The sequence below is a fragment of the Chryseobacterium sp. 14P4.3.2 genome, assembly GCF_057799275.1.
In genome coordinates this window covers 1-57,109 of record NZ_JBYOKO010000022.1, presented here as the reverse complement: position 1 = coordinate 57,109, position 57,109 = coordinate 1, and the positions used below count along the sequence as shown (strand labels likewise).

At 33.5% G+C, this 57,109-nt stretch carries 52 protein-coding genes and 1 pseudogene; 39 read left to right on the top strand and 14 right to left on the bottom strand.

Annotated features, from left to right (window positions below; translation table 11 throughout):
* Nucleotides 1-223 precede the first annotated feature (223 nt).
* The 13 genes from AC27VX_RS22125 to AC27VX_RS22065 form a co-directional block, all read right to left on the bottom strand.
* Nucleotides 224-406, bottom strand: coding sequence for a hypothetical protein (locus AC27VX_RS22125; protein ID WP_488698027.1), 183 nt, complete (start codon nucleotides 404-406; stop codon nucleotides 224-226).
* 107 nt (nucleotides 407-513) lie between these two features.
* Nucleotides 514-957, bottom strand: a complete 444-nt coding sequence (locus tag AC27VX_RS22120; RefSeq protein ID WP_488698025.1) for a hypothetical protein — start codon at nucleotides 955-957, stop codon at nucleotides 514-516.
* 320 nt (nucleotides 958-1,277) lie between these two features.
* Complete coding sequence (locus AC27VX_RS22115; RefSeq protein WP_488698024.1) at nucleotides 1,278-1,559, bottom strand: hypothetical protein; 282 nt, start codon at nucleotides 1,557-1,559, stop codon at nucleotides 1,278-1,280.
* Entirely contained in the window at nucleotides 1,559-1,699 is a 141-nt protein-coding gene (locus AC27VX_RS22110; RefSeq protein ID WP_410681165.1) for a deaminase domain-containing protein, read from the bottom strand. The genes AC27VX_RS22115 and AC27VX_RS22110 overlap by 1 nt, the downstream gene beginning before the upstream one ends.
* Before the next feature lie 412 nt (nucleotides 1,700-2,111).
* Nucleotides 2,112-2,402, bottom strand: a complete 291-nt coding sequence (locus AC27VX_RS22105) for a hypothetical protein (RefSeq protein ID WP_236855174.1) — start codon at nucleotides 2,400-2,402, stop codon at nucleotides 2,112-2,114.
* Between the two features lie 323 nt (nucleotides 2,403-2,725).
* Entirely contained in the window at nucleotides 2,726-3,277 is a 552-nt protein-coding gene (locus tag AC27VX_RS22100; protein WP_236855173.1) for a hypothetical protein, read from the bottom strand.
* Nucleotides 3,274-3,759 (bottom strand): hypothetical protein, encoded by a 486-nt coding sequence (locus AC27VX_RS22095; RefSeq protein ID WP_236855172.1) that lies wholly within the window; start codon nucleotides 3,757-3,759, stop codon nucleotides 3,274-3,276. Before AC27VX_RS22095 ends, AC27VX_RS22100 begins: the two co-directional genes overlap by 4 nt.
* A gap of 72 nt (nucleotides 3,760-3,831) precedes the next feature.
* Entirely contained in the window at nucleotides 3,832-4,410 is a 579-nt protein-coding gene (locus AC27VX_RS22090) for a hypothetical protein (RefSeq protein ID WP_488698021.1), read from the bottom strand.
* Between the two features lie 229 nt (nucleotides 4,411-4,639).
* On the bottom strand, nucleotides 4,640-5,071 hold the full coding sequence (locus AC27VX_RS22085) for a hypothetical protein (RefSeq protein WP_300685943.1): 432 nt from the start codon (nucleotides 5,069-5,071) through the stop codon (nucleotides 4,640-4,642).
* Between the two features lie 10 nt (nucleotides 5,072-5,081).
* Nucleotides 5,082-8,045 (bottom strand): peptidoglycan-binding domain-containing protein, encoded by a 2,964-nt coding sequence (locus tag AC27VX_RS22080; protein WP_488698019.1) that lies wholly within the window; start codon nucleotides 8,043-8,045, stop codon nucleotides 5,082-5,084.
* A gap of 42 nt (nucleotides 8,046-8,087) precedes the next feature.
* A complete protein-coding gene (locus AC27VX_RS22075; protein ID WP_488698017.1) occupies nucleotides 8,088-9,533 on the bottom strand; it encodes an ATP-binding protein in 1,446 nt (481 codons plus the stop codon).
* Between the two features lie 132 nt (nucleotides 9,534-9,665).
* The gene (locus AC27VX_RS22070) at nucleotides 9,666-11,135 is read right to left on the bottom strand and encodes a contractile injection system tape measure protein (protein WP_488698015.1); all 1,470 of its coding nucleotides are present in this window, start codon (nucleotides 11,133-11,135) and stop codon (nucleotides 9,666-9,668) included.
* A 46-nt stretch (nucleotides 11,136-11,181) separates the two neighbouring features.
* Complete coding sequence (locus AC27VX_RS22065) at nucleotides 11,182-11,502, bottom strand: hypothetical protein (protein ID WP_488698013.1); 321 nt, start codon at nucleotides 11,500-11,502, stop codon at nucleotides 11,182-11,184.
* Between the two features lie 466 nt (nucleotides 11,503-11,968).
* On the opposite strand from AC27VX_RS22065, the gene AC27VX_RS22060 reads away from it, so the two are divergent.
* From AC27VX_RS22060 to AC27VX_RS21980, 17 genes are all read left to right on the top strand, one after another.
* Nucleotides 11,969-12,553, top strand: a complete 585-nt coding sequence (locus AC27VX_RS22060) for a Pvc16 family protein (protein WP_236855165.1) — start codon at nucleotides 11,969-11,971, stop codon at nucleotides 12,551-12,553.
* A gap of 40 nt (nucleotides 12,554-12,593) precedes the next feature.
* On the top strand, nucleotides 12,594-14,318 hold the full coding sequence (locus AC27VX_RS22055; protein ID WP_488698011.1) for a phage tail sheath family protein: 1,725 nt from the start codon (nucleotides 12,594-12,596) through the stop codon (nucleotides 14,316-14,318).
* Between the two features lie 78 nt (nucleotides 14,319-14,396).
* Nucleotides 14,397-16,115, top strand: a complete 1,719-nt coding sequence (locus tag AC27VX_RS22050; protein WP_488698009.1) for a phage tail sheath family protein — start codon at nucleotides 14,397-14,399, stop codon at nucleotides 16,113-16,115.
* Nucleotides 16,116-16,150: 35 nt separating this feature from the next.
* Nucleotides 16,151-16,582, top strand: a complete 432-nt coding sequence (locus AC27VX_RS22045; RefSeq protein ID WP_236855161.1) for a phage tail protein — start codon at nucleotides 16,151-16,153, stop codon at nucleotides 16,580-16,582.
* A gap of 23 nt (nucleotides 16,583-16,605) precedes the next feature.
* The gene (locus tag AC27VX_RS22040) at nucleotides 16,606-17,979 is read left to right on the top strand and encodes a phage tail sheath family protein (protein ID WP_488698006.1); all 1,374 of its coding nucleotides are present in this window, start codon (nucleotides 16,606-16,608) and stop codon (nucleotides 17,977-17,979) included.
* Between the two features lie 35 nt (nucleotides 17,980-18,014).
* On the top strand, nucleotides 18,015-18,446 hold the full coding sequence (locus AC27VX_RS22035) for a phage tail protein (RefSeq protein WP_488698004.1): 432 nt from the start codon (nucleotides 18,015-18,017) through the stop codon (nucleotides 18,444-18,446).
* A gap of 2 nt (nucleotides 18,447-18,448) precedes the next feature.
* On the top strand, nucleotides 18,449-18,916 hold the full coding sequence (locus AC27VX_RS22030; protein ID WP_236855160.1) for a phage tail protein: 468 nt from the start codon (nucleotides 18,449-18,451) through the stop codon (nucleotides 18,914-18,916).
* A gap of 199 nt (nucleotides 18,917-19,115) precedes the next feature.
* Nucleotides 19,116-19,277 (top strand): DUF5908 family protein, encoded by a 162-nt coding sequence (locus tag AC27VX_RS22025; protein ID WP_488698001.1) that lies wholly within the window; start codon nucleotides 19,116-19,118, stop codon nucleotides 19,275-19,277.
* Nucleotides 19,277-19,996, top strand: coding sequence for a CIS tube protein (locus AC27VX_RS22020; protein ID WP_236855158.1), 720 nt, complete (start codon nucleotides 19,277-19,279; stop codon nucleotides 19,994-19,996). The genes AC27VX_RS22025 and AC27VX_RS22020 overlap by 1 nt, the downstream gene beginning before the upstream one ends.
* A 1-nt stretch (nucleotide 19,997) precedes the next feature.
* Nucleotides 19,998-21,743 (top strand): type VI secretion system tip protein VgrG, encoded by a 1,746-nt coding sequence (gene vgrG, locus AC27VX_RS22015; protein WP_488697999.1) that lies wholly within the window; start codon nucleotides 19,998-20,000, stop codon nucleotides 21,741-21,743.
* 2 nt (nucleotides 21,744-21,745) lie between these two features.
* The gene (locus AC27VX_RS22010; RefSeq protein WP_236855156.1) at nucleotides 21,746-22,036 is read left to right on the top strand and encodes a PAAR domain-containing protein; all 291 of its coding nucleotides are present in this window, start codon (nucleotides 21,746-21,748) and stop codon (nucleotides 22,034-22,036) included.
* Nucleotides 22,037-22,179: 143 nt separating this feature from the next.
* Nucleotides 22,180-22,590 carry a GPW/gp25 family protein gene (locus AC27VX_RS22005; RefSeq protein ID WP_236855155.1) on the top strand — a complete coding sequence of 137 codons (411 nt, stop codon included), beginning with the start codon at nucleotides 22,180-22,182 and terminating at the stop codon, nucleotides 22,588-22,590.
* Nucleotides 22,591-22,678: 88 nt separating this feature from the next.
* The gene (locus AC27VX_RS22000; protein WP_488697996.1) at nucleotides 22,679-25,729 is read left to right on the top strand and encodes a baseplate J/gp47 family protein; all 3,051 of its coding nucleotides are present in this window, start codon (nucleotides 22,679-22,681) and stop codon (nucleotides 25,727-25,729) included.
* Between the two features lie 25 nt (nucleotides 25,730-25,754).
* Entirely contained in the window at nucleotides 25,755-28,586 is a 2,832-nt protein-coding gene (locus tag AC27VX_RS21995; RefSeq protein WP_488697994.1) for a hypothetical protein, read from the top strand.
* A 13-nt stretch (nucleotides 28,587-28,599) separates the two neighbouring features.
* The gene (locus AC27VX_RS21990; RefSeq protein WP_488697992.1) at nucleotides 28,600-31,578 is read left to right on the top strand and encodes a hypothetical protein; all 2,979 of its coding nucleotides are present in this window, start codon (nucleotides 28,600-28,602) and stop codon (nucleotides 31,576-31,578) included.
* A 101-nt stretch (nucleotides 31,579-31,679) separates the two neighbouring features.
* Entirely contained in the window at nucleotides 31,680-34,832 is a 3,153-nt protein-coding gene (locus tag AC27VX_RS21985; protein WP_488697990.1) for a hypothetical protein, read from the top strand.
* A gap of 145 nt (nucleotides 34,833-34,977) precedes the next feature.
* Nucleotides 34,978-35,874, top strand: coding sequence for a hypothetical protein (locus tag AC27VX_RS21980; RefSeq protein ID WP_488697988.1), 897 nt, complete (start codon nucleotides 34,978-34,980; stop codon nucleotides 35,872-35,874).
* A gap of 77 nt (nucleotides 35,875-35,951) precedes the next feature.
* On the opposite strand, the gene AC27VX_RS21975 is transcribed toward AC27VX_RS21980, so the two are convergent.
* The gene (locus AC27VX_RS21975; RefSeq protein ID WP_488697986.1) at nucleotides 35,952-36,617 is read right to left on the bottom strand and encodes a S24 family peptidase; all 666 of its coding nucleotides are present in this window, start codon (nucleotides 36,615-36,617) and stop codon (nucleotides 35,952-35,954) included.
* Nucleotides 36,618-37,493: 876 nt separating this feature from the next.
* On the opposite strand from AC27VX_RS21975, the gene AC27VX_RS21970 reads away from it, so the two are divergent.
* The 22 genes and pseudogenes from AC27VX_RS21970 (at nucleotide 37,494) to AC27VX_RS21865 (ending at nucleotide 57,019) form a co-directional block, all read left to right on the top strand.
* Complete coding sequence (locus AC27VX_RS21970; RefSeq protein WP_236855148.1) at nucleotides 37,494-37,652, top strand: hypothetical protein; 159 nt, start codon at nucleotides 37,494-37,496, stop codon at nucleotides 37,650-37,652.
* Between the two features lie 362 nt (nucleotides 37,653-38,014).
* Nucleotides 38,015-38,182 carry a hypothetical protein gene (locus tag AC27VX_RS21965; RefSeq protein WP_300686860.1) on the top strand — a complete coding sequence of 56 codons (168 nt, stop codon included), beginning with the start codon at nucleotides 38,015-38,017 and terminating at the stop codon, nucleotides 38,180-38,182.
* Between the two features lie 59 nt (nucleotides 38,183-38,241).
* The gene (locus AC27VX_RS21960) at nucleotides 38,242-38,622 is read left to right on the top strand and encodes a hypothetical protein (RefSeq protein ID WP_236855147.1); all 381 of its coding nucleotides are present in this window, start codon (nucleotides 38,242-38,244) and stop codon (nucleotides 38,620-38,622) included.
* A gap of 308 nt (nucleotides 38,623-38,930) precedes the next feature.
* Nucleotides 38,931-43,235 (top strand): phage tail protein, encoded by a 4,305-nt coding sequence (locus tag AC27VX_RS21955; RefSeq protein WP_488697983.1) that lies wholly within the window; start codon nucleotides 38,931-38,933, stop codon nucleotides 43,233-43,235.
* A 45-nt stretch (nucleotides 43,236-43,280) separates the two neighbouring features.
* Nucleotides 43,281-43,748, top strand: coding sequence for a hypothetical protein (locus tag AC27VX_RS21950; protein WP_488697981.1), 468 nt, complete (start codon nucleotides 43,281-43,283; stop codon nucleotides 43,746-43,748).
* A gap of 388 nt (nucleotides 43,749-44,136) precedes the next feature.
* Nucleotides 44,137-44,667, top strand: coding sequence for a hypothetical protein (locus AC27VX_RS21945; protein ID WP_488697979.1), 531 nt, complete (start codon nucleotides 44,137-44,139; stop codon nucleotides 44,665-44,667).
* Nucleotides 44,668-44,754: 87 nt separating this feature from the next.
* A complete protein-coding gene (locus AC27VX_RS21940) occupies nucleotides 44,755-44,892 on the top strand; it encodes a hypothetical protein (protein ID WP_488697977.1) in 138 nt (45 codons plus the stop codon).
* A 67-nt stretch (nucleotides 44,893-44,959) separates the two neighbouring features.
* Nucleotides 44,960-45,841: pseudogene (locus AC27VX_RS21935) on the top strand (class I SAM-dependent methyltransferase).
* A gap of 6 nt (nucleotides 45,842-45,847) precedes the next feature.
* Nucleotides 45,848-46,315 carry a hypothetical protein gene (locus AC27VX_RS21930; RefSeq protein WP_236855133.1) on the top strand — a complete coding sequence of 156 codons (468 nt, stop codon included), beginning with the start codon at nucleotides 45,848-45,850 and terminating at the stop codon, nucleotides 46,313-46,315.
* Nucleotides 46,305-46,859, top strand: coding sequence for an alpha-ketoglutarate-dependent dioxygenase AlkB (locus AC27VX_RS21925; RefSeq protein ID WP_488697975.1), 555 nt, complete (start codon nucleotides 46,305-46,307; stop codon nucleotides 46,857-46,859). Before AC27VX_RS21930 ends, AC27VX_RS21925 begins: the two co-directional genes overlap by 11 nt.
* 154 nt (nucleotides 46,860-47,013) lie before the next feature.
* A complete protein-coding gene (locus tag AC27VX_RS21920) occupies nucleotides 47,014-47,715 on the top strand; it encodes a leucine-rich repeat domain-containing protein (protein ID WP_488697973.1) in 702 nt (233 codons plus the stop codon).
* The gene (locus AC27VX_RS21915; protein WP_488697971.1) at nucleotides 47,675-48,520 is read left to right on the top strand and encodes a hypothetical protein; all 846 of its coding nucleotides are present in this window, start codon (nucleotides 47,675-47,677) and stop codon (nucleotides 48,518-48,520) included. Before AC27VX_RS21920 ends, AC27VX_RS21915 begins: the two co-directional genes overlap by 41 nt.
* A 495-nt stretch (nucleotides 48,521-49,015) precedes the next feature.
* The gene (locus tag AC27VX_RS21910) at nucleotides 49,016-49,534 is read left to right on the top strand and encodes a hypothetical protein (protein WP_488697969.1); all 519 of its coding nucleotides are present in this window, start codon (nucleotides 49,016-49,018) and stop codon (nucleotides 49,532-49,534) included.
* A gap of 221 nt (nucleotides 49,535-49,755) precedes the next feature.
* Nucleotides 49,756-50,031 carry a hypothetical protein gene (locus AC27VX_RS21905; RefSeq protein WP_488697967.1) on the top strand — a complete coding sequence of 92 codons (276 nt, stop codon included), beginning with the start codon at nucleotides 49,756-49,758 and terminating at the stop codon, nucleotides 50,029-50,031.
* A gap of 6 nt (nucleotides 50,032-50,037) precedes the next feature.
* Nucleotides 50,038-50,592, top strand: coding sequence for a hypothetical protein (locus AC27VX_RS21900; protein ID WP_488697965.1), 555 nt, complete (start codon nucleotides 50,038-50,040; stop codon nucleotides 50,590-50,592).
* A gap of 816 nt (nucleotides 50,593-51,408) precedes the next feature.
* Nucleotides 51,409-52,029 carry an ankyrin repeat domain-containing protein gene (locus AC27VX_RS21895; RefSeq protein ID WP_236855144.1) on the top strand — a complete coding sequence of 207 codons (621 nt, stop codon included), beginning with the start codon at nucleotides 51,409-51,411 and terminating at the stop codon, nucleotides 52,027-52,029.
* 191 nt (nucleotides 52,030-52,220) lie between these two features.
* Nucleotides 52,221-53,279, top strand: coding sequence for a leucine-rich repeat domain-containing protein (locus AC27VX_RS21890; RefSeq protein ID WP_236855132.1), 1,059 nt, complete (start codon nucleotides 52,221-52,223; stop codon nucleotides 53,277-53,279).
* A gap of 191 nt (nucleotides 53,280-53,470) precedes the next feature.
* The gene (locus AC27VX_RS21885) at nucleotides 53,471-53,761 is read left to right on the top strand and encodes a hypothetical protein (protein ID WP_488697963.1); all 291 of its coding nucleotides are present in this window, start codon (nucleotides 53,471-53,473) and stop codon (nucleotides 53,759-53,761) included.
* Between the two features lie 167 nt (nucleotides 53,762-53,928).
* Nucleotides 53,929-54,120 (top strand): hypothetical protein, encoded by a 192-nt coding sequence (locus AC27VX_RS21880; RefSeq protein ID WP_488697961.1) that lies wholly within the window; start codon nucleotides 53,929-53,931, stop codon nucleotides 54,118-54,120.
* A 357-nt stretch (nucleotides 54,121-54,477) separates the two neighbouring features.
* The gene (locus AC27VX_RS21875; RefSeq protein ID WP_488697959.1) at nucleotides 54,478-55,011 is read left to right on the top strand and encodes a hypothetical protein; all 534 of its coding nucleotides are present in this window, start codon (nucleotides 54,478-54,480) and stop codon (nucleotides 55,009-55,011) included.
* Between the two features lie 169 nt (nucleotides 55,012-55,180).
* Nucleotides 55,181-56,239 carry a leucine-rich repeat domain-containing protein gene (locus AC27VX_RS21870; RefSeq protein ID WP_488697957.1) on the top strand — a complete coding sequence of 353 codons (1,059 nt, stop codon included), beginning with the start codon at nucleotides 55,181-55,183 and terminating at the stop codon, nucleotides 56,237-56,239.
* 273 nt (nucleotides 56,240-56,512) lie between these two features.
* The gene (locus tag AC27VX_RS21865) at nucleotides 56,513-57,019 is read left to right on the top strand and encodes a hypothetical protein (RefSeq protein ID WP_488697955.1); all 507 of its coding nucleotides are present in this window, start codon (nucleotides 56,513-56,515) and stop codon (nucleotides 57,017-57,019) included.
* Nucleotides 57,020-57,109 lie beyond the last annotated feature (90 nt).

The window sequence follows — 57,109 nt, the reverse complement described above, 5'->3', positions numbered from 1 at the left end:
CAATAAATTATTAACCAAAAACTCTACTTTTGAATGTGCATAGACATGGTGAGATTACAAAACTACTTGTCTGTTTTTGATATTAATATATTTAATATTTTTTTGGTTCAAATACTTATCAAATTGATTTAAAAACTTATAAGATCCATCGGGCGTTTTTGTTGTTAATGTATTATGACTAATACTTTCCTTACATTCAATAATATATTTAAAACAGGGAAGTTTACCCAGCCTCATATAATTGAATATATATTGGGAGGAGTTCAGGGGTAAGTGCGCCATCTAGGAATCTTATTACTTTATCAATATTGCCTTGTGTATCAAGATGAGAATATAATGTGCCAAATTCGCTACTCAACATTCTATTAAGTACTTCTTTTTTATTTAATTCTTCAAAGTTTTTCATTGTAATTTTATTTATTGCTTCTGCTTAAAAAAAAATCTCCGAAGTCAAGAAGCTTCGGAGAGAAATTTATAACTACCAGGTTAAGTGTTGACTAGTTCAGTAAATTACTAATCTACAATATATAAAGATTTACCTTCAAATATAATGTGATCACTATTAATGGTGATCTTTTCTAAATTTTTAAGTAAATATATTTCTTTATTATTTCCACTATAATCATCTATAAATTCATCTAATATTATAAATATAAAATAGCCACTAATAATCTGTATCTTTTGATCACTTTTCAGATTCATAAACATATTAAAATCAGGATAATTTTCTGCTCCGTCATACATAGGTGTAAAATCATTATCTATTTCATCATCTTTGATATATTCTTCTAGAAAAGAATCATATTTTGGTTTTATCTTACTTATAAAATCATTTACACGGATTAATATTCTATATTCATTATAGTCTACATGCGGATTCAGTCTGCCAAAATCTATTTGTAAATAGTTAACTCTTTTTATACTTATTTCATTATTGTTTATATATACTTTATTCATAGCATTATTGTTTAGTGTAATCTTCCCTAAAAACTATATTTTTAAGTGCTATAGTTTTTAGGGAAGATTACACTTTTTCGAGTTGAGGAGCTACCTTATCATCTTTGGTTAACTTTCATGCCTTCTCAAAAGCACTTTTTACTACAAGTATTTCTTTTTAGGATTCATTCAGTTTATCAATGACATCAAATCCTGGGATTGGCTTGGGAATAGATAGTTCAATATTCTTGTGTTTGAATAAAACTCTCCGAATTCTCCCGACTTTGAAGAGTTGAGGGTAATCGTTCGATCTTAACAAGATTATATACACCCCTCAGTATTTAATCGAATCGATATTTTTCATCTTCCTTTGGAGGTAATGGATATTTTAAATAGTCTAATGAATATTTTTCTTTTTGAGATAATTCATTTTGTATTTCTCCAAGCCGAAATGAATATTTAAAAATTAACTCTCTACTCGTATCCTTAAAATCGATTTCCACAAAAGGTATACCTTCTTTAACTTCTGCATATGTACAAATTTCTGTATTGTTTTGATTATTAAACCAATGAGTGAATTGTATAACTGCAATATCTGCATAAAAAGCGCTGTTTATTTTCATTATTTCATATTTTTAATTCCGTCAACAAAATTAAATCTAATATGTGGGAACATTTTGCTAAAGTCTTGTATCACACCTTGACAAGAAATGCAATAAGATAATTCTGATGCAATTGTAATTTTCCCTTTACTATTTAATATATACTTCTCCTTTTTTCACATCTAAGTTATTGGCAATTTTACTTAACTCAAAATATTCAGTATCAAATTCTCTACTCCAGCATCAGCAGTATTTATATTTCCATTCTTATCGACTTTATATGATTCAAATAATTCTTCTCCTTCATATTTCTTTCTGCTTACAACAAAATCAGAAGAATTAAATTTCAGCCCAACTATTTCTCCTTCAATATAAGCTAAATTTATTTTTTCAAATCTTTGTGTTTCTAAGACTAGTTTTTCTTCTGAAAATTGTTTTTTAAGAATGTACTTTTTATTTTCTCGGCATTCTTTGAAAGTTCTTTTTGCTTTTATATACTCTGAGCTAATTTTTCTGTTTCTTCCAGCAAAATTTTTACCTTTGTAAGATCATTATGTTATTGCTTTTTAAAGTTCAAATTAAGGTTCTTGCATAAAAAAGGATAGCTTTTAAGGCTATCCGTAAGAATCTAATATCATTTTTTAATTGATTCAATAAATCTTTTTGATAATCATCTAAATCTTTGTAATTCGTTTCTGATAAAATCAATATTTCCTTAGCTTCAATCAAAGTGAGTTCAGGAAATAACTCACGTAATTTAACCACAGAATTCATTGGGCTATTGTTTTCTATTAGCTCATTAAAGATTGTTAAAACATTTTTCCCATCTTTCTTTAATTTTATATATTTTTCTTTTGTATCCATTATGTTCTATTTATCTTTAAATTTTTTTACAAATAATTCCATTTTTTCTCCAGGGTTGCCACCTATAATTACAGGGACATCCACAATTTTCTTTTCAAACCCCATTCTTTTAACCATAGCTAAGACATCTGGGTTTATTATTGTAGAACCTCCTAATTCTACATTAGATATATTTAATGATTTAGCAATATTATAAGATTTCTTACTGAATTCAAGGAATGATTTAAGAGCTAGTCGGGAGACTTTGGAGAATAGGATAGATGAAATTTTTCTCTATTCATTTTTTTCATATACTAAATTCTATAGGGAAAATATATATGATTTTATTTTTTATTTTTTAAATAATTATTAGTCGTGTTAAAAAAAGTTAAGAAAGAATTAATGCTACTTATTAGCTCACTTTTGTTTACGCCTATTTCATAAATTTTGGAACCACATAATTTATTCCAATATTTAAATTTAATCAAATCATTTTCGATAACGTAAAAAATCATTATATCATCAAAGAAAAAGCTACTGAATATATTGCCTGTCCTAAAATAGTTTCTATCAAAAAAAATTGCATTTTCTGTCTTCTTTTCTTCTGTTTCTTCAATGTTGATACTATCCATAAAAATCTCCCACTCTTTCCAATATAGTAAAATTGATTCATCTGCTATATAAAACAAATCATTTTTAATTATTTCATTTGCTTCTAACCTTATTTTAAGATATTCAAAATCAACAAAAAGATATGCTAAATTAGCCTCTTCATTATTTGACAAGTTCTGATTATGTATTGTGAAATTTAGCCTTCCAAAAATATTATCAAAAGAAATATTCTGTGACAGTTCAACTTCTAATTTTATGCTTTTAGAATTATATATATTTATCATTTTAATTTATCTTTAAAGTATTTTATTAGTCTTCTTTTTGTTGCCTCATCTATTCCTTGTACTCCTCTAGCTCCATTTTGACTTCCAGCCCAATGAGCTATTCCATTATTATCCACTTGAAACTGATGTATTTTTCCTGCATTGTCAATGCTATACCAGGTTTTGGGCATTCCTATTCCTTGTTTAGTTTCCAAATTAGAAAAACCAGGTATAGCTCTTTTCCATAGTTCTTCATGATTTTCAGGAATAGCTTCAGTTTTGCTTCCTCCACCTCTAAAATTAGGACTTTTTGGGTCATGATGTCCAGGGTTTTCATACTTAGGTTTTTTCCCATTATAGAAACGTCCAGTATAGTTCTTTTCTTCTAGCAAACTCTTTACCTTCGCAAGATCATTATCAGCTACTGCTTTTTCGAGTTCAAGAGCTAACTTATCATCTTTAGCTAAAGTTTTTGCCTTTTCAAAAGCATTTTTAGCTAACACTAAATCTTCAGGATTCAGCCAGCTTTGCTTATTATTTTGGCTAATTTTAAATAATTATTTATTCATTACCCGTTAAGAAAAATATTCTTCATCTCTAATTTTCCATTTTTCTATATCTTCTATGGATATAGCAGGCTCTACAATAATATGTTTTTTTAGATAGCGTCCTTCAAAAAAAGTTTTGCCTCTTGGCTCAATCAGACTTTTTCTTAGAATTCTTTTTATAATGCTTTGTTTGTCAGGATCCGTAATATCCTCTTCCGAAAACTCATTGATCATTTCTTCTGAGAAAGCCCTGATCATTTCATAGTATTCTTTTAATGGTTCTAATGGCTCATCAGGGTCAAAATATCTACGAGTAGGTACAAGATAAACATAAAAAGAGCGAATAATATAATCTTCTCCTACTTCTAATAATTGAGGCATGAAGACATGGTCTTTTATTTTATGATGTTCATCAATATACTTTAATACAGCCTCATATAATTGAATGTACACTGGGAGGAGTTCAGGGGTAAGTTCACCATCCAAATGACGTATAATAATATCATTTCCATCAGAAACATTATCATTAAAATACATCGTTCCAAATTTGCTTCCTAAAAATCTTAATAGGGGTTCCGTTTTTTTTATTTCTTCAAAAGTTTTCATTTTTAGATTCTTGATTTTGACTAGTCCTTAAATAATAATACACGGTAAAGGATAAAAATAAATAATTAAACCAGAGCAAATTCATTTTTTGTAGATTAAACGAAATCATCCATGTTAAAAGAGAAATAGTTATATTCTTGCTTTTTAGTTTGGCTGGGCTAAGCAAGTTGATAAACAATCAATGTAAAGATTTTTTTTTCTTTTAAAAAAGCTAGGGTACTAAAATGGTTTATTGATTTAATATATTTTTAGGAATATAATCTATTGGATTTGCATACTTTCCGATCCAAGTTGTATCTGGTAAATAGGTTTCTACTTCAATATAGTCGAATATACTTATATACTCTTTTTTATCAAAATCAATGAAAAATGTAATTCCAGCATATTCTTCTGTGAAATTTTCAATAATACTTTTTGCTTCTGATACAGAAACTTGATCTTCAGAAATAGACCCGAAAAAAGAAAATAATTTATCATCAGTTACATTTAATGCACCATTTCTAAAATTTTGACGAGAAATGTCCTGTAATATTGATGGACTGTATTTTTCATAATTTAGAATCCACCATGCGATTGGCATCAAGTAAAATTGATATTTATCATTATGTTTTATGCAGCCTAATATATAATTTTCATCTAATCTTTGTTCTATACTTTTCATACAATTCAATTTATGGTTGTTCAACTTTCCAGCTTCCTTTAATGGCTTGTTCTTCTATTTTTTTTATATATTCTTTCGGTAGACCAAATGCTCCTGTAGATTTTGTTGGATCTGAAATCTGCGGTTTTGTAGGATATACTTTACCTAAGTCCTGCGCTACTGCACTTTCTCTAATTTCTTTTGCTAATGATTCGGGAATTTCAAAAGACACTATTTTTACATCCATATCTTTTCCACCTCGTTTTTCATAAAAATAAATTTGATGTGACTTGTCGTCTAATGTTACATACAGCATATTATCTCCATTTATTTTTACATCTCCATTTTTATCTAGTCTTATTCTATGTTGACTGGCATTAGGTTTAACACCTCCTTGTGTTCTATAGATTGTTGCATTTTTTTCTTCAAGATCTATCGAAAGCTTTTCTTCACTTTTTGTACTTGCTGTTACGCCTTTATTGTCTTTAAGCAAATTTTTTACCTTAACAAGGTCATTTTCTGCTATTGCTTTTTCGAGTTCGATAACCAACTTATCATCTTTAGCTAAAGTTTTTGCCTTTTCAAAAGCGTTTTTAGCTAACACTAAATCTTCAGGATTTAATCCTGTCTCACCAATAAGTTTGGCCAGTTTAAGTTCTGCAATAAAACTATCAAATGTAACAATTCCTTTTCGAATAGCAAATACTGCTCTGGCTAATAATTCTCCTGTTTGTACTAAACCTGGTATTGTTACGTAGGTAAGTTGTCTTGCTTTTGCAAAGCCAGAAAGTATTTTTTGTTGCTGGGTTTGTATTTTAGCTTGTTTAGAAATATTATGCTGTACTTTGTTTTCAAGAGCTTCAATTCTGGCTAAATCACTTTCCAATGCCTTTATTACCTTATCCTGAGTTGCTCTATCTAATTTTGCTTCCGTAAGAATCTTTCTGGTTTGATCGGTATCTTTTGTAAGATCAAATGCTCTGCCTGCATCTGCCAGTTTAGCTGAAATTTTTGCAACAGCCGCTGCATCTAAAACAGATCCTACCACTGAAATAACCACCCAGACAGCACTTGGTTCATCCTGGGAAATATCTACTTTATAGGCGGCAAGTTGTGTCCGGTATGCTTCAATTTCCTCATAGGTCAAGTAAGCACCAAGAGCAAAATTTCCTGCGGCCAGTAATACAGCTACTGTTCCTGTACCAAAAGAGAGTAAGCCTAATGCAACGGCTAAAACACCGATTAATAATCCTTCTATAATATGTTTAGTACTTTCTTCACTTTCTTTATCCGTTATTATTAAATCAAAAATACTGTCTTTAGCTATTCCTTGCTGTTCTTTTGATTTTTGAAGCAAGCTTCCAAAGCCATAGATAGAAATACCTTGATCAGCATGTAATTTTGTAATGATTTTTGTTATATATTCTTCCTGATCATTAATATAATTTTCCAGAAAATTACGGAGCTCTTGTTGTGTTTCTATTTCGGAAAAACCTTCCTTATTAAATCCATTATCTTCAACCAGTGGAGTGATGGATGATAATCTCTTGATTGCTTCATTACCTTCTGCTTTTTTGCTTCTGGCAAGTGCCTCCATTCTATTTTTAAAGGCTCTTTCTTCAGAATTTGGTTTTTCAGCTATGATAGGAGTGCCGGCGCTATTGGCTACTTCATAACTTTCCTTGGCTTTAGAAGCTTTTATTTTTTCTAATAAATTTTTGATGAAAGTATCATTGAGTAATTTCTTTTTTTGTTCAAAAAGAACATGTCTGTATTTTACCAAAGAATCCTCTGCAATGTGAACGGTCTCTTTGCGGAAAGAAAGTTCATAATCTGTAATCAATTTTTTGAATGATTCTAAGGTAAATCCATTTGCCGTAAGTGAAACAAGTAATTCCTCTAATTGTTTATTTAATGCATTTTCAAAAAAAGCTTTATTAGGATCCCCATGTTCATAAGGTGTGCTTTCGTGGCTGTGTTTAAACTTAATATAGTTTTTATATTGTTTGTATAAAGTTTCTAATCCAGTTAATTGTTTTTGTACTTCTTCTCGATTATTTTTTTCTTTATTTCGAAGGGTTCTATTCTTAATATATTCTTTAAGGGATTCTTCAATAGCTGTCATACTGGTTGTTTCCTCCGAAACTTTACTCTTATAATCAGCTATTTCTTCATCAGATAACTGCTTTAATAGATCGAGGATACGCGTATTTTGAATGTAATCGGCAGTACTTGTTGCGTCTCTGATAAATTGTTTTTTGTCTGGTGATAGCGTTTCTGTTTCTTTTTCTATATTATTTTCTTTTGCAGATATCTTATAGTTTACAGACGCTCCTTTGGCAACCATATTTTTAACTTCTTCATCAGTAAATTTTGGATTCCATTCCAGATGGCGGGTTATGTTCATCTTAAACTCAGCAAAGTGATTAAGATCTTCATCAGTCTGAATTAATTTGCCATTGAATTTTTGATTTTTTGCTATAACAATAGTATGAGTAATCGAGTCATCATCTTTAGAATTACTAGTTTTAGGTTTTTCCAATGTTGAAGACAAAGTAATATTACCGTTATCCTTTTTATCTTTAAATTTTGCCAACTCTCCATCCATTTTCAATAAAGTTTCCTTATCAAAAACTCCAGAGCCTGTAAGACCATTCTTTCGTTGGAAGTTGATGAGGGCAATCTTTGTATTATTGCCAAAAGAATTTCCGTTTTCAGGAACTTTGTGTCCTAATAAATTGAGCGCCTTATTGAGCGCCAATACATGCAGCCCGCTGTCCAAAAGCTGTATTCTGGCTGAGCCTCTTTCTACTTTATTAAATGCTCTGTTTCTAAAAGGATCGTATGTTATTTGAGTAACTTCTGTTTTTGCGAGGGAAATTTTAGCATCCTGACTGTTGATTTTTTCATATTTTTTTTCATCCTCTTTATTATCTGTAGTTTGCGTTTCGGACCTGTTTGTCCTGGGCGCAAATGTTTTTTGATGTCTGCTCATGTTGTTGGTTATTAGATATATTCATTAAGATGTGTTAAAGGTTTATTCTGATTTTTGTACAAATGCGCTGAGGCGGGACTGATTTTTTCCAAAAGCCTTTTCGTTTTCTATCATCAGATAAGTGCTTATTAATGAATGGGTAATAATGGTTTCATTACGATCATATATTGCCATCGTTACATTTTTCATAATGTTGCGGATATTAGCACCGGTATAAGAATATTCTTTGGCTAAATGTTTTAAAAGCTCGTCACTTTCAAAGGTTGTATTCTTGGGCAGATAATGTTTCCAAAGTGCTTCCCTGGTGGCTTCTGTCGGACGTATTACATTTACAGATACATCTATACGGCGTTTGAAAGCATCATCCATATTATTTTCAAAATTGGAGGCAAGGATTGTTAATCCGTCGAATTTTTCTATTCGCTGCAATAAATAAGATACTTCCTGGTTGGCATAGCGGTCATGAGCATCTTTTACATCAGAACGTTTTCCAAACAAAGCGTCCGCCTCATCGAAAAACAGCATGCAGTTTTTACCCTGCAGTCTGTTGAATAGTACTTCAAGATTCTTCTCAGTTTCACCAATGTATTTACTCACCACCTGGGAGAGATCTACATGATACATATCAATACCATAAGTGTTGGCAAGTATTCCTGCCAGCATCGTTTTTCCTGTTCCCGGTGCACCGTAGAATAGGGCCATGAAACCCGGTTTAAAACTGTGTTCCCCATTTTTAAAAAAGCCGCTTTCCAATGCTTTGATATAATGTCCAATGGGTTTGATCTGTTCTCTTACATTATTTTCCAAAATAATATCATCCATGGTCAGATCAGACTTGTAAAGCTTCCCCGGAAAGTACGAACCGTGATCTAAGTGTGGCTTTTGACCTGACAAAAAATAGTTTAGATAAGCAGTGTCCAATTCAATCTTTGCATGAATAAACTCCGTTGCAGAACGATTGTAAATAATGTCATTTTTCAGTAATACACTGCCGTTTATCAGTTGGGCACTATACTGCGACCACAAGGACAAATCCTTACCGGCAAGCAAAAAAAGTGAAGTTTGAAAAGTTGGCTTAAAACTTCGGTTACTCTTACTGTATTCGCCGCCTGCTTCAATAGCAAATGCATTGCTGCTTTCTTCTATCTGTACGAATGTTTTTAGCACTGACGGATAATGAGCTGAGGCAACCCCCAGCGCTAAAATTACTCTGTCTATTGCTGTCAGCTGGTGGGTGTTTATGGTAACCGAGTAGGGTGATTCATCATTTATCGTTGGGGGTTCAGGCACTTCATAAGCAGTATCCTCATCCTCTAAAAACAATTCTGTGCAACGCATTTCAATAAGCAATTGCAACCATTTCATTTCTTCGTTTAAAGCATTATGATTTACTTCAGTGGCTTGAAATAAGTGATTAATTCCTTCCGTTTTTTCATTAACTTTTGTCTTTGCCAATGATTTTTGTTCATGATTAGTTAGAGATTTCATAATTGTATTTTGAGTTGCTTGTGTTAAAATTGTATGGTAAGGCTGGAGAAATACCGGAAAATATTTTTCTTAAAATAGAAAATAATTCTAGAGTAGATTTTGTAGTGTATGAACCAATCAATAAAAAATTGATTACCAGTTCACAAATATGAATTTTTCCTGCCATGGCAGTTTAAAAAGACCAATACCCCAGGAAAGTTTATCAAGTAAAATATCCTGCGCCTTTCGTTCTATGGTAAGGGTGTAATCAAAATCGGTAACTACTAATTTTCCCGACCGTTGGAAAAATTCGTTTTGTAATAATCCCGATGATGATTTTCTCATTGGATTCCAGTTGTGCAGAACACTTTCTATAACATTTTTAGCCTGTGTTTTATGCTTACGCGAAAGTTTAATATGTCTGTTAATCGATTGATTCATAGGAATGTTACATAAGAATTTCTCGAAAATCATGTCGTGTTCAGGAGCATTTGTTTTTCCGGTAGCAATATAATGTAACAAATGTGCACCTAATTCAGGGTCAGTGAGCTGTTGGGTTTCCGGATGAATAAGATCACAATGTTCAAAAAAGGTTTTAATGAATGGGTGTATCAGAATAAGGCCGGCATTTTGAACATATTGCCCATCATTCAGGTGTGGGTTAGCATACTCTGAAATATTTTCCTGCTGAATCTTTTCTGCTGAATCTTTTGTACCTTCCGGAGTATCAGTTGTATTGTTTTCGAAGGTTTCAATAATTTCATTTTCCTGAATAAAGGGGAATATCTTAGCCACTGCTTTCCATTTCTGAGAGCTGTTTTTTGTTGGTGACTGACCCTTTGCTGGTGATTGACCCTTTGCTGCTACTGTTGCTACTTTTGTAATCTGTTGCAGAAGGTATTCCCGAAGGTTATTAGTTGAAGAACCCAAATGTTTTGATAATACATCCAGAACTAAACGCCATATGATGAGTCTTTCAGTATTATTAAGCTTAGATATGAGACTGATGACCTCGACCTGCAGGTTGATTTTTAACGCTTTATTTTTTATAACTGTCAGACATAATTGGGCAATCTGCGCATTTGAAAATTGATTGATAATTCGATCCTGAACATGTGGTTTAGACAAAATGGGAATCATACTTTGGGAGAAGTTATCAGCCAGAATCAGATGATCAAATGCGGCTGGTTCCATAAAAGAAGTCTCTTTTTTGGTCGAATTCCACCAGGGCATATATCCCTTTTCTAAAAAATAGACAAAAGTTTGCACCATCTTTTCTTGATTGTCAATCAGATATGCCTTAGAATCACTTTCTGTTGTTTGATCTGAACCTATAACCGGGTTAATGACTTCTGAAAGTTCTTCTTTAAAAAGTCGAGCAATATTTTCTTTTAATTCAGCATTTAGCGAACTGCTTTTTACATCCAGATCCAATTCTAACCGAGGAATTTGGAGGGTATGGCCGACTAATTGATGCTCCAAAGTATTGATGTACTTCTCTATTTCCGGAAAAACATCCATAGACAAAAAACTGTTAATATCCTCTTTTAGGCTAAATGCTTTTTCTTTGTTGTTAACTGTGATTTCCACAAAGACTTTCTGAATTATATGATCTTGCATCATACTAAATAGGTTTTAATTATACAATATAGAGAGTGTTCAAAGGATTTTACTTCTGATCGAATTCTCCTCCCCAAAAACCTGCGGGGCAAAGACTTAACTTTGATTTTTGTTTTGCACTCAGTCTGCATCCGCAACCTCTGATAAAGCCATCTTTTGGAGAGTCTATAACTTCCAGTGTGTCTGGGTTAAGCCATTTCATGGCATTGCAATTATTACCGTTTTTTAAAGGGCATGCGTTACAAATTTGTTCTCTTAAAGAGAAAATTAGTTCTTCATTTTGATCAGCTACGCCCATTTTCGAGCGCAATTCATTGAAATGGCCGCCAATGATTTCATTGCGCTTGCCAAAAAGTTTTTTGATATTCATGTTATTAAATTTTAAAAATTATTGGGGTCAAAATTAGAAGATGAAAAGGCATTTTGCGAATTATAAGGACGCTCTATTCTGTCTTTGCAGTAAAAGGCAAAATTGTTTCCCGATTAAATGGAGGTTGCTGTTTTTAGAAATTACAGGGTATAAAAAGACATCACTTTCAAGTGAGAGTAGAGGGAAGTATGCCGTAGTATTTGAAGATTTATTTTTCAAATGGCAATTAATCTCCGGATAAGATTATTTGCTATGTGTATAGAGAAAGTCTTAGAGCTAAATTTTTATTTTTCAAAAAAAACATTCAATGGTTTGATTATGATGGTTTTATTCTTTTGTTTTTTTATTTTTTTTTCGAAAAATAAAAATTCGATTTACTGCAAAGACTGTATTGAGAGCTCCAAATATTTGTCTTTTGAGGAGGGGGGATTGTATGTTTGCACCACAATAACTAAGAACAGAAATTATGATTAATAATGTATTAACAGTTTTACAAAATAAGCTAAATGAGCCAAATGGTTTATATAACCCAATTTTTCCTAATGAAGTAGAAATCGCTGTTGTAGGTGATATCGCAAAACATGATGACGAAGACTCTCGGCTTAGCGACAAGGTAATAATTACTCTGTTAAGTGTTGAGGAAGAATCAACATTGAAAAATAGATCAAGATACCAGCAGGTAGTGGTAGAATCTCAACCGACCCGATATGACAAGGAGAGTGCTCCGGCTTATTTAAACCTTTATGTAATGATCGCAGCCAACAGAAGTATGTATAACAAAGGGTTGCTGAATATCTCGAAAGTTATTGAAATATTTCAAGCAAATAATGTATTAGAATATATTGGATCCAATCAAGAAGATAATTTTAAGTTCAGAATTGAATTGCATTCTATCCCCTTTGATCAGCTAAGTTATATCTGGGGATTATTAGGTGGGAAGATCATGCCGTCTGTCTTATATAAAATCAGTGTAATAAAAATTGTAGCTAAAGAGACAAAACCTGTTGAACTGATTAATGACGTTAATATACAAAGTATTAAAGTTAATTAACCATAAAATAAAAACTAATAACCTTTTCAAATTTTTTAACATGTTAAATCTAACAACACCGGGAGTTTCTATTGAAGAAATTACAAAACTTCCTTATTCTGTTGCATTAGCAGAAACAGCCATACCTGTGTTTATAGGGTATACTGAGCTAATACCTGATCAATATAAAAATGCTTTTAAAATCGGTTCTCTTTTGGAATATGAACGCTCTTTCGGGGGACCAAAAAAAGAGGGCATTCAGCTAAAAGATGTAAAAGATAAAGGGGTGGCTCTAATACCACCTCCGGTACAATTTCTAATGTACTATTCACTTCAAATGTATTTTGCGAATGGCGGGGGGCCTTGCTATATTATTTCTGCAGGAAAATACCCTTCAACAGGAGAAGTACAGCTGTCTGCACTGGAGACAGGGGTACAGATGATTGACTATATAAAAGAGCCAAGTCTTATTATTCTCCCTGATGCGATCTCGCTAGCTAATGAAGAAGATTTTTATACAATCTCCAATCAGGTAATTGAGAAAGCAAAAGTAGAGACAGAAAATAGATTTGCTATACTGGATACCTATTACGGAAACTCTGTAAAGGGATCCAATGATCTTACTACTATTGATATCTTTAGAAATAAAGTGAATTCAACCAGTCATGCTGCAGCCTATTTCCCACATTTAAAAACTATTTTGAACTATTCTTTTGATGAGAATAAAACACCAATTGTACATAAAGGTTTACAGGAGCCTAAGCAGGAAAGCTCTGTTTTTTATAAAGGGGAGATAGCGGCTTTAAGTGAACTGCAAAACTTAGCAAACATGGAAATTTCAGGTGGATCTCCTGATCCTTTTATACTTGCTGATTTCTTAGGACAGGCTATTGCCATTGCAGAAGAAATTAATGAATCCGCTGATGCGGTATCTCATGGAAAATCAAGTTTAATTCTGGCAATTAATGAATCAAAAGCTGTATTAGACGCTATATATGATGGAACAATTGATGATTTTACTGTTCCTGATGATTTGGATGAAAGCGCGCCTGCTTTCAGTGGGGAATTTGAAGCGCTAAAGTCTGCAATTGTTGATGTGAAAGACGAAGAAGGAGAGGCAAATGGTATTATCCTTAAAAATTTAGAGTCCTCAAATTCTGCATTATACAATCAGGTGAAGAAAGAAATACAGTCGTTGAAAGTTGTTTTACCCCCATCATCTGCCATGGCTGGTGTATACAACAGGGTAGACAGTATAAGAGGGGTGTGGAAAGCTCCTGCCAACGTAGGTTTTAATTATGTAGTTGCTCCCACAGAAAAAATTTCAGATCAGGAACAGGCAAAACTACATACAGATGATACAGGAAAATCAATCAATGCAATTAGAACTTTTACAGGAAAAGGGACATTAGTATGGGGAGCCAGAACGCTGGACGGAATGGACAAAAAAGATGGGAAAGACAATGAATGGAAGTATGTGAATGTACGTCGCTATTATAATATGCTAAAGCAAGCGATAAGTAAAACACTTCATGAATTTATTGACGAACCCAATATACGACCTACCTGGTTACAGGCAAAAGCTACTCTTGAAAATTTTCTTAACCAGCAATGGATGGAAGGTGCATTGGCAGGGATAACACCAAAAGAAGCTTATTTTGTTGAAGTAGGAGCAGATGAAGATGAAACTAAAACCAAAACAATGAGTGTAACGGTAAAAGTAGCATTAGCACGACCGGCGGAATTTATTGTATTACGTTTTTCACACCAATTACAAGAATCTTAGAAATTACAATCAATCACGAATATATATTCGAAGTTCCGCTTCGAAGAATAATTAATATTAACATTAAATTTTTAAAAAATGAATTACAAAACCCCTGGAGCTTACGTGGAGGAACAGTCTACATTTCCACCTTCCGTAGCACAAGTTGAAACAGCTATTCCAGCTTTTATCGGATATACCGAATTAGGACCCAAAAATAAACCAACAAGAATCTCTTCTATGCTGGAGTATGAGCAACTTTTTGGACATGCTAAGCCGGAACCTTTAGCTGTAGCTTTTAGAGATGGCGTTGCAACAGCAGTGCAGACTAAAGTAAACGATTTTAAAATGTACTATGCGATGCAAATGTATTTTGCCAATGGAGGTGGTGCATGTTATATTGTTTCTGTAGGACCTGAAGGGTATCCTGCATCCGTAAATACTGTAGAATTACAGGCAGGTCTTGACTTATTAAAAAAAGAGGACGAACCAACTCTTATCGTTTTCCCTGATCTTCAGGATTTAGTTCCTGCTGCTTCAGATATTGCTGCTGCTGCCAAAGCTTCTGAAGTCTCAGAAAGTAATGAAACTTTTGCCACTATTGCAAAAACTGCCTCAAAAGCTGTTGCAGATGTTGCAAATTCTGCCGGTCCAACTATACAGCATATTATAGATGCTGCTGTTGCAAAAGCCAATACTTACAAAATTACCAATCCTAATGATGCTAATGAAGTTGCTGCAGCTCAGGCAGCTCAGGTAGTTGTAGAAGCAGGTAAAGCTGCTGCTGCAGTTCCAAATGCTCAGGTGGCTGACGTTAAGATTGATATACAAATTGCTGCATCTAAGTTTGATTCAGTATGGAGTAGTGCTAAAAGTGTTGCAGAGAGTACTGCTGATTTTAAAACGTCACTGGTTTCCAGAGCCGGTGATCAGGTTACAATCACTAAAGCCTACAATTTATATAATAAAGCTTTAGATCAGGCAGAATTATTAAAAGACAGGTTTGTCATTATGGATGTCCTGGGAGATGATGCTACCTTTAGAAATGAAGTGTCTGCTTCAGGTCTAAAATATGGAGCAGCCTATCATCCTAAATTGAAAACAGTTCTAAGTTATGATTTCAAAGATGATAAAGTACCGGTTACTGGTGTATATGGTAGCAGAAATTTAGCTGATTTAAAAGCAAATCATTCAGAGTTGTATAATCAGGCTAAGCAAGCTATTGAATCTAAACAGGTGATTCTTGCTCCATCCTCAGCAATGGCGGGAGTTTACGCCAAGGTAGACAGTACTGCCGGAGTATTTAAATCACCAGCTAACATTGGTCTTAACTATGTTGTGGCTCCAACCGTAAAAATTACTACTAAGGAGCAGGATCTTCTTAACGTAGATACTACGTATGGAAAATCAATTAACGTTATCAGAGCTTTCACAGGAAAAGGGACATTGGTTTGGGGAGCAAGAACGCTGGACGGAAACAGCAATGAATGGAAATATGTATCCGTACGTCGTTTCTTCAGCATGGTAGAAGAATCTGTGAAAAAAGCAACAGAGCGTTTCGTATTTGAACCGAATACAGCCAATACATGGGTTCGTGTAAAGACAATGATCGAGAATTTCCTTGATCAGCAGTGGAGAGACGGAGCATTGGCAGGGAGCAAACCGGAAGAAGCTTATTACGTAAGTGTTGGTCTGAACAAAACAATGTCCGCTCAGGATATTTTAGAAGGAAGAATGAACATCGAGATCGGAATGGCAGCCGTACGTCCGGCTGAATTTATCGTGCTTCGTTTTTCACACAAATTACAGGAAGCATAAAATAACTTAAATAACAACAAAAATATAAATACATTATGAGTACATATCCATTAGTAAAGTTTGCCTTTGAAGTAGATTGGGGCGGAACAAAAGTAGGTTTCCAGGAAGTAAGCGGTTTAAACGTTGAAGCCGGTTTAATTGAATACAGACACGGAGCGAGTCCTGACTTTAGTAAAATCAAGATGCCCGGCCTGAAAGTTTTCAGTAACATCACTTTAAAGAGAGGAACTTTCAAAAAGGACAATGAGTTTTTTAACTGGTTTCAGACTACTCAGCTTAATACCGTAGAGCGCAGAACCATTACAATTTCCCTTTTAGATGAGAACGGAGAGCCTGCAGTGACCTGGAAAGTAAAAAATGCATTTCCGCTTAAATTACAATCTACAGATCTTAAAGCTGAAGGTAATGAGGTGGCTATTGAAACCTTAGAACTTGCACACGAAGGATTAACTATTGAAAATAACTAATATTAATTTAAAATTTTAAAAAAATGAGTTACAAAACACCAGGAGTCTACGTTGAGGAAATTGCAACATTCCCACCATCAGTAGCACAAGTAGAAACGGCTATCCCAGCTTTTGTTGGGTACACAGATAAAGGGCCTAGAAATGAACCAACAAGAATCTCTTCTATGTTGGAATATAAAACAATTTTTGGAGAAGCATTGCCTGAAGCTTTCAAGATTAACATCAATGGTAATTCTCTTGAAACTGAGGTCGCTCTAAGTCCTTTCAAAATGTATTATGCGATGCAAATGTATTTTGCCAATGGCGGCGGACCATGTTATATCGTTTCTGTAGGAGTAAAAACAGTAGGTTTTCCAACTAAAGTAGAATTAGCTGAATTGGAAAAAGGTCTTGCGACTCTGGAAAAAGAAGACGAACCAACCCTTATTGTTTTCCCGGATGCTGAAGGTTTGGATGCGAATATCTATAGTTTTTATGAATCTGCTTTAGATCATGCTGAACTTATGAAAGACAGATTTGTGATCATGGATGTTGTAGGTGATGATTCTACTACAGGTGCTGATTTTAGAGCAGTTGTTAATTTTAGAGAAGGTGTAGACGCTGGGCCAAGCGGTGAGCGTTTAAAATATGGTGCAGCTTATTACCCAAAACTAGAAACAATCTTAAGCTATAATTTTGATGAGAAGGAGGTTGAAATCAGCAGCCCTCAATCAGATTTTACTTTAAGAAATGAAGATGCTACCTATTTATCTGATTTAAAAAAGAGCGATTCAGATTTGTATAACAGAGCTAAAAAACTGATTGAATCTAAACGAGTAGTATTGGCACCATCATCAGCAATGGCGGGAGTTTACGCTAAGGTAGACAGTACTGCGGGAGTATTTAAAGCACCAGCTAATGTAGGTCTTAACTATGTAGTAGCTCCAACTGTAAAAATCTCTCATGAAGATCAGGATAAACTGAATGTGGATCCAGCTGCTGGAAAATCAATTAACGCAATCAGAACTTTCACAGGAAAAGGGACATTGGTTTGGGGAGCAAGAACGCTGGACGGAAACAGCAATGAATGGAGATATGTATCCGTACGTCGTTTCTTCAGTATGGTAGAAGAATCTGTGAAAAAAGCGACAGAACGTTTCGTATTTGAGCCGAATACAGCCAATACATGGGTTCGTGTACAGACCATGATCGAGAATTTCCTTGATCAGCAGTGGAGAGACGGAGCATTGGCAGGGAGCAAACCGGAAGAAGCTTATTACGTAAGTGTTGGTCTGAACAAAACAATGTCCGCTCAGGATATTTTAGAAGGAAGAATGAACATCGAGATCGGAATGGCAGCCGTACGTCCGGCTGAATTTATTGTGCTTCGTTTTTCACACAAATTACAGGAAGCATAAAATAACTTAAATAACAACAAAAATATAAATACATTATGAGTACATATCCATTAGTAAAGTTTGCCTTTGAAGTAGATTGGGGCGGAACAAAAGTAGGTTTCCAGGAAGTAAGCGGTTTAAACGTTGAAGCCGGTTTAATTGAATACAGACACGGAGCGAGTCCTGACTTTAGTAAAATCAAAATGCCCGGCCTGAAAGTTTTCAGTAACATCACTTTAAAGAGGGGAACTTTCAAAAAGGACAATGAGTTTTTTAACTGGTTTCAAACTAATCAGCTTAATACCGTAGAGCGCAGAACCATTACAATTTCGCTTTTAGATGAGAACGGAGAGCCTGCAGTGACCTGGAAAGTAAAAAATGCATTCCCTCTTAAATTACAATCTACAGATCTTAAAGCTGAAGGTAATGAGGTGGCTATTGAAACCCTGGAACTTGCACATGAAGGATTAACTATTGAAAATAACTAATCATGGCTCTTTTATATCCTCCAACTAGTTTCTCTTTTATTGTTAATGGGATTTCAACAACAGAGGGTATTGACTCCAGATTTCAGTCTGTATCTGGTTTATCAACAGAAATTACAACTGAAGAATACGCCGAAGGAGGTGAAAACAGATTTAGCCATCAGCTTCCTTTGCGGCCAAAATATCCAAATTTAGTTCTTAAGCGTGGATTAATCGTAAGTTCCGGATTGATAAGCTGGTGTAGAAACGCTATGGAAAACTTCGAATTTGAACCCAGAAACCTCATCATTACCCTTTCAGGAGGACTTCAGTCTACAGCACCTTTAATGGTATGGAATGTAGTTGGGGCTTATCCTGTAAAATGGGAAGTTTCAGAATTCAACGCAGAAGAAAGCAAACTTGCTATAGAAACCATAGAACTGAAATACAGATATTTCACAATACCCTCATCGTTAGCAAGCTTAGGCTTGTAATTTCTAAATCAAATCTAAGCACATACTGGTGTGTTAGTTTAAAGATAACATTCAGCAAAATTTTTCAGATAAAAGGAAAAAGATTGGTCTATAACAAGACTGAACACACTCCTTATGTGCTTAGATTTTTTTAAATAAATACGTTAAACAGTTGGTTTTAAGTTTTTTACGTATTAATAAATAATTAAAAACAAACGAAATGCCAATAGAAATAAAAGAACTTCACATTAAAATAAATGTGGACGAAAAAGCAGCAGCAACCACAACTGCCACATCGGTAGATGAAGCGCAAATCATGCGGACAATCAGCGAAAGTGTAGAGCAGGTAGTCAATATAGAACAACGTAAAAAAGAAAGATAATGGCAGGAGAAATAAAAAAAGTAACTATAGGAACATATGAGGATTCTACCTATGGAAGAATAATTAGTAGTGATGCTTTTGTACCTCTTATTAATCCAACGGGATTTTCTTTTACACGTAGGAATGATTTCAATAGCGAGCAAGAAAATGGAGCAACAGCATCCGATCCAAAATTTGTTAAGGCCGGTCCGCCGTCTTTACAATTGGAATTTTTATTTGATGGTACGGGAGTAACAGAATCTAATCCTGGTAATAAGCTTATCAATAAAATTAAAGGGAAATTATTTGAAAAAGAAGCAGTAACAGACCAATTGTATAAATTTTATGAAGCGACTGGGGCGTATGATGGTACAATTCATAAACCACATAATGTCATTGTTATTTGGGGAAAATTTGAATTTAAAGGAATTCTTAATGAATTTACAATAGATTATAAATTATTCAATAATAATGGGACTCCATTAAGAGCGATCGGAAAAGCAACTTTCGTTGGGGCAATCAGCAATGAACTTGCTGCAAAAACGGTGAAAAAAAATTCTCCAGACCTTACCCACAAAAGAACAGTACAGGATGGAGATACATTACCCTTAATGACCGAAAGAATTTATGGAGACTCCAAATACTATCTGGAAGTCGCTAAAGTAAATGGAATCATCAATTTTAGACAGTTAACACCAGGACAGGATCTGTTCTTTCCGCCTATAGAAAAAGTTTCATAATATGAATAATAGCGGATACATAAAAACAGCGAAAAACCCGGATTTAATAACTTTTAAAGTGATGTCCGGAGGTAAAGAACTGCCAGGTAAATATGGTGTGAAAAACATTGTGGTGGAAAAAGAAGTCAACAGAATTCCTTATGCCCGCATCGTAATTTTAGACGGAAGTGTGCCGGAACAAGACTTTAAATTAAGCAATGAAGAGCTGTTAATTCCCGGAAAAGAAATTGAGATCACTGCCGGATACCATTCTGAAGAAGAAACCATTTTTAAAGGAGTTGTTGTAAAGCATAACATTAAAATCAGAAGTGGAGCATCTTATCTCATCGTAGAATGCAGAGATAAGGCTGTGAAAATGACTTTAGGAAGGAAAAGCAAATATTTCTACGAAAGTAAAGACAGTGATATCATTGAAGAGCTTATTGGTAACAGCGGGCTTACTGCTGATGTAGAAGCCTCTTCAAATTCACATAAAGAACTGGTTCAGTACCAAGCGTCGGATTGGGATTTTATGTTAACCAGAGCACAGGCCAATGGTAAATTGTGTTTTGTTGAAGATGGAACCATCAAAGTTGCTAAACCTGATTTTAGCGGAAAAGAGGTAGAAACCGTTGTTTACGGATCATCTGTACACGAATTTGACGGAGAGATTGATGCAAGAGATCAATTCAGTAAAATTATTGCCAAAACATGGAGTTATACCGACCAGGAACTGACAGAAGTTGAAGCTCAGGACCCGGCAATTAATCTCAATGGGAATCTTTCATCGGGAGATTTAGCAGACGTTTTTGGAATTGAAGATTTACAACTTAAACATGGTGGAAATCTTACTCAGGGTGAACTGCAGGAATGGAGCGATGCAAAAGCAACTTTCCAACAGTTAGCAAAAACAAGAGGAAGAGTAAAATTTCAGGGCATTCCATCCGTTAAACCGGGAGTTTCATTAGCACTACAGGGAGTAGGAAACCGATTTAACGGAAAAATATACATAACAGGTGTTCGTCACGAAATAGCCGAAGGAAATTGGTTGGTTGACGCACAATTCGGACTTTCTCCCACATGGTTCTCAGAAACTTATGATATAAGCGAAATGCCTGGTTCAGGAATTATTCCTGCAATTAGCGGATTACATATTGGTGTTGTATCACAATTGGAATCTGATCCGGATGGCGAAGACAGAATTTTAGTACAAATTCCAATCATTAACAACGAAGAGGAGGGCATTTGGGCACGGGTTGCCACCCTTGATGCAGGAGAAAACAGAGGTTCATTTTTCAGACCGGAAATCGGAGATGAGGTAATCATCGGATTTATTAATGATGATCCCAATGACGCAGTTGTGCTGGGAATGTTAAACAGCAGTGCAAAACCGGCTCCTATTGTAGCTTCTGATGATAATAATGAAAAGGGATTTGTAACCCGAAGCGAAATGAAAATGATCTTCAATGATGATAAAATTTCATACACCCTTGAAACACCAAAAGGCAAAAAAATCATTGTAGATGAAGATGCTGATGTTATTACCATTAAAGATGACCATTCCAATATTCTTACGCTTAATAAAGAGGGTATCAGTATGGAAAGTGGTAAAGACATCAAGATCAAAGCAAAAGGAGATATTAATCTGGAAGGAACCAATATCAATGTAAAGGCAAGCGCCCAGCTAAAAGCAGAAGGAAGTTCGGGCTCTGAACTTAAATCGGGAGCAGTAACAGTAGTGAAAGGGTCCCAAGTTAAAATCAATTAATCATGAAACCCGCAGCAAGAATTACAGATATGCATACCTGTCCTATGGTGACGGGAACTGTTCCACATGTTGGAGGCCCTATAATACCTGCAGGAGAACCTACTGTACTTATCGGGGGGAAGCCTGCAGCCAGAGTGGGAGACAAAGCAGTATGCACAGGACCTTTGGATACCATTGCATCAGGATCTTCAAGTGTCATGATAGGCGGAAAACCCGCTGCAAGAATGGGCGATTCTACAGCGCATGGAGGTGTGATAACCGCAGGTGAAGCTACTGTTTTAATAGGGGGATAATATAAAGATAAGGTTTTGAACCTCTCAATACATATTATCTGTCTGAAAGTAAAAATGTAAAACATCAATAACAAGACTGTTAAAATAACTGAAACTCTATGTTACAGATGCAAGATGTTACAATTATATATAATAAATAACGTATGAAAATAAATACAGATTTTTTAGGAATAGGCTGGAGCTTCCCGCCTGAGTTTAATGAGACTGAAGGAAAACTGGCAATGACCACTGATGTAGAAGACATCAATAATAGTCTTCTTATTTTGTTATCAACACGTCCTGGTGAACGTGTCATGTTCCCTAACTACGGATGTGACCTGCAGGAAATGCTCTTTAAACCTCTGGACTTAACGCTGATCACCCAGATGACAGGGATCATTGAACGTGCTATTTTATATCATGAGCCCAGAATAAACATTTTAAGTATTGATATTGATACCCAGGATGAACTTGAGGGAGAAGTTTTGATACAAATTGACTACGAAGTAAGAAATACGAACACAAGAAGCAATATTGTTTTTCCTTTTTATAAAGGAGAAGCTACTGAAATATAATGAATGACGGGATGTCTGTAGCCATTTTGAATACTACCAAACATTACATGAGTATTGCATCTGACCATAGAAAGATAAATATAAACAAATGAAAAAAACAGATACATTTTCACATTATCGTGAAGGAAAATCACAAATGCAGCGCTTTTTAGCAGAACTAGATCCTGGTAATCTTGAATTACACGATTTCGATTTGTTTGATTGGCTATTATTCGCAAATAATTTTGCTAACCGTGTAAACTATTTTAATAAAGATAATAATACAAAACCACAAGGAAATTGGGGAAACTTCTTCCTGGGTGATGATACCAAAGCGATCCCGCGCAGAGAAAGCGTTGAGTATAAAAGTATGAAAAAACAGGTTACAGATCTTATGTCCCAGTTTGAACAGGATAGCAGTCTGACCCCCCATCTGACCTTATTTGTTTGCTTTTTAAAATTATTAGACTTCTCAAAAAAGGCCTTCAATAACCTGACGAAAAGACATTTGGATTTCTATTATAATGAAATACTTCAGATTGAGAAAAATGATGCTAAGTCAGATAAAACCTATGTGATTTTTGAATTGGCGAAAAAAGCAATTCAGGAAAGAATTCCGGACGGTACATTACTGGATGGAGGTAAAGATATTAACGGCAAAAAAAGGGTTTACAAAACAAACGAAGAGCTTGTTGCCAATCAGGCAAAAGTAGTTGAGATTAAAAGTTTTTTAAACGATGTTGAAAAGAGAGAACTGAAAATGGCCCCTATAGCCAACTCTGCTGACGGTCTGGGAGATAAACTGCCGGAAGACAGTAGTTATTGGTGGCCGTTTGGATATAATTCTGACGAAACAATCTCAGATAAATCTATTTACAAAGAACTTCCGAAAGCAAAACTGGGATTTTCGGTAGCTTCATCATTGTTTGATTTGAAAGAAGGAGAACGAACAATCAATTTTAAAATTGATTTTGAAAAAAATTCTACGCAAAGACTGGAAGGTATTTCAGATGAAGTTATTCAAAACAATATCAAAGTGCTTTGTAGTGGAGAACAAGGATGGTTTTTAGGAGTCGGTTTAAAATGTATCCAAAACATAGAGAGTCAATTAGAACTTTCTTTCACATTACCCAAAGATTTCCCTGCAGTTGTAAAGTATGATAAGAAAGTACATGGAGAAAAGTTTCAAACCAATTTTCCTGTTGTAAGGTTGATAATCGAAGGTGACAAATACTACGATATTTATGAAGCTCTTTCAGAAAAACTGGTAAAAAACATTGACATAGCAGTTGATGTAAAAGGAATAAAATCGGTTCAGATAGAAAATGATAATAATACTTTAAATGCTGAAAAACCATATTATCCATTCACGGCACAACCTGTTAAAGGATCTAATTTTTACATTAAATGTCCTGAAATGTTTTCCAAAAAATGGCTGAATGCTGACATTACCATCAACTGGAAAAATACACCAGATTCAATTACAGATTTGTACAACGCTTATGTCATTCAACCAAATCAGAATATCAGCGTAAAAGAATTTGAAGGATTAAAAAATTCATCTATTGTCCGTTCTGACGCTTATTTCAGAGCAGATACTGCATTACTGGAAAAAGAAGTTTGGTCTGAGAAAGACAGAGCTATTGAGTTGTTCAAAAAAGTAGAAAACGACTACAAAACTCAATTTTCTATCTATAATTCGAGTAATGAATCGGGAACGAGTGAAGCGATCAGATTAACGCTGAACCAGTCGTCTTTACAGGATGTTTATCCTAAATTGTACACATTGGCATTATCTAGTGATCCGGCAGCCAGAAAGCCCGTTCCGAATGAACCGTATATTCCTTTTGCTGAAGATATTGAACTGAATTACAGCGCAAGAGAAAGCGCATATTCTTACCTCAGCAAAGATATTAATGGGGAAGCATCAAAAAGCAAAGGAGTAGAAGTGTATCATGAAGATGCATTCGGACAGTATGAAAAAGAAGTTGATACAAAAAGCATTGTTCCGGCACATCAAAATGGAGGCGAACTATACATCGGACTGGAAGCAATGCCTCAGGCAACAGTTTCTTTACTGATTCAAATGCTGGAGGGAAGTGAAAACCCTTTAGCGAAAACGTTCGCAGAAAAAGAATTTATCGAATGGAGCATTCTTTCAAAAAATACATGGATTGATCTGTCTGACAATTTGTTGAAAAACGAATCCAGGAAATTTTTAGAATCCGGTATTGTAAAGTTTAAAATTCCTAAAGATATCAGCACAAGTAACACAAGGTTTACAGACGGACTAGTTTGGATCAGAGCCAAATCAAGAAGAAGCTATGATGCGGTATGTAAAATTCAGGGAATTTATACTCAGGCTGTTTTAGCGACATTCCAAAATCAGGATAATGATCTTTCGCATTTAAATAATGGTTTGGAAGCCGAGACCATTGCAAAACTGATTACCAGGGTTCCACAGGTGAAGTCGGTCCATCAGCCTTATAATTCGTTTGACGGGAAATATAAAGAATCCGATCCTGAGTTTTACAGACGTGTGAGTGAAAGATTAAGACATAAGCACAGAGCGATTACCCAATGGGATTATGAGCAGTTGGTATTGCAGGAATTTCCGGAAGTTTTTAAGGTAAAATGTCTCAATCATACTTCTGAAAATTCATACATGGCTCCAGGGCATATAACCCTGATGGTAGTACCGAATATTAAAGATAAAAATGCTTTTGACATCTATCAGCCCAGAGTAAGCAGAGCGAGCCTGAATAAAATTCAAAATTATGTGAATGAATTAAATACGATGCATGTTAAAGCGCAGGTAATTAATCCGAACTATAAAGAAGCAAAAGTAGAAATAAAGGTCAAATTCTTTGAACAGTATGATGAAACATTCTATACCAGACAATTAGACGAAGATATTAAAAAATACATATCGCCATGGGCTTTTACAGACTCTAAAGATATTGATTTTAATGTGGAACTTAATGTAAATCATATGATTAACTACCTTGAGCAGCTGTATTATGTGGATTATATCGATGAGATTAAAATATTGGTGAATAATGTTTTACAAAGACAATCCTTAATTGAAGTAGACCCGAAATCGATTTTAGTTTCTGCTAAACAGCATAAAGTTACCATTACAGATCAAGTATGTATTTAATAATAAATAAGAAGAAAACATAATCATGTCAGAAAACAAACATATTAGTATATCAAAAAAAATAGAGACTGAGGATCAGACAGATTTTCACTTTCTACGCAAAACAGGTATTGAATACATAGAGAAGTTAGGAGGAAAGCTATGGACCGATTACAACTCTCATGATCCGGGTATTACCACTTTAGAAGTTTTAAGCTATGCCATAACAGATCTTGGTATGAGAATAAACCTGAACATGGAGGATATTCTGGCTTCTACCGAGAAAGAGAATGATATTCATACCCAGTTTTTAAAGGCTACAGAAATTCTGCCTTCAAGACCTTTGACCGAACTTGACTATAGAAAATTATTTATAGATATCAATATGGTGGCTGGTCATAAAAGACCTATCCGTAACTGTTGGTTAGTTCCTAAAAATGAAGCGTTGTACGTTGATTGTAAAACCGGAAAATTAGACTTTAAACCTATTGGAGACAAGACACAAAGCTTTACCGTGAAAGGGCTGTATGATCTGTATGTAGATTATGCCGAGAATATTAATACCGAAGGTACCGGGTGCGAAAAATCTAACATCAATATTAAAATATTAGACCGTTACCATGCCAATAGAAGCCTTTGTGAAGATTTAGCTGAAATTAAAGAAGTTGAAACCCAAAAAGTCGCTGTATGTGCCCGTATTGGTCTGGTAAACAAAGCTGATGAAGAATTGATACACGCCAAAGTACTAAAAGCGGTCAATAACTATTTATCTCCGGAGGTTCATTTCTACTCACTGAAGCAAATGCTCGAAAAAGGGTTGACTACAGATCAGATTTTTGAAGGGCCACTTTTAGATAATGGTTTTATTGATACTAAAGAACTTGAAAACAGTCAGTTAAGAAGAGAAGTCCGCCTTTCTGATATCGTCAGTGAAATCATGAAAATTGATGGTATCAAAGAAATTCATGAAATTTCCATTGCAGGTTGTGACAGTGTAATCAAACAAAATAATGATTGGCTGATCTGCATTGAAAAAGGCAGAAAACCGGAATTGTGTGAGCTAAGCTCATTCAGCTACAGTAAAGGTTCCCTTCCGCTAAATATCAATGAGAAAAAAGTTCAGGATTACTTATTAACTCTTCAAAGAGAAGAAGATGTACTTAGGGAAGATGCCAAACAAAATAAAGAATTGATTCTGCCTCAGGGAACGTCATATGATATCGCCAACTATGCTACTATTTTAAATGAATTTCCGGATACTTATGGAGTTGGAATGTCAGGTATCATAGGAAATGTAACTCCCGAAAGAGAAGCTCTGGCAAAACAATTAAAAGGGTATTTATTGTTTTTCGATCAGATCCTTGCCGGTTATTTCAAGCATCTTGAAAAAGTAAAAGAAGTATTAAGCGTGAATGGTCACTTAAAAAGAACCTTTTTTACACAAGCTCTTAAAAATATTAAAGGTTTTGATGAATTGGTTTCCAGATATGATACAGAAAGTGATGACAATCTTACAGATTCACTATATGAAGAGCTGGATAACAGTGTAGAACGCCGGAATGAAGTTCTGGACCACCTGATCTCACGTTTTGCAGAAACATTCAGCGACTATACGTTCCTGATGAAGTCATTGTATGGAAAATCTACCGATGAAATTGTCTTAAGAAACAAAGAAAACTTTCTGAAAGAATATACCTCATTAAGTAAAGACAGAGGGATGGGGTATAATTACACTTTGTTTTCGGATTCAGATCTGTGGAATACCCGTAATATTTCCGGAGCACAGAAGAGAATTGCCCGTTTGCTGGGAATTAAAGATTATACCCAGAGGAATCTATCCCAATCGCCGGTCTCCATCATTAAAACAAAAGATAGTGATGATAAAGATATCTACTCATGGAAGATAAAAGACGGGATTGGTAATATTATGTTATCCTCTGTAAACACCTATAAAATTGAGTATGCTGCAACCAAAAATTTAAATGAAGCCGTATATCAGACTATTCAGATAGATGAGGAAGACCTTGAAAATGCATTAAAGAAACTGGATGAGAAAAAACCCCAGGATACTTTAAAAATGCTAAAAGAATGTAATGAAAATTTTTGCTTTATCGGAAATATAAAGATCCGTGTTTCATTGGGAGGGAACTTCTATTTTGAAATTGTAGATGATACCGATCAGCAAAACGTGATTGCCACCCACAAAAAAACGAATCCTTATCTGTCACTGGGAGAAATGAAAGATGGAATCAGGGATATTGTGAAGTATTTTAAATATGATTTTACAGAAGAAGGTATTTTCCTTGTAGAGCATTTATTACTGAAGCCAACCACTAAAGATTATAAACTCATGGGGGGCATTGGATGCATGTCGATAGAAAATACTTTTAAAGTAATGTATGATCTGGAAGAAAGTAATTCTACTGTAAATCCGATAAAATATTCTGAAGCCTTCATGTCATCCTGTGAAGAAGGCTGCGAAATAGATGTTTTTGATCCTTACTCTTACCGTGTAAGCGTTGTTCTTCCCGGATTTGCTTATCGCTTCCAGGATCCTGATTTCAGACGTTATGCCGAAACCGTTATCAGACAGGAAATTCCAGCCCATGTTTTAGCAAAAATCTGCTGGGTGGGTGATAGGCTGAGTGAAAAACAAACCGCTCAGAACGATTTGGCTGAATTTGAAGTTGCTTTTAAAAAATACCTTTCAGATAAATCAAAAAACAATATTGTCAATCTTGGAAGCAGCATTATGGATCTATTGACGGCTCTTACCCATCTGAATAATATCTACCGACCGGGAAGACTTCTGGACTGTGAAATGAATGACAATGATAGCCTGGATGGAAAAATCATATTAGGACAATCAAACTTATAAAAATTGAAAAACAATGAATGCTAAATTAGAGAATATAACAACCCAATATAGAAAGTTCAACGAAAACCAAGCGTTAACAGAAGGGCAATTAAACGAATTTTTAGACTATTTCGAAGACCAGGACAGACTTTCGAGAACCCGTTTGAGTGGAGTGGGAGTAGCGTGTGGTTTTCAATCCACGTACACGGATTTGGTCTTGCAGCCTCAGGCTGAGACAAAAAAACCTGGCACCGGAGATCTGGAATTTGAACTTAATACTATCATTATTACACAAGGTGCCGGAGTTACCACAGACGGAGACTTAATAACGCTTCGCCAGCCAAGTGTTAAGCCATTGGAGACTACTGTAAACTTCAATGCTGCTACCTATAAATATTTTAGAAATTATACTGATGAAGTAGGATATGAGCATTTCCGTATCGGAGGGCAGCAAATTCCTCTTTTAGAACTGGTTACACAAGCGCAGTATACTCAGTTAAAAGACAAGGGTGCTTACGTTGCAGATTTTAAACATACAAAAGAAATCGGCAGCATATATGATAAAGTGATGATTCTGTATCTGGAAAGCTACTCCAATGAAGAGACGCCGTGTCAGGATGCTGACTGTGACAATACCGGAGCAGAGCAGGTTTCTAATCTTAAAGTACTCTTGGCAGATTCAGCATCTGTATCAGGGCTGATGACAAAAGGTGATGCCAAAGATACGATCTATAAGGCTCATAATGCTTATGAAGAACTGTTTGATCATTTACCCAAAATAGAGGCTAAAAGAGTTATTCTGGACCCTGCCGTTAAAACAGCAACAGAATTAAGATCCAGATTTCAAAATGCTACCAGTACTTTTGCGCAGCTAAGCGATGGCTTTAGCGCTATTGCAGATACTTTTAAGGTAAGCATTAATCTGGGGGGAGAAACACTCTTAGATAGATTAAAGTCTTTATTGGCTCCTACATCCAGAATCCTTGCCGATTATCAATATAGGTATGACTTACTGAAGGATTTAATTGATACATACAATGAAATAAAAGGATTGATCCTGCATCTTAACGCGGAGTGTTGCCCGGATATAGCTTCTTTCCCTAAACACCTTTTGCTGGGCCATGTGGGAGCGGTATCCGAATTAGGAAAATATATGCCTTATCGTCACGGTTTTTATAATTCACCCATCAATACCACGGATGATGAAAACTACGAAAGAGTTGTAATGCTTGCTAATCGTTTCATTCAAAAAATTAACGGATTTCAATCCTACACCGGAGCTGTTAAAATTACTCCTTCCAATCTTTATGTGAGATTGGGTGATAAAGCAATACCTTACTACTATAATGTAGACAAACCATTATTGACTCAATGGAACTTTGAAAAAACAAAAACGGACAGAGAAACGTATAATCTAAGCTACCATACCATTAATCTGGCAAGCGAAGACTATGTTCAGAATCCATTGAATTATAACATTGATAACAACGATTTTTATAGAATTGAAGGACACTTAGGACAACCTTACAAAACAGCTCTGCAAAATATCAATGATCTAAAAGCACAATACGGATTAGCTTTTGATGTGATTGCGCTGGTCCTGAATAAAGACGGAAAATCCGAAGGCGAAACACCTGCCAAAGAAAAAACGGTATCCATAGAAGACCTCAGAAAACAATTGACTGCAATTTCCAGTGATATCAGCAATCAGAAAGGCGGTACACAAAATACTTTACTGAACATCTCTAGGCTGGATGATAAATTAAAATTACTGAACCAGGCTGAATTCTCAAAAGAAGGATCATCAGACGGTGTTACTGTAGTAAAACAAGATCCTAAAAAAGGAGATGTGGTAAGCGAAATTTTAAGTGACTTTTTAGAGCGAAAATCAGGCTTGGAGCATGTGGCTGGGGTAGAACCGGGAGGAACTTTTGTTTTAATTTACAATAATGAAACAGATAACCAGGTTCTTGCAGACTTCTCATTGCCTTACTTGTGCTGTTCTAAGAAAGAACCTGTATTCCTGGTGTTACCAGACAGCAGACTGTGTCAGAAAGACGCTCCGGTTGCGATGACAGTGGTTCCTGAAAACGGGGAGGTGAAAGCATTTGTGAATGGTGTTCAGATTCCGGCAATTACACAAACCGCAGGTCAGAGCTTCTTCAATCCTGGCCTGGTAGCTTCAACCTATCTGAATCAGGCCATTAAATTTACCGTTAATGATGATGCTGTGGAGCCCCAGATGATTGTCTATGAAAATCCGGAAATTACATCCGTAGCGTCAGGTAAGGTAACTTATGAGAAACCTACGACAAATCCAAATACAACAAATCCGAATGCATCAGTTGAATTTAATGTAGTTGGAAACTTTGCAGGACTTACGTTTACATGGGACTTCAATGACGGAAGCCAGATTGTTCAGAACGAAGCACCGGCAAATCTGAAAACCCACGTGTACAAACTGATTGCCGGGCAGGAAGATACTTTCAATCCGACACTTACAGTAACAAACGCTAACGGATGTAGCACAGTCTACAGATTAAAACCATTAAAATTAGTAGGACAAACTACCATTGCTTGTTTAACAGGGATGAGGGTACTTATTCAGTATATAGATGCAAAACAGGGAAATCACACTTGTAATGAAGCTACATTTAATCTGAAAGGAAACGGAATTATCATAGGCGGTAGCCCGAATGGAAATGTTTTCTTAAGCAATACCTACGAAAGTAATGATAAGAAGAACTATCCTGCAGGGTATGATAAAGATACCTATAGAGGACCAGATAGAGCGAGTGAAATTATCATTAATAAAGATGAAGCTCAGCAGATCGCAGACAAATCACCGGACGGATTTATCTCCTTCTCTCTTGAATGTGCATTAACCCGTTGCCATACAGGAGTTGCCTGGACCCAGATATTCCTTGCTGATAGTAAAGTTCCGATTTATGACGGTTATCCGCAGAATAATTTCTTATCAATTAACCCTTGTACAGGTGAAACAAGAAAATAATTCCAGAAAGGAGAAATAATTTAATAATAACTCCATAGGCGGAAATACCGTCTGTGGAGTCTATTAAATAACCTTAATGAATCATTAAAAAATTAACAATAATGAATAATCAATTAAGTAATATAGCAGTCCAATACCGTAAATTCAGTAAAGGGCAATACATAGAATATACTCATTTCAACGAGTTTCTGGATTTTTTTGAAGACCAGGACCGTTTGTCCAGAGTCATGCTGCAGGGAGTGGGTATTGTCTGTGGTTTTAAACCAAAACTTATTTATAACAATAAGCTGCTGAACAGTATACAGCTTTCTCAGGGAACAGCTATAACAACGGACGGTGATCTGCTTACTCTGAGCAATACAAGTGAAGTGAGTAAGGAGTTGTATATAAGTGATTTGAAAACCATTAACATAGAAAACAAAGACTACACTCATTTTAAAGTCTATGATAACTTCAAAGTAAATTATCCTGCCTTTTATGATAAGGATATCCACCAGATTGATCTATGGGAATTGGCAACAGATCAGGATGCCAGTTCTGACTTTCAGCCTGTTAGTAATCTTTCAAATGTAGAAGATAAATACCTGTTACTGTATTTAGAAGATTATGAGAGAGATGTTAAACCTTGTAGAGGTGTTGATTGTGATAATCACGGCGTTCAGCAAATTCGAAATCTGAAAGTGTTGGTTACCACCGCAAAAGGAATTTCCAATATGATCGGTGAAGACCTTATTTCTATACCTGGTGTAACTCAGCCTGTCAGAAAAGACCTTATGCAGCGTCATCCTTTGTTTATTGATGATATTTTGAAGCCGGCAAGGCAGGAACGTGTCATTGTAGAACGGCTTATCTTAAATAATAACAGTGAAAAACAATTTTCTGTCTCCAATTTAAGAGATTTATATATCAATGCATTGGATAAATACGGGTATGGTGAACCTCTTTTTAAAAAAATAGAAGCCATTTCCCGGATAATGGGAACTTCAACAGCTTACTATCCGGCTTTCAAAAATACAATAGATAAGTTTCTTTCCCAGCAATCAGGGTTTCAGTATGCTTATGATGTTGTAAAGGACCTGGCAGATACCTATTCTGAAATTATAAAATTGCTTCCTAAAGCATTTACAAAGGATCTTCCTGATTTACCTTCTTTTCCGAAACACATCATGCTTGGGAAACTAACTCCAGGCAGACAGTTGGATTTTTCGAGACATCAGTTTTACAATTCCCCTGTTCTGGATGATGACAAAGCAACACAAAGAGTGAAAGTACTAATCGAGCGGTTTGTTCAGCAGGCAGCAAATTTTAAGTATTCGGATGATATTGAAATTGAAATTGGAACGGGGGCTGAAATTAAACCGGGGATTAAAATCATTCCGTCACAAAAATTAAACCCTCTTAGCAATAAAGCAATCCCTTTTTACTATAAGATTTACGATAACTTCCTGAAATTATGGAATTTTGATAAAACAAGTAACCGCTCATTTAAAGATAATCTGGGATATGATACAGGCCTGCTGTCATCAGAAGCTCACATAAAAGAACCTTTAAATTTTGATATAGATAAAAATTCCTTTTATAATATAGAAGGGCACCAGGGAATGAATTATCAGTCTGCGTTTGATCAGATCAGGCAAATCAGAGATCAACAGCAGCTGGGATTTGATATTATGCTTTTGTCGTTAGATAAATTAGTAAATAACAAAGACTTGTCAAAAGCTTATTTCAATGAATATGTAGAAAAGAATCCCGGATTGGAGCATAAAGGTGGAGTTGAACGTGGAGGTACCTTTGTAATGGTTTATGCCAATATAGGAAAATATACAGCAGTGATTGCCGATTTTTCACTTCCGTATATATGCTGTACCCCAAAAACTGAAGTAAAATTAAGCTTACCAAGTACTGTTATTTGTACTGAAGCCCATCCTGTACCTTTCACCGTAATCCCAGTGAATGGAGAAGTTAAAGCGAATGTCAATGCAGATTTAAATGGAGGTGTGGAAATAACCAACGGACAATATTTCTTTAATCCGAAAAACGTACATCAAAGTTTACGTGGTAAGGAAATCTCCTTTACTGTAAATGGAAAACCTACTAATTGCAGTATTAAAGTTATTACACAACCGGAAGTAGAAATAAAGGTTGATCATGTCTTCTATCCTGAAAAAGGCTCAGTAGCAACGACAGTAAATATGCTTGTCACCGGTGAACACTTTAAAGACTATACCTATAGCTGGGATTTCTGGGATAATGGAAGCTTTATACCTCTGAAGCCGGATGAAGATGGAAATGTTAATTATACGTACTATAATCTGGTACCAACAAGAATTCCGACAATAAAGGTGAAAGTGAACGGCAGCGGATGTACTCAGGATATTGCAGTAAGAGATTGGCATGATGCTCCGGTTCAGTTAAGTTTGCCAAAAAATATTATTTGTTCGACATCTCCTTCCATTCCTTTTACAGTATCGCCTGCAGGTGGAATTGTAGAAGCTGATATCGGTAATGGGGTAGAAATAGTCAATGGAAAATATGTCTTTAATCCGCAAAAAGTAGATGAAAGTTTACATAATAAGATCATTAACTTTACTGTAGACAGTAAGTCAACTGTGTGCAGTATTAAGGTTATTACGCAGCCTGCGGTTACTGTAGGGATTCAATCTGTTGACTTTCCAAACGGTGATCCAACGCAGGCAACAGTAAACTTTATAGTTTCCGGGCCAGGCTTTACCACTTATACTTACAGTGTGAATGGCAGTACAGATCTACTGAAACCCGGAACAGATGGAAAAATGAGTTACAAATTGAAAAATCTGGACCCAAAAGGAAATCCAGCGATCGATATAGTTGCAAGTAACGGCATATGTACTCAAACCATCACTATAAACAATTGGTATAAACCTCCCACAGTCCCGACAGTTGTCATAAAAGATATTGACTTCTCACGAGGAGTGAACTGCTGTGAAATTGCTCTACCTGCTATTAAAGCGGATGCAGGAAAAGATCAATATTTCAGTCTGTCTAATGGCTCATCTTTTGAATTAGCAGGAGTAGGTGAAGGGGCTAAAAACCTTACTTACTCATGGCTTCAGATAAGCGGCTCTACTCAGGCTCTGCTCACTTTTGAACCAAATAAACCTAATGTAAAGATTTCCAATTTAACTTATGATACTTATCAATTGCGGTTTATCGTTTTTGATGCTGACAGTGACGCATTTGATTTCGACGAGGTGGCTATAGTTGTGGACAAATAATCACAAGTCTGTATCCGGTAATTACAATATATGTAAAGTCTTCCGGATGGAGATGCTGTAAGGGGTGATCTCAGCTATAGAAAAGTGTCTGATCATCCCTTAATACCAATAAAAAATATAAAAACAACAATAAAAACATAATATAATGGCAGAAGCACAATGTAAGATTTCATTTAGAATAGATTATACATCTTCCTTGCCCATAGAAAAGGCAACTGCATACTACCAGCTCCAGGAACCGGGAAGCCAGGCTGTGGAACATAAGATATTACCGGTGCCTGGTAACAATGATATGGTAAGTCTTCCCGATATTCAAACGCCGGGTACTTATGATCTCACTGTAAAATTAGAAGTAGGGGGTGTCAGTACCCAAAGCACAAGTGCTTTTCAAATAGGAAAGTGCACCTCTTCATCCTGTAAAACTCCAACCATTGGTAAAATCGTTGTGGAAAAGGATGGCCAGATCATAATACACTATTCACCAGATAACGCAAACCTTGTTACATTAGAATATCAGATAGCAACAGACCCTCAATTTGAAAATATTATCTATTCAATGAGTGGCTTTGGTTATATTTCGCCTGAAAAGGTTAATATGAATGTGGCAAAGATTCCGGATAATAAGCTTTTATACATAAGAATAAGAAAATATTGTTCTCAGAATGAAATTTCAGAATGGTCAGAAGTTATTGATTTTCAATCCGGTGAATGGAAGGGGTTTTTAGACGTCAATTGTTTGGCTAAAGATGACGATTGGGAGAGGGATATTTGTTTTGGAACAAGCGGTTACGCCTGGAAGACACAGGTAACTTTAAGTACCCCTGAACCCAAAGTAGGAAGTTTCATTTATTTGAGTAATGGTATGCTTGCCACGACAGATAATTTAAAAATTTTTGCTCAAAGTGAATATGTAATTGATAGATTCATTGGCCGTGGAATCATTTGGATAAGGTTCGCAAAGTTTACTCCGGATTTAGTATATGTGGTAAAACCGGAGAGCGCTGAAATAACTGGTATCTTAGGTTCTAGATGTCCGCTGTAATATGACTTCCTATCCATAAATACCCCAATAAAATCCTCAGCTTTTGAGGATTTTATTCACTCAGGCTGTTCGCCTGTCTATCTTCTGTTATTTTTACGTCTTGTACTGATAATATTAAAAAGCTTCGCAACATCCTTTAGGTGGATATCGAAATCTTCATAATATTCATTCAGAGAATGAAGGGTGATAATGCCTCTTTCCACATCATGGTTGATGATTCTCTTTACCAGAATTCCTTTCTCTTTGTGAACGATGACAAAATCCCACTTGTCATAATGCAGCTTGCTCATCCAGTAATCCTGTCTGATGTTTCTGCACAGAATAATATCACCTTCAAGGTAGCTTTCGTATGAACCGTTGTCCATACTGTCTCCTTTCACTTCAAAACACATGTATTCACCCCGGTGTTCTACATCATCAGTAAAAGGAATTGTTGGTAAACTTTCTATATATTCTTCATCTGCAAACCTACTCAAGTAGCCAGCTTGTGCATACTGATTAGCAAGCGGAACATTCATGATTTTTAAATCTGAAAAAACAACAGGGGACGCACCATCATTATTAACTTCCTTTTGTTGTTTTAAAAGGAGGTTAGTGATAAAATAAGCCGTCGTTTCCGGTATTTTTCGTTCGCCTTTTTCCCAATATTGTACGGCTCTGGTTCCAACGCCTATAGATTTTGCTATATCAGCCTGCTTCATGTTTAGTTTCTTCCTGATTTCTTTGAATTCTAAATAGTTCATTTTGATATGTTTATACTTTATTTTTGTAAAAAATAAGAAAAATGTTCTTTTTTTATTTTTAAAAGCGAACATTGTTCGTATATTTGTTTCGTTATTAAAACGGAACAGTGCAAATATACAAAATTATATTGATAATTTAATGTGATTTCTATATTTAAAAGCTTTTTTAAAATCTATTATTTGTTTAAAATCAGTTTGTTATATTGAGTTTTTGTTACAGAACAGTTTTGCGATTAAATTTTATTCTAACAAACGATAATTAAAATTAAAATATTTTTCAACTCATTGTGAGTGCTAAAATTGCGCTTTTTTTATATCTGTTGTATGATTTATGTTCGTTTTTATTGGATTTTTTAATGAAAAAAATACGTTTATAAAAAAGATGAAAAGAATGATTAAATTATTTTTTTTAAGAACATAAAATAAGGTTGAGAATGTAAATAAATATTACTGTTTAACATATGAAATATCGATTAATTGTAGTTATCAGTAGAATATTAATACATTCTGAAAAGCAAATGAAATTGTTTTTAAATAGTATTTAAAATCAGAACACAATGCTGCGCTCTTTTACAAACAGACACTAAATGTAAATACCGGCTATTTAACTGTTTATAAAGCATTGCTTCCTTATAAGCATCCATAGTATTATTTACAAATAATAACATTTAAATGAAAGGAGCTAGGGTATTTCTATTGAAAATACCTGATATCAACTTCTAAAAAAACCAAAAATATTGTATTGGACAATCTGTTCAAAGGCTTAAGTGATGCCTTTGGGTGGTTTATCGGCTCAATTAAAAAATGAAAATTAAGAAATAAGAAGGCCTGTCCCGTTCAAAAAAAAAATTAAAAAAAACTTTTAACCACAAGAAAATGAAACGTAGTAAAGAATTAGTCGAGAAAAGAAAGGATTTTGTCATTGAATACGTAAGACGTAATCAAAGCAAGCAGATGAAAGTGATTGTAACCGAGCTCACAGAAATGTTGTTCTTGTCCGAAAGAACGATATATAACATTATTCTTCAGGCATAATGAAACATAGTTCAGTATTTACATTCAGTACAGTGCGTCACTGCACTTTAGTAAAATAATCTTTTATAGCTGACAGACACTCCATGAAGCAGATCTTGAAATTATACATTCTAAAGAAGATAGAAAAGGATTCAAAGTGATTACACAATCTCCAGCAGCCCCATCAATCAGATTAATCAATGGGCTGTCCCCGATATCTCTCTCAAATTTAATTTTTTAGGTAAAATACTAAGGTGAAAAATGGTTTTTGCTTTTTAGTTCCATTGCTGTAGGTGCTCTATGAACCTGAAAGGAAAAACCGTCTGATCTTGGATTGTCTCAAAGACTAAAAAACAATTGTTCACTTAAAAAAATTAGAAACCATGAAAAAAAAAGAAAAGAAAAAAAAGAAAAAAGATAAAGAAAAATTGAAAAAACCTCGTAAAGACATCAGTGCTCTTATTGACGAATTAGCCTATCTGAATGAAAATGAAAACATTCGGAAAAGCAAAAGGTTTTTAGATGATATGTACATGCTGGATCAAGAATAATCAGGCATCTGAAAACGGTAAGAAAATTAAATTTTTTAATAAATAATATATAAGAAAAAATGAATTTGGATAGTATAAAAGCACTGCTGATCGGAACTGCAATAGCATTTTCAGGAGGATTATTGAGAGTGCTGGTCTCTATACAGAACAAGGAGAAAAAGCAGCCATGGGAACATTTGGTTACATTAACAATAGTGGTGATTGTTGGCTTTACAATGAGTTATCTGATGAATAAAGCTGATGCAGACGACAAATGGTACTCAACAGGAGTTCTTTTTGTGCTTGGCTACGGTTATGATAAATTCCTGAAAATGATTACAACCAATCTGCCCAACTGGATAGATCAAGCAGTGAACCTTTTTATTGAAAATCGATATGGAGGTAAGATAGATAGACCGTCTGATCGAGAAGAAGACAAAAAAGATGATGTGATCCAATAGAAAATTTGGTAATCACTGCAACTACAGAATCCATCACTTAAAAAGCTGGTAATTCTTCCGGAAAAGGATGAATTTTGAACTTGAAAACTTTAAAACCTGAACATTCAAAAAACAAGAGAACAAAAGCTGAAAGTGGTTCAGTATTGCCTGTTTCTCGTCATAAAGCTGAACATCATTCTCAGTTGAATTCTTAAAATTCCCCCCACACGGTCTGATCTTTCAGATTCAGCAGGCATCATATAAAGCACAACGGTTTTAGTTGTGCTTTGTATGTCTTTTAAAACAATATGAAATAAAAAACTAAGTCAATGAAAGCAGCAAAACCTGTAGAAAAAGACAATAAAGCCCACCACAGCCAAAGCAAAAAGCAAAGGCCAAAAGAACCGGTGGTGGTACCTCTATCTGAGGCAGCAGTGGCTAATGTACAGACACTAAAGTCTGGAGACTCATCCGTTAAAAATGGATTGGCAAATGCTAATATTAGTGAAGTCAGTCTCAGCGGTCGTATTCCGATGGTTCATGGTTCGCAAACCATTTATGATCAAGGCGCAGAAGTAATGCATGGCAGATTCCAGGAGAGTTTAAGCAAAACCGGCGATATCAACCATCCTGATACTCAAAAGATGGAGAAAGGATATATAGCAGCCTTGAATACCAGCCAGGCACAGGATTATAATGATGTTAAATCAGGTGCAGCGTCAAAAATACTTGAGGGGCAGGCTATGGTTCATCAAGAAAGTAAAAAAATTAAAGAAACAAATCCGCTGGTAAAATCTTCAGAGAAAAAGGGGGAAACAAATAAAGCAGAGGTTACCACTGCAGATAAATCTCAAGAAGTAAATCCGGACAAAGCAGAAGTAATGAATACCGAAGCTAAAACGTCAGCAGATGCTAACAGTAATCCTGCATTTACAGCATTAAGCGGAAAAATAAGTAATACAGCTAAGCTGCAGAAACAACATGAGCCATCAGGCAAAGCAACAAATGATGCACAAGCTGCTGCACCATCACCTGCCAACGAACGTCAGAGTATGGCGCAGGCAAGCCAGGTGAATACCATGGCTGAAAAGGAACCGGGACTCTTCAAGAAAGAAGATTTCAAAGCTTTGCTAAGTGAAAAAATACACAGCATCAGGCTTCCGAAAAATGAAGAGCAGGCAGATGAATTTGAGAAACACAACAATATACAGGAAGTCAATCAAAAGGCAGTGGGTGATGTTAAAAAAGAGAAGAATGCAGCCTCTAATGATATTGCTTCTGCAACAGCTGCACAACCTAATACCGCTGCACAGCCTGTTCGTGCCGTTGCAAAAATGCCGACACAAAATGTAGGTACAGCTCCAGGAACTCCAAATGTAGCGAATGCGATGCCGGTGAAAAGAAATGCAGCAAGCGTAGAACAACCTATTAAGGAGCAGACGGCAAGTATCGACAGCGAAATGAAAGCCAATGGAGTTACCGATACCATGTTGGCAAAATCTAATGAGCCTACGTTTACGGATGCTTTGGCACAAAAGAATAAAGCCAAAACCCAAAGCGTTGCAGCCACTCAACAGTTCAGAACCAATGAAAATAAAGAATTGTCTAAAACGCGTAATGATGCACAAACACAAGCGGCACATCACATTAGTGGAATGCATGGTGCAAGAAAAGGCGGACTGGGCAATGTACAGGGTGAACAAAAGCAAACCTCAGGCAAAGACAGCCAGAAACGAAAAGAAATAGCCGATCATATTAATGGGATCTATCTTACTTCCAAAAACGATGTGGACGGTATTTTAAATAGTCTGGACAAATCGGTTGCAGAAAAATTTGATAATGGCAGCAAAGAAGCTAAAAAAGTATTTGAAGCACATGTCGATAAAGAAATGAAGGCCTATAAAAAGAAACGGTATGGAGATGCCTATGCAAAATACGGGGCTTTGGTGGCGGCTGGGAAATGGTTGTGGGACAAAGCTACGGGCTTACCTGAAGAGGTCAACAAGTTTTTTGACAGTGGTAAGGAACTGTACATTAAAGTCATGGATAAATTTATTGACCAAATTGCAACCCATGTTACCACTCAGCTTAATGCAGCCAAAACCAGAATTGCCAAAGGCAAAAAAGAGGTACAGACTTATGTGAATAGCTTATCACCAAGTTTAAGAAAAATAGGAAAAGAGGCCATTGCAGTGATCCAAAGCAAATTCAATGCACTGGAAGACAGCGTAAACAGTAAAAAAGATGCATTAATTGATGTATTAGCTAAAAAATATGCAGACAATATAACAAGTATTGATGCCAGAATTGCAGACCTAAAAACACAAAATAGCGGATGGGTTAATCAGGCTCTTGATGTGCTTAAAAATAGTGTATTTGCTATTATTATTGAAATTAAAAATACACTTACCAATTTATTGTCCGGTGTTATCAGTGCCATTCAGGCGATCATCATGGATCCGATAGGGTTTTTCAAAAATCTTATTGCCGGAGTTTCACAAGGATTTACTAATTTCGGAACCAACATCTGGACTCACCTTAAAACAGGTTTCTTTGGATGGCTGACCGGAGCAATGAAAGGTATTTCTTTAACGATGCCGGAAGATGTGTTCTCTTTAAAAGGAGTTTTCTCCATTACCACTCAGGTGCTTGGTTTAACATGGGATGGAATCAGAGCAATTGGTTCCAGAGTGATCGGTGAACCTGTAATGAAAGTTCTGGAGACCGCTTCTGAAAAAGGGCTTGAAATAGTACAGGTTGTCCGTAAAGAAGGTGCTGCCGGACTTTGGGGATATCTTAAAGATCAGTTTGCTGACCTTAAGGCTACCGTGATGGATGCCATAATGGATATTATCCAGTCACAGGTAATACAGGCAGGTATTAAATGGGTGATGGGATTATTGACTCCGGTAGGAGCATTTATAAAAGCAGCAATGGCCATTATAGATGTGGTGAAATTCTTCGTCCAACGGGCAGCGCAAATTATGGAACTGGTAAAAGCCTTTACCGATAGTATAAAAGCAATTGCCAGCGGAAATGTAGGTGCTGTAGCCAAATCAATAGAAAATGCATTGGGAAGAGCGGTTCCTGTACTGATTGGCTTTTTAGCTTCATTATTAGGAATTGGAGGATTGGCAGATAAGGTATTGGGCGTTATCCGAAAAATACGCCAGCGTATTGAGAATGCAATTGTCAAGTTCTGGAACTTTGTGAAAGTAAAAGGAAGTAAGCTACTGAATAAGTTAGGCATTGTTAAGAAAGGAAAAGATGACGGAAAGGATAAGAAAAGAATGACCCAAAATGATAAAAAACTTGAAGATAGTGAAGTTGGCGAAACCATTTATTTTTCTGCTGAGGGAGAGAATCATAGACTCTGGATTAGTACAAAAGGTAATAATGTTGAAGTAATGGTAGCGAGTACACCTATGAGTGTAGTTGACAGACTAAAAAAATGGGAGGATGAGCTTCGTAATTTACCAAAAGAAGAACAAGTGAAAGCTAAAACTTTATTGTCTGAAGCTAAAAGTCAATATCTTGAAACCCATAAAGATGCAAAAGAAACAGATAAAGCATTGGATAAGGCTAAAATACAAGGCTCATCAAGCGATGAAATTAAAAGAGCAGAAAAATTAGATGATAATGTAGAGAATAAAGAAAAACAACTTTCGAATACGCTACAGCAATTATTTAATATATTTGGAGAAGGCAATGCGCTGAATTATAGCATACAAAAAGTGGCGTTTATCGAAAACAAAGAATTCGTAAAAAACAGGGAAGTAAATCTGGAAGAAGGCAAATATCCGGAAAGAATAAGAGAACAAATGCTAGAGTTTATTAAGCATATACCAGATTTAAGAAAAGGAGGAAATACTGACTTAAGAAAAAAAATGGTATCTACGGGTTCAAAATCAATTCGTAATTGGGATATTGCACAAGGTGCTATATATTCTCCATTTTTAGGAGAATATCATGGAGCATTGCAAAATATGCGCGAAGAGTTAAAAGGACAAGAATATATTATAACTACAGAAACAGGAGGTTCATTTTTAGGAGATGCCGTAACTAAAGATACTTCTATCAAAAATGAAAAGATTAAAAAAATGCCAAGAGATAAAGTAACCGGTAAAGATCATAATACCCAGCAACCTGAAGATATCGTAAAGCATGTAAAAGAAGTTATGAAAGGAAAGGAAGATCAAGCTATTACATTTACTATTGTAGAACCACTATTTTCAGGTACTTCTGTTATTTCATTGATGAAAGGTACGGGAGAATTAATAAATACTTACCCTAATATTCTGTTTAAATTTGTAACAATGCAAGAAACTTTAGGATTTAATAAAAATGATGCAAGTACTAAAGTAGAAAAAAGTAAAAGAAAAATGATGGAAATACATAAAATTACACAAGCAAATAGAGTACAAGTGCACTATGAACAAACTACTTATGTATTAGGAGAAGATGTACCTAATCATACAAATTATAAGACTAAAGTTCCTGTCGTGATTTTTAATGCTACTGATGGAATAATGACAGTATATCAAATAAAACCGGCTGGCCAGACTACTACGAGGGATATTGTAATTGCTCTAGGTAACGGTGAGTTTAACGGTAAACTCAAAGATGTTTTATAAGAATAATAATATATTTGGGTTAATAATTTTAAATAATAAAATAATATGGCAATAGGTATAACACAAGTAGATTTACATAAATCTAAATCAGGATATTATTATCTTGATACACAAAAAATGATTGACCAATATCTGTTGGGAGATCATTCTTTAGAAACAATTAGCGAATTAATAAAAGAACTAATAGACGATGAACTTCCGTTTTTTGCAGAAGAGGAATTTCCTTACACAGAATTAACTAGATGTGATTACACTGTTATTTCCGAAGATATCTTTATTAAGTTACAACAAAATAAAATATTACCTCCTGAATTAGACTACTCTTCAGCTATGTATGTAAATTTTAAATATGAAAATAATGAGTTTATACATCCAAAAGGAGAAAACAATTATTTGCATTCAAATATGCCATGTATGGTTTATTTTCAAAATAACATAGTTACATTTTTTATTCTTGATGAAGATGGAGATGCTTATTTTTCATACCCTTTGAGTTATTATGATTTAAAATAAGATACTTATTGAAGTAATAAAATCTTGATAAAAAAAATATCTTAAGTAGAAAGTAGAACTAGGCAATTAAAAGTATTAAGATTCAAGACTCTGCAAAACTAAAAGATGCTTGCAGAGTCTTTTTAGTTTAGTAAAGGTCATATAATAAGAATGAACGCTTTTAGAACAAAAATTATAATTGTATGTGAAATGTAAAAGCTTATTTTTATTGTAGCTCTTCATAATTTTTCGGGGAAATTCAATTCTATTATTATCTAAGCGAATTGGAAAACGATATAATAAGAAAAGGGCAAAAATGAAACTATAGAAGAAAATCTTGATCCTAGATTGAAAAAATGGTTACTGGATTAAGGAGTAACTGAAGTACGAGAAGGTAAATTATAAAAAAATGAGTTATTATAACGGTACATTAATATTACTAAAAGAAAAAAAAGAGCCGAAATCATTTATATTGGACTTTAATGAAAAATTAAAATCTATAAATGTTTTACTTCAAAAAAGTGATTCTGAAATAGTCGTTTTTAATGATAGCCGAAATGAAGAAGAAAAAGAACCAATTTGGCTAGATAAATTAATGACAGATGAGGATGTAATAAATTTAGTTTACTCGTGGAAAGGCTTGGGTTTACTTACATATAGACATCCGGATTTTAAATTTGAAATGTATATTAATTATTTGACATGGGATGATAAGTATGTTGATGGTTTTAAGGTCTCCTTTGCTCGAAAAGATACTGTATTTGAAGATGATAGGCACAAAGAACTTATAGCTAAAATATCTAAGTTTGTTGATTATGAGTATGTTGTCGGAGATGTTAATGAGGAATCTCAAAATTATATAAGTATGGAAGAAAGTTTAGATGAAATAAAACAACATATTTTGAAAAATTCTTTTGAAATTGACAGTAGAACTTGGTAAATAAAAACAAAAATCATATGGCTCCGATAAGTTTTCAGCTTTGCGGAGCTTTTTCTTTAAAAAGTTTAAACAGGTTTATTTATAAAAATGGAGCTGATAAAACCATTTACCGATAGTATAAAAGGAAATGTGGGGGTGGAAACCAAATCGATAGAAAACGCATTGGGAAGAGCGGTTCCTGTACTGATTGGCTTTTTAGCCTCGTTATTGGGAATTGGCAGATAAAGTACTGGGCGTTATCCGAAAAATACGGCAACGTGTTGAGAATGCAATTGTCAAGTTCTGGAACTTTGTGAAAGGGAAAGCGAAAGGATTGCTTGGGAAGATTGGAGTTGGTGGTAAGAAAGATAAGAAGGAGAAAAAAGGAGAAGATCTTCGTACCACTGAAGAAAAGAAAAGGGATTTAGACGATGCATTATCAGAATCTCATACGTTATTAAAATCAGGTGTGGACCAAGCTGCAATAGAATGTAAACTACATGATATTAAAAACAGATATAAATTAAAGGAGTTAAAAATTGTAGTAGATAAAAAAGTTGAAAAAGGAATAAAGGTTCATGTACATGGTGAGGTAAACCCTAAAAAATATACTCCTACAGAAATTTTAAAAGCAGATGATTTTAATCCTAGTGAAGGAAATAAAATACTTTTGGTTGGAGAGGCTAACTTTAGTTTTTCGTTAAGTTTAGCTAAGACTTTAGCTATTCAAAACAGAATGATTGCTACATCTTATGATTCTTAAGATACAAAATATAAGGATAGGGACAAAAATATTAAGGAACATAACAAACTAGGAACTGTAATAGAATATAATATAGATGCTACAAGTATGAGTTATGAACCTAATTATTTTGAAATAATTGTTTTTAACTTTCCATGGGTAAAAGAAGAAACAAGGGGAGGTACAACAAATAATAAGATTTTACTAAAAAGCTTTTTTAAAGAAGCGGATAGAGTAGTAAAAAAAGGAGGAAAGGTTATTGTAAGCTTTGCAGATAATAGATATGTAGGTAGGTGGAAACCGGAAGAACAGACTAATAACTTTGTTTTAGAGTCTAAGAAATTGTTTGATAGTAAAAATTTTCCAGGATATGAACATAAAATGACGCAAAAAGATAGATCTGCAGGTTCAATGGAAGACGGGAAAGGTGTAACTTTAATTTTTAAAAAATAAAATATTATGATTAATAAGATCATTGAGGTAGATAACCTTATAAAAGATATAGCTACAAAATATAATGTTAAAACTGGAAATGAAAAAAGAATAAAACATCTTTGGAAAGATGAAACAATCACTATAATGAAAGATGCCGAATTTATAAATGATGATGCCTATTTTTATTTTTTAAGTGAATATGGAGGATGTAATATTTACGGTAATGACTTTGATATTGGTATTTTTGGCTTTGATGATTGGTTGAATCCAAGTCTTCTTACATCTCCCTTACTTAATAAATCAAATATATATATATTAGCAGATCTTATGTTTCATAGTAAAGACGAAATTACTTTTTATGGTTATCATGCAACGCAAAAAGATGAAGATTCGGTATGGTTTTCTAATGAATTGGAATCTGGATATAAACCTATTTATAAAAATTTCATAGACTTTTTAAGATATATTTTAACCATTGAAGATGAAGAATAATATTATAACTGGGCTTGCTTATCAAGATGATTTTTTAAGTATTGAAGAAGAGAGTTTAATTCTGTCAGAAATAGATAATGCGATCTGGGATACAAATTTGAAGCGGAGAGTTCAGCATTATGGATATATTTATGATTACAAGAAAAAAAATATTGATCAAGATTTAAAAATAGGCAAGCTACCCGATTGGCTTATTTCATTGGAGGGAAAAATTAAAAAGAATTTTAATCTTAAAAATTCTTTTGATCAGGTTATTATCAATGAATATGAACCTGGACAAGGAATATCAAACCATATAGATTGTATACCCTGTTTTGAAGATATAATAATTTCCGTGAGTCTGTTATCTTCTTGTGTCATGCAATTTTCAAAAGATCAGGAAAAGCATGAGTTACTTTTAAATCCTCGAAGCATTTTGTTATTAAATGGAGATGCGAGATATAATTGGAAACATGGTATAAAAGCAGTAAAAAATGATAAGTGGTTAAATACTATAATTCCTCGAGAAAGAAGGATATCTATAACTTTTAGAAAAATAAAATAAAAAATAGGGATATTTGAAAAGTTTAATAAAAAAGCGAAACTTCTACTAGAAGTTTCGCTTTTTTATTAAAGGATTATCTTTAAGTTTTTAAACTGGAAACTTTAAAATATCAATTAATGATTTGAAGATTTAAAAAAAGACAGAAATAAAAATCATGACAGATTTTATAAAAAAATTAGAAGAAGAATTTAATACTCAAATTATCTATTCCAAAGACCACATCTGGGAAAATTATTATGATGTGGATAAAGATGGAAAGATTATAACATTATTTTTACGTTATGTTGATTTAAATAAACTTGATGTATTATTGCCCATAGCGGAAAGTTTGGTTAATCTAGCTGTTATCGATTGTAAAATTAAAACCTTAAGAGGATTAAAATCGTTTACCCGCTTAGAAGCATTAAGCTTGCGTCTGAATAATTTACATAGCTCCACAATGGGACATTTAAGACATTTGAAAAATCTAAAAAAACTGGATTTAAGAGGTACAAATCTTAAAGATACTTCACATGTTAGTAGCCTTACGAATTTGGAGATGTTATTCATAGGTGGTAACTCACAAATTAGAGATAATATTAAAAGTATAATTGGAAAGTTTAATACAGAAACCAGATTAAGTGCTACAAATAAGGAGCTATATCCCAATCATTTTGGGCAATTAAAAATTGATAATCCTACTAATTCATATTTTAATCTGAACAAACTAGAGTTTATTAATAAAATTAGACAAGATTTATTTCCTTATACCTCTGCTGAAGGTGGGATTGAAAAAATACAATTACAAAACGCGATACAGGAATTAGAAGTTACAAATGGAAAAGGGACATTTAAAATTAATAAAAATGAATGGTAATAAAATAAATAATGTAAGTGAATATTGGAATCACATGGATTTTGATGTTTCTGCATTCACGATTAAATGGAACACAAAAGAATCACAAATACTTTTGGAAGACAAAACCTCAGATTTTATTTGCTCATATATTCTTTTGGCTTTTAAATATGGTATTCTGTTACCTCATAATATTACTGAATTAACTAACCTAAAACAGATGGTTAATGAAATAGATGTTAAAAGTGAATCAATAAATTCTCCTATTTGGAAAAAGTTTAATTATTTATATAACTATAACAATAATCTGCTATATCACTCATTATTATTTGTCCAAAAGGAAAATTATGAAGAAATTTTTGCTGAAAAAATTGTCAATGCAGATTTATTACTTATCTATAATGATATTTTAAATACGAATGATAATATTTATGCGGAACCGGTTACAATAGTATTCTTTAAAAATTATTTTTATATTACGTTTAACGCTGATGCTTTTTTTGACACGCTAAATAACAAGAAAACAAATGGTGTGCTTGATAATTCGGAAACAGCTTATTTAAATACACCAAGACTCAATAGTTTTTTAAGAGATTTTATTATACTGTGTTTTGAGTATGAAGCTACGGATTTCGAATTTGAAAAATTAGAATACGATAATATTTCCGAACAAGGAATACTATTTGACAATAAAATAGTTTATTACGAAGATATATACGATTTATTACCTGAAGAGCATAAATATAAACCATTTAAGCAAATACAGGTAGAATTGGATGATACCAATTATAAGAAATACATTGAAAGCAAAAAAGAAACTAAATAAATCTCTTCAGTGCCGCACGATACATTCGTGCGGTTTTTATTTTTAATCATTTTTTGATGCTATACCAATTGAAGACGTCGAAAAATGTTAAATGATATACAAGAAGCGCCTAACTTAGGAAATATTGAATACATAATTCCTTTTAGTAAAATAAGTATCAACTGTATAGTTAATAATCCTTTTAATATGAATTATATAATGATAAGTGCAGAGGATTTTGTTATTGAAAAATCAAGGCTAGAATTTTATTATTTTATATTGGAAATACATTTTAGATTTAATTTATTACATACAATAGGAGGTTGGGGATTAGGACACTATTTAGAAGAGATAAGGCGAAATATTTATCCCTTAAAATATGAGCTTCTAATATCTTAAAAATACCAGCATAGATTGAAAATTTTCAGAACTAAAAAGTATAAAAGCTTCGGAATTAAAAAATGCCCAACCAATATCTTCGTCGGAAGATTTTAATAAATTAAAATAAAAAAAAATATGTCAAAATTTAGCAAAGATATTTTAATTGTATTTGAAAATCAAAAACCTAATATTATTGTTGAAATGCTTCATAATATTTTAAATAAGTTTAACTTTAAAATAGATACTTCTCAAGCTTCACATTTTCACTTAAGTGAATTGGAAAATGATGAACATCTTGAAAAAGATTATGATAAAGGAAGAGAGATTGAAGATCCTATAAAAGATTTAGAAAAATTAAAATCTCATGCAGGCGGAGCAATTACTTATAAATATATAAATAATGAAGAGTTGCTGGTTGGCTTTATTTCTATTAATGATATTGAAATAAACGGAATTGTTTTTTATACGAATCCTTATTTTGAAGAACAAAATAGAAATTTGTTTGATAATATTATTAGAGAAATTAAAAAATCAGTTAATATTTTAGGAATTATAAAAGGAGATGATATTTTTGATCATTTGGATGAAAAACCGGAAGTTGAAAATATATTAATCGGAAAAATTAATGAAGAGTATAAATATTTAGTTGATTAAAATTGAATAAACAAAAACGAAACTCATAAAGCTTCATTTTTTGTTTCCTCAATTACCACATATGGCTTCTATTTATGTCATTCCTCAAAAAAATTATCACTGCTACCGCACGAATATTCCGTGCGGTTTTAAAAATCCAATTTCTTCAGATCCAGAAACTTATTACATTTTAGGTAAAGATATAAAATGAGATAGTTTACCAAAACTAATTATTAATAAAAATGCCACACGAAGGGATTCGTGCGGCAGCAGGGCCTATTATAGATGAGCATAGTCAAAAGATCGATTTATCGGACAGAATATTTGTCTTACAGATAGAATCAAATAAAATAAATGCAAAGGTATTGTCCGCTATTAGAAAAGATAATGCAGTTGATCAGCTTAGATTTGGAAATGGTAATTTTATAATTATAAATGATTTAAAAGAGGTAAAGCCAACAAAGCTTAAAAATGCACCATTTGTTTCATCCACCGAAGATTTTAATAAATTAATTTAAATAATTATGGGAAATTATACAACCGACACAGTCTTTGTAATAGAAAAGACACCTACAAAAGATATTGTAAATATAGTAGATAAAATTATGTTAGAAAATAATTTCACTATTGCTTTTGGTTATAGCCGTTTTTATTTTGAAGATACTAACACCGATAGTGACTTTGATGATTCAAAAACAATAGAGGCAGAAACTATAGAAGATGCCTTAAAAACTTTAGAAGAATTTAAGAAAAATCCTACAGGAGGCAGCTATCAATATAGTATGTTTTGGGGATATGATGAAAATGGCGAAGAACTTGGTTACTATTTATCGGTAGATTTTCGATCGTTTGATAATAAAAATATAGAAGCTGTCATTTTTTATGTAAAGGAAAATATTTTTGAAATAGCACACGAAAAAGAACTAAAAAAGGTGTTTGCAGAAATAAACAAACAAGCTAAAGTAATAGCAGCTACACAAAAAACAGACTATTATACAGATGATTACCATGAACTTGATGTAATAGAAGAAATTCTGTCTGGAAATATTCATACAAAATATGAATATAAATTTCTTTAAAATGCTCATACTTGCTCATAAGTAGATATTGAAATAATTAATGTATTATCTGACAGAGCTTTAGGTAAGGCTCCGTAAAGTTCAAAGATGCTTGCGGAGTCTTTTTAATTTAGAAAATTTCTATAATTCCTTGCTACTGCATCATTCCCTTCGTATAGCCTTGTGTTTCAGTAAGAGAGAAATTAATTAATGAGGTTTTAGGAGATTAATTAGAATTTTATAATCATTAATAAAACAAATTTTAGAAATTTTTCTTTTATTAAAACTCTATATTTAAAAAAAGAGTTCTGATTGAATTGTATAGGGCCCCAACATAAAAGAATAATCAATACTTTTGAATACATCAAGTAAACAAAAAATAATAATCCATTAAAATCTTAAAACCATGAAAAAACCACTATTCATTCTCTCCCTTCTGTTCAGAAGCGCACAAACTATAGAATCCGGAAGTCACAGGGTAAAGTACTAACTATAAACCTGTTTGAAATTATTTGAAAAATGAGTTTCCAGAAAATTAGCAATTTAAAAGTCAAAGAAAAAGAATAAAAATAAATGAAGCTATGGAAAATATTGAGAAAGCTATGATTCAGCTTTTATGAAACAGATTTACTAAAATATTGTTTTCAGGAGATGTTCCCCTGCTGCCGCATGAATCCCTTCGTTTGGCATTTTTACTATCCAAGATTTCTCAATAAGTTTTTTATCTTTATAAAAAACATACTTGATGAGTTATGATTACAAAAGCTAAAACCTTATTGAATCAAGGTTAGTTTTAGGAGCGGAAGTGGAAGGCTCTTAATCGTTAAAAATAAATATATGAAAAACAATGAATACATCATAAACATAATATCAAGTAAAAATATTGATGCTTTAAAAGAATGGATAAATAATGGTGGTGATGCAAAGACTATAATTGATGATGAAAGTTTAATACAATATATCATAGATGAAATTGAAGATGAAGACGTAGATATTTATGTTAAAATGATAGAGATTTTAATAGAAAATGGTGCAGATGTAAATTATTTTGATGAAGCATATAATGCTCCTGTCTTTCAGACAATATATTTAAATAAACCAAAAGTTCTAAAGCTAATTTTAGAAAAAGGGGCTAATATAGATCTTGTTGGGGAGGAACGTGAGACACCACTGACAAAAGCTTCTTTAAATCAAAATGTTGGGCTGATGAAGTTATTATTACCTTATGCACATCAAGATCTTATTAATAAACCTGGGTCTTATCATGCAAAAACACCTTTAGGATTGGCATTTTATTTTGGAAACTTAGAAATGATAGAATTACTGCTAAAATACAAAGCAGATGCTTATGTAAATGATGGAGAAGGTTATTTAACCATTGAGAATATTCAGGAAGATATTGATGAGGATCTGAAAAAGAAAATTTTTGATCTTATAGAACAGTATAAAGCCAAGTAAAAAGCTTTTAAGAGGGTGTCTCAAAAGGTAAATTAACGCTCTGAGAATCTCCTAAATGAAGGAGTCCGAGAGAGGGGGTACTTTTGAGACAGCCTCTTTTTATTAAAGGATTATCTTTAAGTTTTTAAACTGGAAACTTTAAAATATCAATTAATGATTTGAAGATTTAAAAAAAGGCAGAAATACAAACCATGACAGATTTTATAAAAAAATTAGAAGAAGAATTTAATACTCAAATTATCTATTCCAAAGACCACATCTGGGAAAATTATTATGATGTGGATAAAGATGGAAAGATTATAACATTATTTTTACGTTATGTTGATTTAAATAAACTTGATGTATTATTGCCCATAGCGGAAAGTTTGGTTAATCTAGCTGTTATCGATTGTAAAATTAAAACCTTAAGAGGATTAAAATCGTTTACCCGCTTAGAAGCATTAAGCTTGCGTCTGAATAATTTACATAGCTCCACAATGGGACATTTAAGACATTTGAAAAATCTAAAAAAACTGGATTTAAGAGGTACAAATCTTAAAGATACTTCACATGTTAGTAGCCTTACGAATTTGGAGATGTTATTCATTGGTGGTAGTGACCGTCTCTATGAAGTAAAAGGCTTGGAAGGTTTAAAATCTTTATATCATTTAGATGCGTCTTATTGTAGAATTAATAATATTGAGAACATCTGCGCAAATGAAAATATTCGTTCATTAAAATTAGAAGGAACTAAAATAAAAAATATAACACATCTGGAGCGATTTCCTAATTTGGAAAGCTTTAATGTAGATTGTACTTCGATAGAAAAAATTGAAGGATTAGAAAATTCTAAAAATCTTAAAAGACTTTTTATTTCTACTTGGAGGATAAAGCGCATCGAAGGCTTGGAAAATTTATCCAAATTGGAGGTTTTGGATTTAAATTTGAACGAAATTTCAAAAATAGAAGGATTAGATAATTTAACCCATTTAAAACGGTTGAATCTTAATGAAAATCATATAACTAAAGTTGAGAATTTGGATAATCTGATAAATCTTGAACTTTTGTTACTGGAAGCCAATAAACCAATTACTTATTTTGATACAATGTTTTTCAATAATTTAGTTTCAGACTGTTATATATACATGCGTAGCGAAAAGGATATTGAAAAGATTCAAGCTATTGCACCCGAAAATGTTAAAATTAATTATGACGATGATTATCGTTGGCCTACATCATTGTATAGTGGTCCCAGAGGTATTTTTGAATAACCTTTATTTACAATAGTATTCGAAAGATAAATAATTAAAAAGCATTTAAAGCGAAACTTCTACTGGAAGTTTCCCCTGCTGCCGCACGAATCCCTTCGTGTGGCATTTTTATTATCCAAGATTTTCTCAAAAGTTTTTATCTTTATAAAAATGGAGCTGATAAAACCATTTACCGATAGTATCAAAAGCTATTGCCAGCGGAAAATGTAGCCAAATCAATAGAAAATGCTTTGGGAAGAGCAATTCCTGTACTGATTGGCTTTTTAGCCTCGTTATTGGGAATTGGCGGATTGGCAGATAAAGTACTGGGCGTTATCCGAAAAATACGCCAGCGTATTGAAAATGCGATTGTCAAGTTCTGGAACTTTGTGAAAGGGAAGGCTAAAGGATTGCTTGGGAAGATTGGTATTGGTGGTAAGAAAGATAAGAAGGAGAAAAAAGAGAAGATCTACGCAGTACTGAAGAAAAGAAAAGGGATTTAGATGAAGGGGTAAAAGAAGGTACGCAACTGTTAAATGATCATAATTTAACCGCAAAGGAAAGAGAAAATCGCTTAAAAACCATAAAGCAAACTTATGAGTTAAAAGAACTTAAAAATGTTACAGATAAAGTTGAAAAAGATAAAGCAATTGTTCATATCCATGGTGAAGTGAATCCTATATTAGATGGAAATAAAACCGTAGTTGATTTTAAGAAAAAGGAGCCATTAAGTTCCGATGAAATCAATGTTCTGCTTCAATTACCAGGCGGCGTAGAAAAATTAAATAAAATAATGGAGCATGCAAATAAAGGTGAGCATGATGATGCTAAAAAAGGTACGTTGAGGTTAGAACTGTTTTAGACGCAAAAAATAGTAGACAACAAAATGTTAAACTTGAACACCAATTATTTGAAAATGGGGATAGAGTTGATGAGGTGGATGTTTTAACAGATGAAGAATTTATAGAAGTAAAAGCCGGTAAATATTCTAATGCTAAAAAACTTTCACGTGATGTTCTAACACAATTTAATAAATATCGGAGAATCTTCGAGGGTACGAAGGTTTTTGAAGATGAATTCGGTAATAAATTGATTCCCCCCTAAAAAATGGATTTACCAATTTAAAGAAGAAAATCTTGATCCTAGATTGAAAAAATGGTTACTGGATAAAGGAGTAACTGAAGTACGAGAAGGTAAATTATAAAAAAATTATAAAAAAATGAGTTATTATAACGGTACATTAATATTACTAAAAGAAAAAAAAGAGCCGAAATCATTTATTTTGAACTTTAATGAAAATTTAAAATCTATAGATGTTGTACTTCAAAAAAGCGATTATGAAATAATAGTTTTTAATGATAGTAGAAAAGAGGAAGAAAAAGAACCAATTGAGCTAGATGAATCAATGACAGATGAGGATGTAATAGATTTACTTTGCTCATGGACAGGCTTAGGTGTACTTAGCTACAGGCATCCGGATTTTAAATTTGAATTGGGAATTGATTATTTGTCATGGGATGATAAATATATTTATGGTTTTAAAGTATCTTTTGCAGACAATGATCTTGTATATGAAGGTTATAATAAGCAAAGAGAACTTATATCTAAAATATCTGAATTTATAGATTATGAATATATTGTGGGAGATATTAATGAAGATTCTCAAAATTATATAAGTATGGAAGAAAGTTTAGATGAAATAAAAGAACATATTTTAAAAAAATCTTTTAAAATTGATAGTAGAAATTGGTAAATAAAAAATAAAGTAACAGACTCCGCAATTGACTCTTGGTCTTGAGGAGTTTTTTTAATTTTGGCTATTACAGGATAATTCACAAAAACTATGTTATGCTATATAACCGAAATTTGATTGTACTTGAAAAATAGAAACCTAATTTTCTTGTTGAAAAGAAGATAAGAATATGACAGATTTTATAAAAAAATTAGAAGAAGAATTTAACACTCAAATTATCTATTCTAAAGACCACATCTGGGAAAATTATTATGATGTAGATAAAGATGGCAATATCATAACATTGTATCTAGATGATGTTGATCTAAAAAAACTTGATGTACTCCTACCTATAGCAGACAGTTTGGTTAATCTTGCTGTTGTAAAATGCAATATCAAAACCATAGGAGCTTTAAAGTCGTTTAGCCGTTTAGAATCATTAAGCTTGAGACTTAATAGTTTGCACGGATCCACATTGAGTCATTTAAGCCATCTAAAAAGACTTAAAAGATTGGACTTATGTGGAACAAACATTCAGGATACATCACCACTTGAAAGTCTTACTCATTTGGAGGAATTGTATATTGGTAGTAGTAGCCGCCTTTATGAAGTGAATGGTTTGGAAGGTTTAAAATCCTTACACCATTTAGATACATCTTATAGCAGAATTGATAGTATTGAGAAGGTTAGAGTAAATGAAAATATTCAATCATTAAATTTAGAAGGAACTAAAATAAAAAAGATAACACATTTAGAACAATTTCCTAATTTACAAAGCCTCAATCTAGAAAGTACTTTAGTCGAAAAAATCGAAGGAATGGATACATTAAAAAATCTTAAAGAGTTTTTAATTTCTACATATCGTATAAAACGTATTGAGGGCTTGGAAAGCTTGACGGGCTTGGAAGTTCTAGATTTAAATTTTAATAAAATATCAAAAATTGAAGGATTGGATAATTTAACCAATTTGAAACGATTGAGCCTTAATGAAAATCAAATAACCAGAGTTGAGAATTTGGACAATCTTATAAATCTTGAAATTTTATTGCTGGAGACTAATACTACTGTTACCTATTTTGATACTTCATTTTTTCATAATTTAATTTCAGAATGTCATATTTATATACATGATATACATGATGTTAAGGCGGTTCAAGCCGCAGCGCCTAATAATGTTAAGATTAATTTTGACAATGATTATCCTTATTTTACAACATTGTATCGCCACCCTACAGGCATTTTTGAATGATCTTTGTTTAAATAGTATCCAAAAAATAAATTAAAAAGCTTTTAAAGCGAAACTTCCAATAGAAGTTTCGCTTTTTTATTAAAGGATTATCTTTAAGCTCTCAAACTGAGAAATTTCAAAATAACACACTATTACTGTCGTATATAGAGATGGCTCTGAATCAAAACCAGATAGAATAAGAATAAGAAAAAATAAAAAAGGTAATACATTTCACGGTTTCCCAATTGATAGTAATTCAGCAGGTGACCTTTCTAGAAATAAATTATAAAAATTATGTTTAAAATAGAATTTAATAAAACAATAGAATTAGGAGTAATAGATATAGAAGATACATCTGTCAGTGAAGCAATTTGGTCAACTTATCCTGATTATAAATCGGACGTATTTATTCATTGGAAAGGTTATCAAATAGAATTGGATAAAAGAGGAGATATTAGTACTATTTACAATGATATTATTGATATGTTAGAAGAACTAATTAATAATAATTCTCTATTTAAGTCAGGTTTTTTATCTAGTACATTCAAGGCATATTGGAATTTCAAAGTTGAAGAAAGGACAATAAAAATAAAACCCCAATTTTTTGTAGCTAGTATAAAAAATAATGATATGTATTTAGCAAATGAAGAAATTAGAAAATTAGATTTAGATATTGAAATTGATTTTGATTATTTTATTAGTGAATGGAGTAAGCTTTTAAAAAGTATAAAAGAAGATTTATTAAAAGTCGGATATACCGAAGATTTAGAAAATTTTGAATATTTGAAAAATTTGAAATAGAAGTTGTTTAAACTTATTTTGGAAAAAAAGTTCCGAGAAAATTAGCAATTTTGGATTGCAATTTAAAAGACTAATAATCTGGAACTCATT

Coding starts and splice junctions, on each gene's coding strand:
- AC27VX_RS21925 (WP_488697975.1), top strand. CDS start 46,305: ATGAAGAATAATATTATAACTGGGCTTGCTTATCAAGATGATTTTTTA.
- AC27VX_RS21890 (WP_236855132.1), top strand. CDS start 52,221: ATGACAGATTTTATAAAAAAATTAGAAGAAGAATTTAATACTCAAATT.
- AC27VX_RS22020 (WP_236855158.1), top strand. CDS start 19,277: ATGGCAGGAGAAATAAAAAAAGTAACTATAGGAACATATGAGGATTCT.
- vgrG (WP_488697999.1), top strand. CDS start 19,998: ATGAATAATAGCGGATACATAAAAACAGCGAAAAACCCGGATTTAATA.
- AC27VX_RS22120 (WP_488698025.1), bottom strand. CDS start 957: ATGAATAAAGTATATATAAACAATAATGAAATAAGTATAAAAAGAGTT.
- AC27VX_RS21910 (WP_488697969.1), top strand. CDS start 49,016: ATGTCAAAATTTAGCAAAGATATTTTAATTGTATTTGAAAATCAAAAA.
- AC27VX_RS21955 (WP_488697983.1), top strand. CDS start 38,931: ATGAAAGCAGCAAAACCTGTAGAAAAAGACAATAAAGCCCACCACAGC.
- AC27VX_RS21905 (WP_488697967.1), top strand. CDS start 49,756: ATGCCACACGAAGGGATTCGTGCGGCAGCAGGGCCTATTATAGATGAG.
- AC27VX_RS21865 (WP_488697955.1), top strand. CDS start 56,513: ATGTTTAAAATAGAATTTAATAAAACAATAGAATTAGGAGTAATAGAT.
- AC27VX_RS22085 (WP_300685943.1), bottom strand. CDS start 5,071: ATGAAAAGTATAGAACAAAGATTAGATGAAAATTATATATTAGGCTGC.
- AC27VX_RS22100 (WP_236855173.1), bottom strand. CDS start 3,277: ATGATAAATATATATAATTCTAAAAGCATAAAATTAGAAGTTGAACTG.
- AC27VX_RS22035 (WP_488698004.1), top strand. CDS start 18,015: ATGAGTACATATCCATTAGTAAAGTTTGCCTTTGAAGTAGATTGGGGC.
- AC27VX_RS22030 (WP_236855160.1), top strand. CDS start 18,449: ATGGCTCTTTTATATCCTCCAACTAGTTTCTCTTTTATTGTTAATGGG.
- AC27VX_RS21895 (WP_236855144.1), top strand. CDS start 51,409: ATGAAAAACAATGAATACATCATAAACATAATATCAAGTAAAAATATT.
- AC27VX_RS21975 (WP_488697986.1), bottom strand. CDS start 36,617: ATGAACTATTTAGAATTCAAAGAAATCAGGAAGAAACTAAACATGAAG.
- AC27VX_RS22070 (WP_488698015.1), bottom strand. CDS start 11,135: ATGATGCAAGATCATATAATTCAGAAAGTCTTTGTGGAAATCACAGTT.
- AC27VX_RS22055 (WP_488698011.1), top strand. CDS start 12,594: ATGTTAAATCTAACAACACCGGGAGTTTCTATTGAAGAAATTACAAAA.
- AC27VX_RS22105 (WP_236855174.1), bottom strand. CDS start 2,402: ATGGATACAAAAGAAAAATATATAAAATTAAAGAAAGATGGGAAAAAT.
- AC27VX_RS21980 (WP_488697988.1), top strand. CDS start 34,978: ATGGCAGAAGCACAATGTAAGATTTCATTTAGAATAGATTATACATCT.
- AC27VX_RS21940 (WP_488697977.1), top strand. CDS start 44,755: ATGGAGCTGATAAAACCATTTACCGATAGTATAAAAGGAAATGTGGGG.
- AC27VX_RS21915 (WP_488697971.1), top strand. CDS start 47,675: ATGGAAAAGGGACATTTAAAATTAATAAAAATGAATGGTAATAAAATA.
- AC27VX_RS22115 (WP_488698024.1), bottom strand. CDS start 1,559: ATGAAAATAAACAGCGCTTTTTATGCAGATATTGCAGTTATACAATTC.
- AC27VX_RS21870 (WP_488697957.1), top strand. CDS start 55,181: ATGACAGATTTTATAAAAAAATTAGAAGAAGAATTTAACACTCAAATT.
- AC27VX_RS21950 (WP_488697981.1), top strand. CDS start 43,281: ATGGCAATAGGTATAACACAAGTAGATTTACATAAATCTAAATCAGGA.
- AC27VX_RS21990 (WP_488697992.1), top strand. CDS start 28,600: ATGAATGCTAAATTAGAGAATATAACAACCCAATATAGAAAGTTCAAC.
- AC27VX_RS21930 (WP_236855133.1), top strand. CDS start 45,848: ATGATTAATAAGATCATTGAGGTAGATAACCTTATAAAAGATATAGCT.
- AC27VX_RS21985 (WP_488697990.1), top strand. CDS start 31,680: ATGAATAATCAATTAAGTAATATAGCAGTCCAATACCGTAAATTCAGT.
- AC27VX_RS21960 (WP_236855147.1), top strand. CDS start 38,242: ATGAATTTGGATAGTATAAAAGCACTGCTGATCGGAACTGCAATAGCA.
- AC27VX_RS22005 (WP_236855155.1), top strand. CDS start 22,180: ATGAAAATAAATACAGATTTTTTAGGAATAGGCTGGAGCTTCCCGCCT.
- AC27VX_RS21965 (WP_300686860.1), top strand. CDS start 38,015: ATGAAAAAAAAAGAAAAGAAAAAAAAGAAAAAAGATAAAGAAAAATTG.
- AC27VX_RS22075 (WP_488698017.1), bottom strand. CDS start 9,533: ATGAAATCTCTAACTAATCATGAACAAAAATCATTGGCAAAGACAAAA.
- AC27VX_RS21945 (WP_488697979.1), top strand. CDS start 44,137: ATGAGTTATTATAACGGTACATTAATATTACTAAAAGAAAAAAAAGAG.
- AC27VX_RS22050 (WP_488698009.1), top strand. CDS start 14,397: ATGAATTACAAAACCCCTGGAGCTTACGTGGAGGAACAGTCTACATTT.
- AC27VX_RS22080 (WP_488698019.1), bottom strand. CDS start 8,045: ATGAGCAGACATCAAAAAACATTTGCGCCCAGGACAAACAGGTCCGAA.
- AC27VX_RS22065 (WP_488698013.1), bottom strand. CDS start 11,502: ATGAATATCAAAAAACTTTTTGGCAAGCGCAATGAAATCATTGGCGGC.
- AC27VX_RS22045 (WP_236855161.1), top strand. CDS start 16,151: ATGAGTACATATCCATTAGTAAAGTTTGCCTTTGAAGTAGATTGGGGC.
- AC27VX_RS21920 (WP_488697973.1), top strand. CDS start 47,014: ATGACAGATTTTATAAAAAAATTAGAAGAAGAATTTAATACTCAAATT.
- AC27VX_RS21970 (WP_236855148.1), top strand. CDS start 37,494: ATGAAACGTAGTAAAGAATTAGTCGAGAAAAGAAAGGATTTTGTCATT.
- AC27VX_RS22060 (WP_236855165.1), top strand. CDS start 11,969: ATGATTAATAATGTATTAACAGTTTTACAAAATAAGCTAAATGAGCCA.
- AC27VX_RS22000 (WP_488697996.1), top strand. CDS start 22,679: ATGAAAAAAACAGATACATTTTCACATTATCGTGAAGGAAAATCACAA.
- AC27VX_RS21995 (WP_488697994.1), top strand. CDS start 25,755: ATGTCAGAAAACAAACATATTAGTATATCAAAAAAAATAGAGACTGAG.
- AC27VX_RS22040 (WP_488698006.1), top strand. CDS start 16,606: ATGAGTTACAAAACACCAGGAGTCTACGTTGAGGAAATTGCAACATTC.
- AC27VX_RS22025 (WP_488698001.1), top strand. CDS start 19,116: ATGCCAATAGAAATAAAAGAACTTCACATTAAAATAAATGTGGACGAA.
- AC27VX_RS22090 (WP_488698021.1), bottom strand. CDS start 4,410: ATGAAAACTTTTGAAGAAATAAAAAAAACGGAACCCCTATTAAGATTT.
- AC27VX_RS22010 (WP_236855156.1), top strand. CDS start 21,746: ATGAAACCCGCAGCAAGAATTACAGATATGCATACCTGTCCTATGGTG.
- AC27VX_RS22125 (WP_488698027.1), bottom strand. CDS start 406: ATGAAAAACTTTGAAGAATTAAATAAAAAAGAAGTACTTAATAGAATG.
- AC27VX_RS21900 (WP_488697965.1), top strand. CDS start 50,038: ATGGGAAATTATACAACCGACACAGTCTTTGTAATAGAAAAGACACCT.
- AC27VX_RS21875 (WP_488697959.1), top strand. CDS start 54,478: ATGAGTTATTATAACGGTACATTAATATTACTAAAAGAAAAAAAAGAG.